The organism is Phenylobacterium sp., from assembly GCF_016124325.1.
In the GTDB taxonomy this organism is placed as follows: Bacteria; Pseudomonadota; Alphaproteobacteria; order Caulobacterales; family Caulobacteraceae; genus Phenylobacterium.
On sequence record NZ_WGNY01000022.1, the window covers coordinates 111,793 to 158,902 of the forward strand.

Annotated in this window: 53 protein-coding genes (1 of these 53 cut by a window edge); 25 read left to right on the forward strand and 28 right to left on the reverse strand. The window is 68.1% G+C overall.

Annotated elements, in window-relative coordinates:
* A protein-coding gene (locus GC203_RS13940; protein ID WP_293455481.1) for a helix-turn-helix transcriptional regulator crosses the window boundary here: on the forward strand, positions 1-74 show its 3' portion. 238 nt of this gene lie to the left of the window's left edge; 74 of the gene's 312 nt are visible here — the last part of the coding sequence; its start codon lies off the left edge, out of view; it ends in the stop codon at positions 72-74.
* 7 nt (positions 75-81) lie between these two features.
* On the opposite strand, the gene GC203_RS13945 is transcribed toward GC203_RS13940, so the two are convergent.
* The 17 genes from GC203_RS13945 to GC203_RS14025 form a co-directional block, all read right to left on the reverse strand.
* The gene (locus GC203_RS13945) at positions 82-765 is read right to left on the reverse strand and encodes an LPD7 domain-containing protein (RefSeq protein ID WP_293455483.1); all 684 of its coding nucleotides are present in this window, start codon (positions 763-765) and stop codon (positions 82-84) included.
* The gene (locus GC203_RS13950) at positions 755-2,659 is read right to left on the reverse strand and encodes a type IV secretory system conjugative DNA transfer family protein (RefSeq protein ID WP_293455485.1); all 1,905 of its coding nucleotides are present in this window, start codon (positions 2,657-2,659) and stop codon (positions 755-757) included. Before GC203_RS13950 ends, GC203_RS13945 begins: the two co-directional genes overlap by 11 nt.
* A complete protein-coding gene (gene virB11, locus GC203_RS13955) occupies positions 2,625-3,626 on the reverse strand; it encodes a P-type DNA transfer ATPase VirB11 (protein ID WP_293455487.1) in 1,002 nt (333 codons plus the stop codon). Before virB11 ends, GC203_RS13950 begins: the two co-directional genes overlap by 35 nt.
* 4 nt (positions 3,627-3,630) lie before the next feature.
* The gene (gene virB10 / locus GC203_RS13960) at positions 3,631-4,698 is read right to left on the reverse strand and encodes a type IV secretion system protein VirB10 (RefSeq protein WP_293455489.1); all 1,068 of its coding nucleotides are present in this window, start codon (positions 4,696-4,698) and stop codon (positions 3,631-3,633) included.
* Entirely contained in the window at positions 4,695-5,561 is an 867-nt protein-coding gene (locus GC203_RS13965) for a TrbG/VirB9 family P-type conjugative transfer protein (protein ID WP_293455491.1), read from the reverse strand. Before GC203_RS13965 ends, virB10 begins: the two co-directional genes overlap by 4 nt.
* Entirely contained in the window at positions 5,558-6,232 is a 675-nt protein-coding gene (locus GC203_RS13970) for a VirB8/TrbF family protein (RefSeq protein ID WP_293455493.1), read from the reverse strand. The genes GC203_RS13965 and GC203_RS13970 overlap by 4 nt, the downstream gene beginning before the upstream one ends.
* On the reverse strand, positions 6,229-6,438 hold the full coding sequence (locus GC203_RS13975) for a hypothetical protein (RefSeq protein WP_293455495.1): 210 nt from the start codon (positions 6,436-6,438) through the stop codon (positions 6,229-6,231). Before GC203_RS13975 ends, GC203_RS13970 begins: the two co-directional genes overlap by 4 nt.
* Entirely contained in the window at positions 6,438-7,367 is a 930-nt protein-coding gene (locus GC203_RS13980; RefSeq protein ID WP_293455497.1) for a type IV secretion system protein, read from the reverse strand. The genes GC203_RS13975 and GC203_RS13980 overlap by 1 nt, the downstream gene beginning before the upstream one ends.
* 10 nt (positions 7,368-7,377) lie before the next feature.
* Entirely contained in the window at positions 7,378-7,602 is a 225-nt protein-coding gene (locus GC203_RS13985) for a hypothetical protein (RefSeq protein WP_293455499.1), read from the reverse strand.
* Positions 7,599-8,306 carry a type IV secretion system protein gene (locus tag GC203_RS13990; RefSeq protein WP_293455501.1) on the reverse strand — a complete coding sequence of 236 codons (708 nt, stop codon included), beginning with the start codon at positions 8,304-8,306 and terminating at the stop codon, positions 7,599-7,601. The genes GC203_RS13985 and GC203_RS13990 overlap by 4 nt, the downstream gene beginning before the upstream one ends.
* Positions 8,303-10,696, reverse strand: coding sequence for a VirB4 family type IV secretion/conjugal transfer ATPase (locus GC203_RS13995; RefSeq protein ID WP_293455503.1), 2,394 nt, complete (start codon positions 10,694-10,696; stop codon positions 8,303-8,305). The genes GC203_RS13990 and GC203_RS13995 overlap by 4 nt, the downstream gene beginning before the upstream one ends.
* Entirely contained in the window at positions 10,689-11,033 is a 345-nt protein-coding gene (locus GC203_RS14000) for a type IV secretion system protein VirB3 (RefSeq protein WP_293455505.1), read from the reverse strand. The genes GC203_RS13995 and GC203_RS14000 overlap by 8 nt, the downstream gene beginning before the upstream one ends.
* A 4-nt stretch (positions 11,034-11,037) precedes the next feature.
* A complete protein-coding gene (locus GC203_RS14005; protein WP_293455507.1) occupies positions 11,038-11,334 on the reverse strand; it encodes a TrbC/VirB2 family protein in 297 nt (98 codons plus the stop codon).
* Positions 11,331-11,933 (reverse strand): lytic transglycosylase domain-containing protein, encoded by a 603-nt coding sequence (locus GC203_RS14010; RefSeq protein ID WP_293455509.1) that lies wholly within the window; start codon positions 11,931-11,933, stop codon positions 11,331-11,333. Before GC203_RS14010 ends, GC203_RS14005 begins: the two co-directional genes overlap by 4 nt.
* A gap of 108 nt (positions 11,934-12,041) precedes the next feature.
* A complete protein-coding gene (locus GC203_RS14015) occupies positions 12,042-12,326 on the reverse strand; it encodes a helix-turn-helix transcriptional regulator (protein WP_293455511.1) in 285 nt (94 codons plus the stop codon).
* 127 nt (positions 12,327-12,453) lie between these two features.
* On the reverse strand, positions 12,454-12,705 hold the full coding sequence (locus tag GC203_RS14020) for a helix-turn-helix transcriptional regulator (RefSeq protein WP_293455513.1): 252 nt from the start codon (positions 12,703-12,705) through the stop codon (positions 12,454-12,456).
* A 114-nt stretch (positions 12,706-12,819) separates the two neighbouring features.
* The gene (locus GC203_RS14025) at positions 12,820-13,320 is read right to left on the reverse strand and encodes a helix-turn-helix transcriptional regulator (RefSeq protein ID WP_293455514.1); all 501 of its coding nucleotides are present in this window, start codon (positions 13,318-13,320) and stop codon (positions 12,820-12,822) included.
* A gap of 279 nt (positions 13,321-13,599) precedes the next feature.
* On the opposite strand from GC203_RS14025, the gene GC203_RS14030 reads away from it, so the two are divergent.
* The 4 genes from GC203_RS14030 to GC203_RS14045 all read left to right on the forward strand — a co-directional run bounded on the left by GC203_RS14030 (position 13,600) and on the right by GC203_RS14045 (position 16,996).
* Positions 13,600-14,301 (forward strand): winged helix-turn-helix domain-containing protein, encoded by a 702-nt coding sequence (locus tag GC203_RS14030; RefSeq protein ID WP_293455516.1) that lies wholly within the window; start codon positions 13,600-13,602, stop codon positions 14,299-14,301.
* 85 nt (positions 14,302-14,386) lie between these two features.
* The gene (locus GC203_RS14035; RefSeq protein WP_293455518.1) at positions 14,387-14,512 is read left to right on the forward strand and encodes a hypothetical protein; all 126 of its coding nucleotides are present in this window, start codon (positions 14,387-14,389) and stop codon (positions 14,510-14,512) included.
* A gap of 106 nt (positions 14,513-14,618) precedes the next feature.
* The gene (locus GC203_RS14040; RefSeq protein ID WP_293455520.1) at positions 14,619-15,263 is read left to right on the forward strand and encodes a lasso peptide biosynthesis B2 protein; all 645 of its coding nucleotides are present in this window, start codon (positions 14,619-14,621) and stop codon (positions 15,261-15,263) included.
* Positions 15,260-16,996, forward strand: coding sequence for an asparagine synthase-related protein (locus tag GC203_RS14045; protein ID WP_293455522.1), 1,737 nt, complete (start codon positions 15,260-15,262; stop codon positions 16,994-16,996). Before GC203_RS14040 ends, GC203_RS14045 begins: the two co-directional genes overlap by 4 nt.
* Here GC203_RS14045 and GC203_RS14050 read toward each other — a convergent pair.
* From GC203_RS14050 to GC203_RS14065, 4 genes are all read right to left on the reverse strand, one after another.
* Complete coding sequence (locus GC203_RS14050) at positions 16,929-19,463, reverse strand: alpha/beta fold hydrolase (protein ID WP_293455524.1); 2,535 nt, start codon at positions 19,461-19,463, stop codon at positions 16,929-16,931. The two genes, GC203_RS14045 and GC203_RS14050, sit on opposite strands and share 68 nt — an antisense overlap.
* Positions 19,464-19,507: 44 nt before the next feature.
* Entirely contained in the window at positions 19,508-22,579 is a 3,072-nt protein-coding gene (locus GC203_RS14055; protein WP_293455526.1) for a TonB-dependent receptor, read from the reverse strand.
* Between the two features lie 162 nt (positions 22,580-22,741).
* On the reverse strand, positions 22,742-23,725 hold the full coding sequence (locus GC203_RS14060; RefSeq protein WP_293455528.1) for a FecR family protein: 984 nt from the start codon (positions 23,723-23,725) through the stop codon (positions 22,742-22,744).
* Positions 23,726-23,740: 15 nt separating this feature from the next.
* On the reverse strand, positions 23,741-24,322 hold the full coding sequence (locus tag GC203_RS14065; protein WP_293455530.1) for a sigma-70 family RNA polymerase sigma factor: 582 nt from the start codon (positions 24,320-24,322) through the stop codon (positions 23,741-23,743).
* Positions 24,323-24,603: 281 nt separating this feature from the next.
* Here GC203_RS14065 and GC203_RS14070 point away from each other — a divergent pair, with 281 nt between their 5' ends.
* The 3 genes from GC203_RS14070 (at position 24,604) to GC203_RS14080 (ending at position 27,099) form a co-directional block, all read left to right on the forward strand.
* Complete coding sequence (locus GC203_RS14070) at positions 24,604-24,840, forward strand: hypothetical protein (RefSeq protein ID WP_293455532.1); 237 nt, start codon at positions 24,604-24,606, stop codon at positions 24,838-24,840.
* Between the two features lie 580 nt (positions 24,841-25,420).
* On the forward strand, positions 25,421-26,233 hold the full coding sequence (locus GC203_RS14075) for a hypothetical protein (RefSeq protein WP_293455534.1): 813 nt from the start codon (positions 25,421-25,423) through the stop codon (positions 26,231-26,233).
* Between the two features lie 2 nt (positions 26,234-26,235).
* Positions 26,236-27,099: a hypothetical protein gene (locus GC203_RS14080; RefSeq protein ID WP_293455536.1), complete on the forward strand. Its 864-nt coding sequence runs from the start codon at positions 26,236-26,238 to the stop codon at positions 27,097-27,099.
* Positions 27,100-27,165: 66 nt separating this feature from the next.
* Here GC203_RS14080 and GC203_RS14085 read toward each other — a convergent pair whose 3' ends face one another.
* On the reverse strand, positions 27,166-27,483 hold the full coding sequence (locus GC203_RS14085; RefSeq protein WP_293455538.1) for a hypothetical protein: 318 nt from the start codon (positions 27,481-27,483) through the stop codon (positions 27,166-27,168).
* Between the two features lie 67 nt (positions 27,484-27,550).
* Entirely contained in the window at positions 27,551-28,459 is a 909-nt protein-coding gene (locus GC203_RS14090) for a HEPN domain-containing protein (protein WP_293455540.1), read from the reverse strand.
* 404 nt (positions 28,460-28,863) lie between these two features.
* On the opposite strand from GC203_RS14090, the gene GC203_RS14095 reads away from it, so the two are divergent.
* Together GC203_RS14095 and GC203_RS14100 are read left to right on the forward strand one after the other, a co-directional pair.
* Positions 28,864-29,217 carry a DsrE family protein gene (locus GC203_RS14095; RefSeq protein WP_293455542.1) on the forward strand — a complete coding sequence of 118 codons (354 nt, stop codon included), beginning with the start codon at positions 28,864-28,866 and terminating at the stop codon, positions 29,215-29,217.
* A 47-nt stretch (positions 29,218-29,264) separates the two neighbouring features.
* On the forward strand, positions 29,265-29,981 hold the full coding sequence (locus GC203_RS14100; RefSeq protein WP_293455544.1) for a class I SAM-dependent methyltransferase: 717 nt from the start codon (positions 29,265-29,267) through the stop codon (positions 29,979-29,981).
* A 3-nt stretch (positions 29,982-29,984) separates the two neighbouring features.
* Here GC203_RS14100 and GC203_RS14105 read toward each other — a convergent pair whose 3' ends face one another.
* Complete coding sequence (locus tag GC203_RS14105; protein ID WP_293455547.1) at positions 29,985-30,683, reverse strand: metalloregulator ArsR/SmtB family transcription factor; 699 nt, start codon at positions 30,681-30,683, stop codon at positions 29,985-29,987.
* A gap of 97 nt (positions 30,684-30,780) precedes the next feature.
* Here GC203_RS14105 and GC203_RS14110 point away from each other — a divergent pair, with 97 nt between their 5' ends.
* Together GC203_RS14110 and GC203_RS14115 are read left to right on the forward strand one after the other, a co-directional pair.
* A complete protein-coding gene (locus tag GC203_RS14110) occupies positions 30,781-31,416 on the forward strand; it encodes a class I SAM-dependent methyltransferase (protein ID WP_293455550.1) in 636 nt (211 codons plus the stop codon).
* Positions 31,413-32,255 (forward strand): nucleoside phosphorylase, encoded by an 843-nt coding sequence (locus GC203_RS14115; RefSeq protein WP_293455553.1) that lies wholly within the window; start codon positions 31,413-31,415, stop codon positions 32,253-32,255. Before GC203_RS14110 ends, GC203_RS14115 begins: the two co-directional genes overlap by 4 nt.
* A gap of 48 nt (positions 32,256-32,303) precedes the next feature.
* Here GC203_RS14115 and GC203_RS14120 read toward each other — a convergent pair whose 3' ends face one another.
* Complete coding sequence (locus tag GC203_RS14120; protein ID WP_293455556.1) at positions 32,304-32,723, reverse strand: helix-turn-helix domain-containing protein; 420 nt, start codon at positions 32,721-32,723, stop codon at positions 32,304-32,306.
* Between the two features lie 82 nt (positions 32,724-32,805).
* Here GC203_RS14120 and GC203_RS14125 point away from each other — a divergent pair, with 82 nt between their 5' ends.
* The 5 genes from GC203_RS14125 (at position 32,806) to GC203_RS14145 (ending at position 36,994) form a co-directional block, all read left to right on the forward strand.
* Positions 32,806-33,219 (forward strand): MFS transporter permease, encoded by a 414-nt coding sequence (locus GC203_RS14125; protein WP_293455559.1) that lies wholly within the window; start codon positions 32,806-32,808, stop codon positions 33,217-33,219.
* Positions 33,216-33,440 carry a GDCCVxC domain-containing (seleno)protein gene (locus GC203_RS14130; protein ID WP_293455562.1) on the forward strand — a complete coding sequence of 75 codons (225 nt, stop codon included), beginning with the start codon at positions 33,216-33,218 and terminating at the stop codon, positions 33,438-33,440. Before GC203_RS14125 ends, GC203_RS14130 begins: the two co-directional genes overlap by 4 nt.
* 288 nt (positions 33,441-33,728) lie before the next feature.
* A complete protein-coding gene (locus GC203_RS14135) occupies positions 33,729-35,267 on the forward strand; it encodes a ParB/RepB/Spo0J family partition protein (protein ID WP_293455565.1) in 1,539 nt (512 codons plus the stop codon).
* Positions 35,268-35,671: 404 nt separating this feature from the next.
* Positions 35,672-35,998: a DUF736 domain-containing protein gene (locus GC203_RS14140; RefSeq protein ID WP_293455567.1), complete on the forward strand. Its 327-nt coding sequence runs from the start codon at positions 35,672-35,674 to the stop codon at positions 35,996-35,998.
* A 75-nt stretch (positions 35,999-36,073) separates the two neighbouring features.
* Positions 36,074-36,994 (forward strand): zincin-like metallopeptidase domain-containing protein, encoded by a 921-nt coding sequence (locus tag GC203_RS14145; protein ID WP_293455568.1) that lies wholly within the window; start codon positions 36,074-36,076, stop codon positions 36,992-36,994.
* Positions 36,995-37,026: 32 nt separating this feature from the next.
* On the opposite strand, the gene GC203_RS14150 is transcribed toward GC203_RS14145, so the two are convergent.
* Positions 37,027-37,761, reverse strand: a complete 735-nt coding sequence (locus tag GC203_RS14150) for a hypothetical protein (RefSeq protein ID WP_293455570.1) — start codon at positions 37,759-37,761, stop codon at positions 37,027-37,029.
* Between the two features lie 63 nt (positions 37,762-37,824).
* Between GC203_RS14150 and GC203_RS14155 the strand changes: the two genes are divergently transcribed.
* The 7 genes from GC203_RS14155 to GC203_RS14185 all read left to right on the forward strand — a co-directional run bounded on the left by GC203_RS14155 (position 37,825) and on the right by GC203_RS14185 (position 44,943).
* Positions 37,825-39,045, forward strand: a complete 1,221-nt coding sequence (locus GC203_RS14155) for a hypothetical protein (protein WP_293455572.1) — start codon at positions 37,825-37,827, stop codon at positions 39,043-39,045.
* A 67-nt stretch (positions 39,046-39,112) separates the two neighbouring features.
* Positions 39,113-41,047 carry a tetratricopeptide repeat protein gene (locus tag GC203_RS14160; RefSeq protein ID WP_293455574.1) on the forward strand — a complete coding sequence of 645 codons (1,935 nt, stop codon included), beginning with the start codon at positions 39,113-39,115 and terminating at the stop codon, positions 41,045-41,047.
* 177 nt (positions 41,048-41,224) lie between these two features.
* Complete coding sequence (gene mobC, locus GC203_RS14165) at positions 41,225-41,746, forward strand: plasmid mobilization relaxosome protein MobC (protein WP_293455577.1); 522 nt, start codon at positions 41,225-41,227, stop codon at positions 41,744-41,746.
* Complete coding sequence (locus GC203_RS14170) at positions 41,743-42,774, forward strand: relaxase/mobilization nuclease domain-containing protein (protein ID WP_293455579.1); 1,032 nt, start codon at positions 41,743-41,745, stop codon at positions 42,772-42,774. Before mobC ends, GC203_RS14170 begins: the two co-directional genes overlap by 4 nt.
* 56 nt (positions 42,775-42,830) lie before the next feature.
* On the forward strand, positions 42,831-43,172 hold the full coding sequence (locus tag GC203_RS14175) for a type II toxin-antitoxin system RelE/ParE family toxin (protein ID WP_293455582.1): 342 nt from the start codon (positions 42,831-42,833) through the stop codon (positions 43,170-43,172).
* Positions 43,169-43,441 carry an XRE family transcriptional regulator gene (locus GC203_RS14180; protein WP_293455584.1) on the forward strand — a complete coding sequence of 91 codons (273 nt, stop codon included), beginning with the start codon at positions 43,169-43,171 and terminating at the stop codon, positions 43,439-43,441. The genes GC203_RS14175 and GC203_RS14180 overlap by 4 nt, the downstream gene beginning before the upstream one ends.
* Positions 43,442-43,503: 62 nt before the next feature.
* Positions 43,504-44,943: a hypothetical protein gene (locus tag GC203_RS14185; RefSeq protein ID WP_293455585.1), complete on the forward strand. Its 1,440-nt coding sequence runs from the start codon at positions 43,504-43,506 to the stop codon at positions 44,941-44,943.
* A gap of 43 nt (positions 44,944-44,986) precedes the next feature.
* On the opposite strand, the gene GC203_RS14190 is transcribed toward GC203_RS14185, so the two are convergent.
* Both GC203_RS14190 and GC203_RS14195 read right to left on the reverse strand, forming a co-directional pair.
* A complete protein-coding gene (locus GC203_RS14190; protein ID WP_293455587.1) occupies positions 44,987-45,610 on the reverse strand; it encodes a hypothetical protein in 624 nt (207 codons plus the stop codon).
* 13 nt (positions 45,611-45,623) lie between these two features.
* A complete protein-coding gene (locus tag GC203_RS14195) occupies positions 45,624-46,325 on the reverse strand; it encodes a hypothetical protein (RefSeq protein WP_293455589.1) in 702 nt (233 codons plus the stop codon).
* A 236-nt stretch (positions 46,326-46,561) separates the two neighbouring features.
* Between GC203_RS14195 and GC203_RS14200 the strand changes: the two genes are divergently transcribed.
* Positions 46,562-47,005 (forward strand): ATP-binding protein, encoded by a 444-nt coding sequence (locus tag GC203_RS14200; protein ID WP_293455595.1) that lies wholly within the window; start codon positions 46,562-46,564, stop codon positions 47,003-47,005.
* Positions 47,006-47,110 lie beyond the last annotated feature (105 nt).

The window sequence follows — 47,110 nt, forward strand, 5'->3', positions numbered from 1 at the left end:
TCCTCGACCGCCTGGGCCAGGAGGTCGATGTGGCGGTCCAGGTCCATCCCCGCGCGGAGGCCGCCGCGGCCTGATCCTTCGCTACCTGTTCCGCTCGCGGCCGCGAGGCGTCCCAGGCGCGGGCCTCTCCATCCCCAATGGGCGGAACCTCGCGCCTTGCTGCAGGAGGTCGGACACCCGTTCACGGGCCTTGGCGATGATCCGGTCCCGGGCGGCGGCGTCCCTCAATCGGCTGCGGACGACCGTCTCGACAACCCGGAGCTGGTCGCGCGCGCTCTCAGCCGGCCGCTTCGCTTCCCGCACTTCGGGCCCGACCGGTGAGCGGGCCTTGTCGGCGCGATCGATGACAGGTCCGGCGCGCTCGCGCGCCCGGCGTCGATCCAGACGCCGGTCAAGCTCCTGGACGTCGCGCTCGCTCGGCCTGTAGCCTCGCACCTCGATCCCCAGTGTCCTGCCCGCCAGCCAGGCCTCCCGCCGGAAGCCGGGAGACCCGCGCACCGCCACGATCGTCCAGCCGCGGTGCTGGGCGATGGCGGCCATGTCGCGGATCGCATTGGGATCGGTCCTGACGGCGGCGAGCCGCCGCCCTTCGTCACGGAACGCCGGCGCCTTGACGCTGGCGTCCACATAGAAGCCCAGGCCGGCCCCGCCGCGGCCGTCGAGATAGTAGCGGCGGCGCAGCCGCTCAGGCACGTCGCCCTCGGCGGTCGAACGGCCACGGACGCCGGGGCTCAAGGTGTTCGGAACGGAGGGATCATCGGGCATGGTCGATCTCCTGGGCGGCGGGTTTGATGGAGGCGTCGATGAACCGATCGACCCAGGCCTCTACCTGGGCCTCGCTCGCGCCTTGCGGCGGCAGCGGTTCCAGGCCGGCGGCCTCGAGCGCGGGCGCCACCAGATCAAGCGTCAGGTCGTCCATGTCGCCCCTTGCCTTGGTCTGCACGCGCGGCGCCGGCTTTGCGGGTGCTGGAACCCCCAGCGCTTTCGGCTGGGGGGCGCCGACGCCGGGATGGGCGTCCACCGTCGGCGGCGGCCGGACACGACGCGCGAATGCGCGCTCGCGCCAGTAGACCACCTTGCGCCCCCGCGCGGGGGGCATCCCGGCGCGCAAGACCAGAAGCCGGCTCGGCGGCATCTGGATCAGCTCCTGCGGCAACATCAGCGCACGCCGCTGGTCGGACTCGGTGGTGCTGCGATGTCCGGCCGAGAGCAGCGTCGGACGGCTGCGCGAGCGCCCCTGATAGGTCCAGTAGCCGAGGCGTTCGGAGAGGTCCTGGGCCACCTTCAGTTCCTTCGGCGCAAACGCGATCTCCACGCCGCAGTTGGCCATGATCTCTTCGGCAAGGTCCTGCCCGTACTCGGCGCGGAGCTGCGCCGGGCTCTGGAGGACCGGCAGGAGCCGCAGGCCATAGCCCGCCACATAGGAAAAGCTGCGGGCGAGCACGGCGGCGTGACCCAACCTGGCGAACTCGTCCATCAGCATCAGGACCGGGACCGAATGCTTGCCATCGCCCGGAAGCTCGCGGGTGTTGAGGTCCACGAGCTGTTGCAGCAGCAGGCCATACAGAGGCGCGACCCTGGCGAGGTTGTCGGGCGAGACGCATAGATAGAGCGAGATCCGACGCTCCCGAAGGTCGCGCAGGTCGAAGTCGCTGGCCTGCGTCGCTGCGCAGACGCGCGGGTTGAGCCATAGGCCGAGCCGGCTGGTGATGGTCTGCTTCACCCCGGCGAAGGTGTTCTCCGAGGCCGAGCAGAAGTCGGAAAGCGCATTGGCGCAACCCGCCGAGAGCGGCCTTCCCGCATCCGCGCAGGCGGCCATGACCGCCGGCAGGCGGGTCTTGGGATCGCCCTCGGTCAGTTCCGCGTAGATCGCCCCGAAGCTGAACGACAGCTCGGGCGTCTCGGCCACGTAGGCGCCCACGCCGATCAGGCCGGTCCGTGCGGCCTCGGCCCAGAACGGGTCGGCGTTATGTGGCGCCGGAAACAGCATCACCGCGAGCTTCTGCAGTTCGTCCAGCACGGCGATGGGATCGGCCCTGTCGATGTGGCCCAGCGGATTGAACCGCGCGGTGCGGCCGTCCGGGTCCAGGGGATCGAACAGAACCACCTCCTGGCCATGGGTGGCGCGGAAGCCCGCTGTGGCGGTCCAGTTCTCCCGCTTCACGTCCAGGACCACGACAGAGTCCGGCCAGGTCAGCAGGTTCGGGATGACCACGCCCACGCCCTTGCCCGAGCGCGTGGGCGCATGGAGCATCACGTGTTCCGTCCCTCCGAAGGTCAGCAGGCGGCCGCCGCTCCAGCCGAGCACGACGCCCTGGCGGGCGCGCAGACCGCCCTGCGTCAGCTCGGTCTCGCTCGCCCAGCGCGCCGCGCCGTACAGCGGCGGGCGAAGGCTGCGCCCAACGCCAAGAACGATGGACGCCGCCAGGCCGAGCGCCGAGGCCAGGCCGACGCCGGCCCAGCGGCGAACCTCCGGATCACCGCGGAAATACCAGAACCAGCCGGGGATCGCGGCGAGGTCGATGTCGGCGGAGAGCCGTTTCAACCCCACGAGCGCGACGACGATAGACACGGCCAGGACCGCCGCAAGCGCGCCGACGGCGAGTGCGGCCACATAGGCCGCCTTAAGCGGCCAGGGCGCGCTTGAGAACCGGGTCATACCAGACCTCGGAGATCCGGAACCGTCCAGCCTCGCGGCGCATCTGGACCACGACGTCGACCAGAAGCTGGAGGAGCGTGCGGATATCGCCGCGGGCCAGGTCCCGGCCACCCTCGGACTCCTTCACCAGCAGGGTCAGTTGCTCGAACGCCAGCATGGCGCTGTCGGCATGGATGGTGGTGATCGAGCCCGGGTGGCCGGTGTTGACATTGCGCAGGTAGAAGAACGCCGTCCCGTCCCGCAGCTCCTGAAGCAAGATGCGGTCGGGCCGCATCCGCAACGCCGACTCCAGGAGTTGCTTGACGCCGACCCGGGCGAGGCCCTGGCCGTCCTTGGCGTAGAGGAGGTGGACGGCGTTGCGGTGCGGCAGGATCAGCTCGCGGGCGTCTTCGATGGTCAGCAGCCTCTCCTCGGGCGGTATCAGCCGGACCAGGCCCTTGGCGAATGTGGTCTTGCCCGAGCCGGTGGCGCCGGAGATCAGGATGTTGCGGCGCGCCTGGACGGCCAGGCGGAAGAAGGCCGGCCAGTCGCCGGCGTCGCGCAGGGTCGTCAACCGCACCTCGGCCTCGGATAGGTCGCCGCTCGCCACCGCCACGGCGTCGAATAGCCCGGCCTGCGCGAGCGCCTCCAGGTCGAACGTGGCGGCCGAGGGCTTGCGGATGGTGATGGAGATGTGTTCGGCGGCCGGCGGCAGCACGATCTGGCATCGCTCGCCACACGGCAGGACGGTCGAGCAGATCGGCGTCTCCTCGGTCACGTCCTGCGTCGTATAGGCCGCCGCGGCCTTCGCCAGCGTCGCAAGCCAGGCTTCGGTCAGCTCGGGCGCCTCGCGCCAGGTCCAGCCGCCGGGCCGCTCGATGCCGAGCTCGCCGGGCCGGTTGACCACCAGCTCGGTGACGTCGGCCGGCTCCAGGGCATGCTGAAGCGGGGCGAGGTAGTGGTGGAGGACCGTGGCGTCCTGGCCCATGGGCTCACCTCGCCCTCAAGGCGTAGACGCCGGAGAAGTCGAAATCCTGGGCGACGAAGATGGAGACCTCGGACCCTTGCGGCTTGGTCAGGGTCGGCGGGATGTTGATCGAGCCTTGCAGGGCGATCGCCGCCGCGTCGGACGGCAGGCGCGCCGTCCCGGAGGGGGAGTCGTTCCCTGCGACCGCATAGACCCCGTCATCGACGACCGACAGCAACAGGGCGCCGCCGAAGCGGTCCCAGAAATGGGTGTCGATATCGCCGCCGAACCCGGCGCGTCCCAAGGGGTCGGTCGCGGGCGACGCCAGGCTGATCGCCACCCCGGCTGGCGTGACCGCGCGGGTCCAGAGCACGAAGAGCCGCTTCTGGCCCTGGCGCATTCCAGAACGGTACTCGCCCAGCACCCGCGTTCCCTTGTCCATGAGGACCACGGCGCCGTTGTCGGAATAGACGTCCCTCGGAATGAGGCAGCTCACATAGCCCGGCGTGGCGGTGTCCATCGCCGCCTGGAGGATGCAGGGAATTGCGGCCCCGGCGACGATCAGGAAGTTGCGGTCGGGCAGCCGGCTGGCGCGGGCCCGGCCGATGGCGGAGCCGCGCCGGAGCTGGTCGAGCTCGGTCGGCTCACGGGCGTCCGCCTGGCGCATGGACGCCGGCGCGTCGGCGGCCGCTGCGCCGCCGCTGCGGCTGAAAGCCACCAGGGGCGCGGCGCGGATCGCCGCCAGTTCGGCCCGTCGCTGCGCCTCGGGATCGGGGGCGCCCGCGCGCGGCTCAATGGCCGGGACCTCCCGGCCGTCGGCGATGGGCGTGAGGGCGGGGGCCTCGGGTCCCGACGACGCCAGGGTCGGTTCGGCGCGCAGCGGCTCGAACGGCACGACCTGGCGGGCCGGCTGGACCGGCGCGCGCTCGGTCTTCTGCCTGTCATGGCCCCCGGTGGCGGCCACGAACACGCCGCAGCCGGCGACCAGGGCGGCCATGACCACGGCCTTGCCGGCGAAGCCGGCGCCCAGCCGGCCGGCGACCGGCGAGATGGCCCGCTCGGCGGCGGACGGCGTCGGATCGGCGTCGGTCATGGCCTCGATCCTGGCTTGTCAGTGCGCTCGACGTCGTCGGCGGCCGTGCCGGTCCCGGGGCGGGACCCATGGGGATCGAACGCCTCGTTGTAGATGCACAGCACCTCGCGCCCCCGGCGCAGGCGCAGCTCGCGGGCGACCACGTGCACCACCACGAATTCGCCGCGGACGTCGAGCGGGACCAGGCTCTCGGTCCCGGCGGTCGCGACCTCGTAGAGGGCCGGAACGGGCTGATTGCCTGGGAAGCGCATCACCGTGAACCGGCCGTTGTCCGAGATCTCAGACGGCTGCAGGGCCGTCGAGCCCTGAACGGCATAGGCCAGATTGCGCCGGCCCTCGATCACGGCGCGCTCGAGCTTCAGCTCCAGCACCTTGCGCTCGATCGCCGCCTGTTCGGCGGTGAGGGCGGCGACGGCCCTGGCCGCCTCGTCCGCCGGGTAGCGGAACCGCAGGCCGAACACCGTGTCGCTCGTGCCTCGCGCCGACGAGCCCGCCCGCGTCGCCAGCTCGAAGGTGTAGTGGCGCGCCCCGCCCGGCCGGCTGGTGGTGACGAGGAGGTTCGTCGGCGCGCGCGGCGCCTTGGGCTTGACGAACAGGATGTTGCCTTCGGCCGCTACGTCCCAGCCGGTCGCATCGCCCACGGCGACGTGCTGGATCGCCTCGTCGGCGCCGAACAGGACCTGGGTCGCGGTGCGGAAGACACCGGTGATCCTGACCACCGCCCAGGGGTCATAGTCGACCACCTTGATCCGTGGGTCCGACGGGCCGGCCTTGGGGGAGCCCTGCGCCAGGGCGGCCGGAGCCGCTGCGAACATGGCGCCCGTCATGGCCAGGCAGGTCAGGGCTGCGGCCAGAGGTTTCACCGCGCCACCTCCGGATCGGCCCGGTAGCTCGTCACCTGGAACCCCAACGGGTTCTTCAGCCGGTCGCCCTCGGCCATCGGCGCCTTTGTGTAGAGATAGGCGACCGTTGCGATCCAGTCGCTCTCGGCCACCCGTGCGCCCTGGCTCACCGTGCGGTGGAAGCGGACGCTGGCGACGCCGTCGGCGACAAAGCTGATGGCTCGGATGTCCACCTGGGCCTCGCCCGCCGGGCCGAGAGCCACCTGGGGACTTTGCGGGTTGGTCGGGCGGAAGGCGTCGCCCCAGCGTTGCTGCTCTGCCGGGGTGGACATGATCGAGACCTGGCGGAAATTGGCTTCGGCCGCTGGCGCAAGCCAGCCCTCGCGGGCGCGGACGTACTGCGCCACGAAATGCTTGGTGACCGCCTCGTCGTAGGTCAGCGGCGTCTCCGATTTGAGCGCGGTCATCACGTCCACAGCGCCGGTCGCGCGGTCCACCCGCACGACGAACGGCTCGACGGTCTTCAGCGGCGCAAGCGCGGCGACCGCGCCCACGGCCACGACCGCGACCAGGCTGGCGAAGGCTGCGGCGCCCCAGGCGAGCCGGCGCGAGCGTTCGGCGGCGCGGACCAGGTCGGCGTTCCAGCTCCTGGCTTCGTCGAAGTACACCTTGAGATCGCGCGGCTGGGTCATTCGCCACAGCTCCGAGGAGCCGCCGCCAGGGCCGAGAGCCTGTCCGGCTTGGCCGCTGTGGGCGGCGCGGCCGGATCGAGCACCGAGCCATAGGGGTTGGCGGGCCGGCGGTGCTTGCCGTCGCACGCTGGCGCTGTCTCCTTGCCGAGGCCGGCGCAACCGGCGAGCGCCAGGACGACGGCCACGATGGGCAGGGCGGTGCGCATCACCGGGCTCCCGCCGGGCGGATGGTTCCGCCGCCACGCGGCGCGCTGCGGGCGGCCTCCTGCGGACCCTGCGGCGCGCCGGACCGCGGGACGCCGCGCACGCTGGCCGCGTTGGCGAAGTCGGCGAGGCCCGCGCTGGCGCCGCCGGCGATCCCGGCGGCGATGGCCGGGGTCTGGAGGAAGAATATGGCGCCCAGGATGCACAGGGCCACGAACAGCAGGCCCCCGGCCATCGGATCCCCGCCGTCGATCTGGCCCCACTGGTCGCCCACCAGCGAGAGGATGAGCTGAAAGACGACGATGATCAGGGCGAAGAGGACGAGGTAGTTCACCGCCTGGCTGAGCCAGCCGAAGAAGTAGCGTCGGGTCGCCTCGAACAGGGCGCAGGCGATGAAGATCGGGCCGAGCGCCACCAGGAGCGCCAGGGCGACCTTGGCGATCAGCACGACGCCGAACCCCAGGGCCGCCGCCAGGGCGCCGACCAGATAGACCACCGCCGCCAGTATCCAGGGGCCGAAATCGATCGGGGTAGCCCGCTGGGCGATCTTGTCGGCGAGGTAGGCGGCGCGATTGAAGAACTGATCGAAGGCCGCCCCCACGTCGGGCGCGCCGGCTCCGCTCACCGCCTCGGCCAGGGTGTTCGGCAGGACGAAGAACAGCGGATCGGTGACCCAGCTCGAATAGGCCGTGGTCGTCGCCAGCATGTAGATGATCGCCAGCTTGAGACCGCGGATGGCGAAATCCATGATCGGTTCGGAGATCGATCCCCGCAGGATGGCGAACCCATAGAGCAGAACGTAGAGCACGAGCGCCGCGCGCAGCGGCCCGGCGACCACGGCGATCGCCGCCGAGGTCCGCTCCCCCAGAAAGACGCCGAGCCTGTCGTCGACGAAGCCGTAGGCCGGCTGGAATATGCTCAGCGGCTCCACCGGCGCCTCCTCAGAAAACCCTGTGATAGGCGTTCATGCGCGCACTGCGCTGAGCGGCAGCCAAGCCGGCCAGGGCCTCGCCGCACTCCCGGCCGCGATGCGCGCCGGTCTCGCAGTCGGCGGCGACCTGTTCGGCTTGCCTGGGGTGCGCCTCGAAGTAGCTGGCGCTGCGCGGCGCCGGCGTGCAGGCCGCGAGCCCGGCCAGTCCCAGGACGGCGGGGAGGCGGCCGATCACGAGAATCCCCGCTTGTAGGCGGCCATCCGCGCCTCACGCTCGGCCATCATCCGTTCGCGCTCGCGCTGGGCCTGAAGCCTGTCCTCGGCCGCCTGGGCCATGGCCAGGCCCTGGAGCCGCATCTGGTCGTTGGCGACCATCGCCTGTTCGGTGGCCGCGCGGGCCTGAAGGTCGAGCACCGCGCGAGCGCTCGGCGCGCTGTCGATAGCGGCTTGCAGCGCCTTTAGGCCCTCGAGCCGCTCGGCCCCCGCGGTGGCCACCGCCTCGCCGAGCGCCAGGTCCCGCGCCGCCCGGTCGCCGGCCGCTTCGATCTCCGCGCCGATCTGATCCCCGTCAGCCGGCGTGTAGAGGCGTAGGCCCGCACGGATTTCATCGGCGCGCTGGCCGATCTTCCCGAGCGAGGCGAGATCGCCCTTGGCCGCCGCCGCCAACGCATCGATCTGCGGCAGGAACTCGCGCAGCTCCGGAACCCCGAGCTGGCCGGCGATGGTGCTGACGATCGACGCCTCGTTGAGGCTGGTGAACAGCTCCCGACCCTGCTGCACGCGGGCCTTCAGCTCATTGAGCTGATCCAGCGCCGTCTGCGCCTGGGCGATCAGCTTGGCGTAGCTGGTCGGGTCGTGCACGATCATTTGCGCCTGGGCGCTCGACGTCCCCAGGCTGAGGACCAGGGCGGCGGAAGCCGCCACGAGCATCTTCTTCATCGCATGGCCCTCCGGGCTTGGTGGAATGGGTCGAGCCAGACGGCGGGATCGTCGCCATGCTCGGCGCGGATGCTGTCGAGCAGGCCCACGGTCTCGGTGCGGCCCGAAAGCACGGCCAGGTCGTCGTCCAGGCCGTCGAGGCGCAGTTCGGCGACGACCGAGTCGAGGCCTTGCCGGATGAGGAACTGGCGGGACTGCGGGGCCAGCTCCTCGCGCACCAGGGCGAACTCCCGCTGCGTCAGGCCAAAGCCCTCCACATAGTGTCTGGCCTGGGCGTAGGGGTTGGGCAGGTAGATCTTGGTGACGCACTGTTCGAGGATCGTGTGGGCGATCTTAGACTCCATGGCGTCGGCCACCGACTGGGTGCCGAAGACCACGAAGGCGTTCTGCTTGCGAAAGGTCTTCAGCCCGTTTTTCGCCAGGTCCTGGAACGCCTCGTCGTCGAGCACCTTCCAGAACTCGTCGATGTCCAGCACCAGACGCCGGCCGTCCAGCAGGGCGGCCAGCCGGTGCAGCAGGTACATCATGATCGGCGTGCGGATCTCGGCGTGGTCCAGGAAGTGGGTGACGTCGAAGCCGAGGAACCGGGCGTCCAGCGAAAGAGCGTCGGCGTCGTTGTCGAGCACCCATCCGAGCGGGCCGCCCTTGCACCATCGCTCCAGCCGCGCGCCGGCCCCGCCGCCGTCGCGCTGGCCCAGCAGCGCCCTCAGCGCCGACAGCGACCGCTGGGCCGGGGGCAATGGCGCCAGCGACGCGATGGCCTCGTCTATGGCCCGCGCCTCCTGGGCGGTGAGGCTCCGATCGCTCGGCGTGGCGAGCTTGCGCACCAGCCCGGCCAGGAAGAGGCGGTTGGCGGGGGTGAAGTCCAGCGCCTTCAGGGGCGCGAAGCCGGTAGGCTCGCCCATCCTCAGGACGAGGTAGGTCCCACCGCAGGCCCGCACAAAGATCTCCGCGCCGCGGTCCTTGTCCACGAACACCATCTGCGGCCCGAACTTCTCGAGCTGAGCCAGCATGAAGTTCTGGACCACCGTCTTGCCCGAGCCGGTCGGCCCGCAGATGAAGGTGTGTCCGGTGTCGCCGACGTGGAAGCTGAAGTGGAACGGCGAGCCCGCCGAGGTGCGCAGGAGCGCGACCGCCGGCCCCCAGTGGTTCCCCTCGGCCTTGCCCGCGGGATAGGTATGGAAGGGCGCGAGGCCGGCGAAGTTACGCGAGGTGATGGCGGCCGGGCGCACCCGGCGGCTGAAGGCGCCCGGAAACTGCGCCCAGAAGGCCGCCTCCAGGGCCAGGTCCTCGCGCGCCGCCACTAGGCCGGCGTCGGCCAGCATGGCGCGGGCCGCCGAGAGGTTTTCGGCGAGCTGGCGCGGGTCGTCGCCATGGACCAGGACATTGGCCTGGTGATCGCCCATGGCGAAACGGCCGGACATCAGCTCGTCCAGGGCCTCGCTCAACCCCTCGACCTGCGAGGCCGCCCGGTCCCGGGCCGAGAGCATCTGGTTCTGCTTGCGCTCCATCACCGCCCGGGCGGCGGGCTTGGAGAGGAAGGCGAAGGACTGGCTGGCGACGAGCGGGAAGCGCGCCGAGAGCAGGCCGTTCCACAGGCCAGGCCGCGTGGTGGCCGGATATTCCTTGATCCCGAACATGCCCGCGTAGCGGGCCTCGGCGGCGTCTCGAATCTCCAGGGCCTCACGGCCGAAGATCACCCGAGCGGTGTAGATCGCCGATCCCAGGTGGCCGCGGATGAGCGGCACGCGCTCGCGCCGGCCGGTCAGCACCAGGCGCAGCACTTCCATGGGTTCGGAGAACCACAGCCCATTGTGCTGATAGAGCCCCAGCCGGCGGACGCCGTAGCGACCAAGGACCTGCGCCAGGTCGCGGCCAGCGTCTTCCAGGCGACGGACCGCGTCGCTCTCCTCGGCGACCGGGCGGCGGGGCCTGCCCAGCCATGCGCCGATCCGCTCGGGGCCATCGCGGCCCGGATGCAGGACCAGGGTGACGTAGAGCTCGTTGACGAACATCTGGCTCGCCCCCAGCCGGGCGCGGTAGCGGACGTCGAGGTCGGCGGCGAAGGCTGAGCGGAAGCGTCCCTCGGGATAGCCCCCGCCATCGCTCAGGACGTGCTCGCGACGGACGAGATGATGCCACACCGCCAGCCGGTCGTCGGCGAGGTTGCGCCAGGCGCCGTTGAGCTTGCTGTGCAGGTCGTTGATGTCACGGACGTCGGCGGTCTCGAAGCTCGCCCCGTCGAGCTGGAACGAAAGCATGAGCGCCTGGGTGTCCAGGGCGACGACATGGTCGGTGACGTGACGGGCGTAGGGCAACGATGCGCGCGGGTCGAGGTCGCGGGCGAGCGCCGAGGCCGCTGGCCGGGGCTGGAGAGCGAGCCTAGCCACGCATCGCCTCCTGCAGGCTGTAGCGCCGCTTCAGCGGCAGCGGCGTCGCCGAGCTCCCGCCCCAGGTCGCACCGTTGCGCGACCGGCCCTTGGTGTCCACGAACATCCACAAGACCCGGAAGGCGTTGTGGTCGTGCTTGCAGACCGCCTTGAAGACCACGTGCAGCACGGGCGCGATCAGCAACCAGGCGGGCGAATGCGCGGCCAGGAACACCGTGGCCGAAGCGATCAGGTTGAGGCCGACGGCTTCCATCGGCACGCCCCCGACCATCGCCGGCCGGGTGCAGGCCAGGAACAGTACGTCTTCCGCCAGGCGCTCCTCGGTGTCAGACGACATCGCCCTAACCCCCGCTCCCGCCCGTGATCAGATCGACGATCGCCGCGGCCGAGAAGATGACGATGATGCCGATGATCACCGTTCCGGCCCGGCGCATGTCCAGATGGCCGAACATCCAGGCGATGCCGGTGACGATGATGGCGATGATCGCCAATCCCCGTATGACGTTGCTGTTGAGCAGGTCGATGATGTTCTGGATGAAGCCGCCGATATCGCCGCCGACGCTCTGCGCATGGGCGGGGCCGGCGGCGACCGCGATCAGCCCGGCCAGGGCCAGCAATACAAGTGGACGGCGGCTCATGGCGCCTCTCCCGGCGCCGAGACCCGCATGACGAAGCCGGCAGGTCCAGTCTGGCCGAAGACGTCCCAGGACGCGGGCTGTGGATCGGCCGGCGGTGGCGCCGGCGACGTCGGCCAGGGCGGCAGGGCCTGGATCGCCGGCACGACCTCGACTGCGGCCCGCTCGACCTTGGCGACGTAGCCGTTGATCAATCCGCGGCGCGGGTCGCCGGTGTTGTAGCGGGAGAGCGCCCGGCGCAAGGCCGGTTGCGCATCGTCCTCGGCCTCGTACCCCGCCTGGAGCAATCGCGCTGCTGCGGCAAGGTTGCGACACGGATCAAAGGCCGTCTCCACCGTAAGGCCAAGCCGATCGAGATTCCGACTGTTGATCTGGGCCAGGCCGAGGTCGACGCTGCGCCCCTGCGCGATCAGGGCCGAGGCCTTGACGGCGGCATCCTTCGGCGTCGCGGCCCGCACGGCGATCCGAGGTCTGCCGTTCACGCCGATGGCCAGCGGATCGAAGCGGCTCTCGACCTGCACGACCGAAAGCAGGGTTTCGGCCGCCACGGCGGGTGCGCACTGCTGTGACAGCGCGAGGGTGTCGGCGAGGCTGAGCTCCATGTCAGTTGCGCTCCATGAGCCACATCATGCGGGGGTTTGGTTCGGCCATGAGGTTCACCTCCGGCCCGAAGCTTGACGGTGATGGGGCTCGTCGCGCGAGACGTAAGCCTACCTGGGGAGGCCGGGTAAGCTTACGGTGCCGTCGGCGCTGAGAAGGCCCAGATCACGGGCCTTCAGGACCGCTTGGATCCGTGTCTTGACGCCCAGGTGGCCGCAAAGCTTGAGGAGATGGCCTTCCACGGTCCGGTCGGAGAGGCCCAGTATGCCGGCGATGTCGCTGGCGCTCTTGCCCTCCTGCACCCAGGCGAGGCATTCGAGCTGGCGTTCGGTGACGAGCCACATGCGCGGGGCGTCAAGCCTTGGCGTCGGGGCGAGGTCGCGATCCACGGACATGAAGCGCTCCCACACGAGCCAACCATCTCGGGATACAGGCTCTCACGCCGATCCGGCGATGCGCAATTCCGCACAATTCCGGTCCGTAGAAGGCCCGATCCGTAGAACGACGGTATGACCAGACCGATCAGCGAACGCCGCGAGACGGTCTCGAGGCGGTTGCGGTGGTCTGGCTGATCAGCCCAAGCCGCAGGGATTCGGCGACGGCGTGCGTCCGATTGCGGGCCTGCAGGCGTGCGCACGCCTCTGCGACATACTGATCGACTGTCCGGGCGGAGAGCCCCAGGACCTGCGCGATCTGCGGCGAGGTTCGGCCCAGGCGCACCAGGTCGAGGCACTGGATCTGGCGCGGGCTCAGTTTGACAGCAATCCTTCTCATCGTAGCTCCGAGGATGCCGCGGTCGCGGGTCGGCCGCGTGGTTCGTATGCCGCCGGGCCGCGCGCGGGCCGCTGGGGCAGGCCGCGCGACCGCGATCTGTCCATGCCTTCGCGCTCAGTCCGGTTCATCGTCTTCGGGATCCTGGCTGGGTGACGCCGCATCCGGCGGCGCCTCAGAGAGCCAGTTGGCCGCCCAGGCGCGTCGTTGCTCGAGGAGCTGCGCCAGGCCCTCATAGGTGCGCGAATAGGCGGTGATCAGCGTCATGGCGTCCAATTGCTCGATGGCGTCGCCCACCTCGGCGTTGAACCGTTTCAGCGCCATTGCGTGGATCAGCATCAGCTTGTTGTCGCTGCAGTCCGCGGCGAGCCTGGGGCTCGCCAGGTAGAGGCCTGCGATCAGCGCCAGGGGATCGCTGTTCATGACCCGCGCGAAGAGGAAGAGACGATCAAGACGGATCTCGCTCTCGGCGGCTTCGAAGCGCTCGTAGGAGCGCAGCGACATCCCCATCGCCCGCGCCGCCGCCTTCACCGTCAGCCCCCGGCGATGTCGGATGGTGCGCAGGGTGGTGGCCAGAAGCTTGGTGAGCGTCGCCCGGTCAGGAGATGAGGGGAACATTCAGCGGCCGCCCTGAATCGATCATGTCTTGGTGCAATAAACCCATGCGGGAATCGGCCAACTTCAACTCGTCATGCGAGGGTATGATGCCGCGTCAGGTCTACAATGATCAATCGCTAAGTCGAGCTGTGTGTTCGAGCTATTGAGATACAAGTCCGCCACATTCTGGCGGTCTCCCCGCCATATATTGAATTAATGAGCGGCAGGTATCGCCCAATACGGAAAAACACTGTTCGGAATTGGCTCTCGACACCATTTGCGCGGTGACATCATCCTGATGTGGTCGATAAGCTGATCACTGACGGCTTCAATTATTCGATAGGTGCGTCCTTGGCGCGCAGTCGCGATCCATTCGGCACGGCCTTGGCGACGCTGCGAGGGCGCCTGCGAGACGGGGTCTATCCGCCAGGCGAGCCGCTGACCATCGCCGAGCTCGCGACGGAGCTTAGGTTCAGCACGACGCCGATTCGCGAAGCCCTGGCCTGGCTCGCCGGCGAGGGGCTGATCGACGATCGCCGGGGCAAGGGCTATTGCTGCTGGCGGATCGAGGTCGGCGACCTCATCGCCCTCTACAACCTCCATGAACTCTATGTCGACGCGGCCCTGCGGAAGGCCGAAGTTTCCCGAGGTTCCGCCTCGCCGACCCGGGCGCCCGGCGAAACCTCGCCCAATGCTACGATCGACCCTTCTCCCGCAATCAACCTGATCCGGACCACGGCCTCGGTCTTCGAGGATCTGGTCGCCGCGTCCGGCGACAGGCTGCTCGTGAGCGCGCACGCCTCGCTTTCAATTCGCCTGGGCAATGTCCGGCGGGCCGAGTTCAGCGTCTTCACTGACGGCGTGGACGAACTCCTGGGCCTGAGCCGAGCCGGGGAGCTCGCAACATCTGAACTGATCGCCGCCTATCATGAGCGGCGGCGCGAAAACGCGCTGGCGATCCAGCACGTGCTGTCCGATCAAAGAATATATTCTTATGTATAGAGAATATATGTTGAATATATACTACACTTATTCTCCTCCTATTCGACCACGTTTCTGTGGTGGTTCTGTCGAAAAGGAGATTCCAATGTCGAGGATCCGCATGCTGAGCCGGATCGGTCTGATCTGCTTCGGGGGCGCCAAGCGGCTGACCAAGGGTCAGCCCGAGGGTGAGCGCATCGAACCCCTGGGCGACTTCTACGACGTCGGCTGACCGCTCCGGGCCTGGCGTCGGCTCGGTCCGACGCCAGGCCCATCCCAACCATCCAGATTGAGCGGAGCCCTGGCGCATGGCCTGGAGGCTTTCCCCGAACTGCCACGTGGCGAAGGTCGGCGCAGATCTCGTCCTGCTCGACGCGAGCCGCGGCGAATACATGTGCGTTCCGCAGGGCGCCTCGACCTTGAGCCTGGATCCGGACAGCGACGCCATCGCTGCACCGGACGCCGAGGCGGGGCGCAAGCTGCAACAGGCGGGCTTCGCGATCTGGACCGCCGACCATGCCGGGGCGCCGAGGCGGCCGCCGCCGGCACTGCCGACCCGGGACCTGCCCGAGCGGTCGGATGTCGCCACAACGCTTCAGGACCTTCGCGATGTCGCATGGGCCTACGGCGCGATGACCTGGTGCTACCGGGGACGATCGTTCGGAGCGATCGTCGCTCAGGCGCAACGACTGGCCGATGCGCGGGGGCGCCATGACCTCAATATGATCGACATCGACCGGGACGTGAAAGTCTTTCGTCGGTGGCTGCCCTGGGCGCCGTTCCAGGGCGAGTGCCTCGTCCGCTCCTTCATGCTGCTGCTGTTCCTTCACCGCCGAGGCCGGGGCGCGGCCTGGGTGTTCGGCGTTCGAACCTGGCCGTTCTCCGCCCACTGCTGGCTGCAGGTAGACGACACCGTACTGGACGACCACAGCGGCCATCTGGCCGGCTACATGCCGATCATGGCGATCACGCCACGATCGTGACGCAGTATGTCGCCCTCTCCTGGGCCGAGGACGCCTCGCCGCCTCCGCAGGCGATCGGCTGGCTCAGGCGCACGCTGGCCGAGGAACCCGGCTGGCGCATCGTGCTGGACGAACCCACCCTGCTGGTCGCCGTGTCGGCGCGCCATCCGCTGGCCGTTCGCCACCTGAAGCCGTCCGGGGTCATCATCGGCGACCTGTTCGCTCGGAACGGCGGGGATGCCGGGAGTTGGGCGGAGGACGCCGGCCTTCGTGGAGGTGGCCACGACGCCGTCTGTCGGACCCTCGCCGACCGCTATTGGGGACGGTACGTGGCGATCCAGCGCGGCGGCCCCGCAACCTCGATCTTCCGCGATCCCATGGGCGCCCTGGAGTGCGTGACCTGGCGGGCTTCCGGCGTCGAGGTCGTCGCCTCGACGCTCCCGGGATGGCTCACGGCCGGCCTGCCGCCGCGCCTCGCCCTAAACTGGAGCGTGGTCGCCTCGCACCTGGCGCATCCGACCAATGTCTCCGGCCCGCTGGCGCTGGACGGCGTCCATGCGGTGACGCCCGGCGTCATGCGCACGAGCCGCGAGGAGGGCGCCGCCGAGGTGACCGTCTGGAGCCCGGCCGGCATCGTCAGGACCCGCGAACCGGACCTGGAGCCCGGCCGGCTGGTGGAGGTGCTCGACACCTGCGTGAGGGCCCTCGTGCGCGATCGCACCGTCCTGGCCGAGGTCTCCGGAGGCCTCGACTCCGCCATCGTCGCCACGGCCCTGGCGCGCGCGCCGGATGTGCGGGTCGCCCAGTGGCTGAACTATCATCTGGGCGACGCCGAGGGCGACGAGCGCCCGTTCGCCAGGGCGGTGGCCCGGAGGGCCGGCGTGACCCTGACCGAAGCGGTCAAGCCTGGATTCGCCATCGACGATCGCGCGCTTTCCGAAGTGGCCCATGGGCCTCGCCCCGCCGTCTGGGCGACGGACGGCGCCTATGACCGCGATGTCGCCCGCCGGTGCGTCGATGTCGGCGCCGAGGCGCTCCTGACCGGAAAGGGCGGCGATACGGTCTTCTTCCAGATGGCGACGGCCCTGGTCGCCGCCGACCACCTGCGCGCGCGGGGCGTCCCGGGGTTGTTCGACCCCGTCATCCCTGACGTCGCGCGCTGGACGAGGCGATCGGTCTGGGCGGTCCTTCGCGCCAGCCTCCTCGCGTCGGCGCCGTTTGCGGGTGCGAGCCGCGGGACGGCGGCGACCGCGCGGCATCCCTGGCTACGCGACATCGCCGATCTGCCGCCCGGCAAGCGCCTGCACATCCGCAGCCTGGCGAGCTGCCTGACCTTCAGCGGCGACTGCCGCCGCGCACAGGCGGCCCATCTCATCCACCCCATCCTCGCCCAGCCCGTCGTCGAGCACTGCCTGGCGCTCTCGACGGTCGTGTTGACGCAAGGCCGGCGCGACCGGGCCTTTGCACGGCGGGCCTTCGCCGATCGCCTGCCGCCGGAGGTGTCCAGCCGCTGGGGCAAGGGCGATGCGACAGCCTTCTTCGGTCGGGCTCTCGCCGAGCACCGTGACTTCCTGCGCGCCCATCTGCTCGACGGCCGTCTGGTGGCCGCCGGGCTGCTCAATCGCCGGCGTCTCGAGCAGGCCCTGCAGGAGGACAGCCTGATCTGGCGCGGCGGCTTCGGCTCGATCATTCACGCCGTTGCGGTGGAGAGCTGGGTGCGGGCCTGGGAGCGGCGGCTCTGGCGGCTTGGCTAGGCTCCGGCGGGCCAATCTCGGGCGCGTCGAGCGGTGTTGGCCGCCTGGGGGCCATCGTCACATCGAGCCAGCCCAGGACCCGTTCATAGAGGTCGCGGACGTTGCCCGGACTCGCGACGACGTGGCCCTCGCCCCAGAAGGTGACCAGAGCGGCGTCCTTCCCCTGCCGATAGAGGGCGGTGAACATCGCCTGGGCCTGGGCCAGCGGCACCGCATCCTGATCTCCATGGATCAGCAGCACCGGCGAGGTGATGCGGTCGGCCGCCAGCGCCGGGCTGTTGCGGTGGTAGCGGTCTGCATCGATCCACGGCGGGCCGCCCATTCGCGCCTGCCCCCCTTCAACCCAGCCCGCGCCCCAGTTGATCGATGATCCGACCTCGGCGTTGACCGCATGGTCCGGCGTCACGCTGCCCCAGTAGGCGACCAGGTCGGAGATGCCGGCCGAGGCGATGATCGACCGGAAGCGCGAGGTCTGGGTCGCCACGGCGAGCGCGGCATAGCCGCCATAGCTGTGGCCCCAGACCGCCACTCGGTCCGGATCGGCGTAGCCCTGAGCGACGACCGCATCGACTGCGTCGAGAACCTGGTCCGCGAGACCGGCCATCGGCTCGCCAGATGCCGCGCGCGGCAGGCTGGGGACCAGCACCGCATAGCCGTGGGCCGCGAGGACCTGGGGATTGGTGTAGAAGGTCGAGGCGCCGGCGGCGTACTTCGCCGGGGGGCTCGGATAGGTCGCCCCCGGATAGGGCACGACCACGAGCGGCGCGGGCCGGCCCGGCCGCCAGTCGGCCGGAAGATAGAGCCAGTGGGTTACGAGCCGCCCGTCCGGCGAACGGCCTGGGACCGCGCAGACCTGGGCGAAGTCGACATCGCCATAGGCCTGGTTCAGCGACAGAACCGGGCGGTCGGTCCGGCCAGCGGCCCGCACCATCAGGGTCGAGCCGCCATGGTCGTCCGATGTGGCCGTCACCAGATCACGTGGGCCGAGCGCGACGACCCTGGCCCTTGGCGCGTCGATCGGCAGGAAGACCTGCTTGTCCGCGCTGATCCGCCATAGGCCTTCGCGGTCGCCAAGCCGCCCGGTCGCCGCGAACCAGGCCCGCCGCGGAGCGCTGTTGGCCGTGAAGCGGACGCCGACGTCGAGTTGAGACGGTTCGACCGCCGACAGGTTTTCCGTCCGTCCGAGCTCAGCCGCGCGGCCTGTCCGATCGACCCGCCAGGCGCGCCCGCCGGCGATGAACATCAGTGCGGACCCGTCGATCGCGGCGGGGACGGCCGGGGGCGGCGGCGCATGCGCCGTGAGGTTGACCGGGCCGGACGGCGATACCCTGAACCAGTCGGACCGATCCCCCTGAGCTGTGGATCGCGCATAGACGATCGGATCATCGCCCAGCCAGTCGGCGTGGACCACGCCAATGCCGTCCTGGCCGGAGGTGATGGTCGGGACGGCGTCGCCGGTGTTCACGGTGGCCGCCGTCGCGGCGGCCGCGTCGATTCGCACCAGTCGGCCCTGCGCCCAATCCTCGTCCGGACGGCGGCGGGCGAAGATCAGCAGCTCTTCCGCCTTCGGAGACCACGCCAGGAGGTGCGTGAGCACGTCGCAGTCGGCGCAGGGGCTCGTGGCGCGGCCTGTGTCGAGATCGACGATCACCACGTTGCGGCGGCGAAGCGCCGAGCCGACCCGCAGCGTCGCGATGGCCGCCGGCTGGAGGTCGTGGAGTTCGGTCGCCAGGGCGACGTGGCGGCCGCTGGACGAGAGCTCCAGGTCGAAGAAGCCGCCCGAGGCCAGGAGCCGCGCCGAACCGCTGGGCGCGTCGATCCGCATCAGGCGGTTCGCCGGCGCCTGCGGACGCAGGCCCAGGAAGCGACCGCTGCCGATGGTGGTCACCGACGCGGTCGCGCCATTCGCGGTCAGGGCCCAGCGACCCGGCAATTGCTCCATCGCCTTCCAGCCCGCTCGCATATGCAGCGGCAGGTCGCCCGGCGGCCGAGCGATCAACAGCAACTCCGTCTCCGAGCGCCATTGGGCCACCCGTCCGAAGACCGCCAGCTCCGGCGTCAGGCCGAGCCAGCGCACCTCGCCGCTTTGGATCTCGACGATCCCGGCCTCCCATCGGCGGTGTCCGAAGCGGTAGACCAGCATGCGGCCGCCCTTGGGCGAGACCGGCCCGGCGACATAGCCGTAGCCTAGCTCCTGGGGCATCAGCGGTCGTGCGGGTCCGGCGCGCGCGAGGTCCACCAGATGGAGGCGGCTGACCCCGTAGCGACTGTAGTAGCCGGCTTCGAAGCGCGGCGCGTCGGCGTAGGGCCCCCGCCGCTCGACGACCAGCCAGCGGCCGGAGGGGTCGACGGCGATCTGGCCCCACTGCTCGAAGCTGAGCAGATCGTCCACCGTCATCGGACGCGCCGTGGCCGCCGAGGCGATGAATAGCAGGCACAGAACCGCGAGGCGCGGGAGCATGCGCATGGGAGCCTCGGCGTTGATGGGGACGGTCGGGCGGCGAGCGCCGGCTACCAGGCCTTGGTCAGCTGGATGGACGCGAACCGGCCCATCGGGCTGGCGTTGGCGGCGTCGAAGCCGACGCCCTGAGGGGAGTCATAGAACGGCGGATCCCGGTCGAAGAGGTTCAGCACGCTCACGACCACGGTGACGTCGTGCAGCGGATTCGCGTGCGACGCGGCAGCCGGACGCCAGCGGCCCTGGAGGTCGAAGGTCGTCCATGAAGAAATCGACTCGCCGTCGCCATAGCTGTCCACATGATTGGCGCTGACCGTCGCCGACCAGGGACCGCGGCTCCAGTCGAAGCTCGCGCGAGCCCGCCAGTCCACCGGCTCGCCCGGCGTGTCGAGCAGGCTGACCGCCGGCGTGTTCGGCGTCAGCTGCTGATCGTAGCGCGCCAGATAGGTCGCGCTGAGTGAGGCTTCGAACCGGTCCGGGCCCCGGTCGAAGCCGTAGGTCGCCGCCAGGTCGATCCCCTCGACGCGGGTCGAGGCCGTGTTCACATAGCGCGCATCGACGACGGCGCCGTAGGCGTCGGCGGGAAACAGCCCCGGAAACGCGAAGGTCGGATCGGTGATCAGCCCGTTGATGGTCGCCAGGTCCGCGGGCTTGCTCGGGTCGAGGAAGGTGACGAACGGCGAGAACGCCGGGTCGCTGAGGGCGGTCGAGATGTGGTCCAGCGCCGGCCGGGCGATCCGGTTACGGAACCGGGTGTCGAACCAGGTGGCGCTGAGGCGCAGCCCCGGCAGAGTTTCCGGCGCAAAGTCGACGCCGGCCGACCAGGAGGTCGCGGTCTCCGGCTTGAGGTCCTGGTTTCCGCCGTAGCGGATCACTGACAGGAGCTTGGAGGGTCCCTTCTGCAGCAGGCTGGCGCCGAGATCGTTGGCCTCGAACACTTCCGAGAGCGTCGGCGCCCGGAAGCTCGTGCCGTAGCTGACTCTGACCGTGAGGTCGGACCGCGGCTTCCAGATCACGCCGAGCTTGGGGTCGGCGGTCGTGCCGACATCGTCATAGCGTTCCACGCGGCCGGCGACGGAGAGGTCGAGAGCCGCTATGCCGGGCAAGGCGTTGTCGGGCCCCACGATCGGGGCTCGCAGCTCGACGAACGCCGAGGACACGGCGCGGTCATAGCCCGGCTTGCGGGTGGCGCTGGGCGCGACCGTCGAGGTGAACACCAGGTTCTTCTGATCGAAGGTCTCGGTGCGCCTCTGGACGCCGAGCGCGAGCTTCACCCGCCCGCCCGGCGCCGAGAACAGGGTCCCGTCCGCCTGAACCGAGAGGGTGTCGACCTCATTGCGGCTCACCTGCCGTGAAAAGCCCGAGCCGATGAAACTCAGCACCGCTGCGCTGTTGGCCTTTCCGGCGCCGTAGGGATTGAAGTAGCCGTCCCGGACCGCCGAATAGGACGTCGCGGGATCGTCGGCGATGTTCCCCAGCGCCTCGCTCAGGAAGCGGGTGTTGACGACGTTGGTGTATTTGCGAGCGCCGACCTCCTGGGCGAAAGCGCCATAGGCTTCGGCGCGCCAGTCGCCCCACAGGTCGACCTTGAGGCCCGCCGACAGCCCGAGGCTCTCCGCATAGCCGCCGCTTATCGAGGCGCCGAGGTCGTTGGCGAACGAATAGCCGATCTGCTGGGTGGTCAACCCGGGCAGGGGGACGTAGTTCGGGTTGGCCGGCCGCATCGAAATCAGCGCGGTCGACGGCGCGCTCAGGAACGTGAAGCGCCGCCGGGTGTAGCGGCCGTCCAGATCGACCGTGACCCGCGCACTGAGGCTCTGATCGAAGTGCCCATAGACGCTGTCGCGCCGATCGTCGGGAAGCAGGTCCGTGCCCGCACGCTGGTTCTGCAGGTTGATCTCGCCGGCGACGAAGTCGCCGGTGCCGGTCGCCGCGCCCGTCGGACCCGCCCGAATGGCGTAGATCGGCACATAGGTCGAGGTGGCCGAGTCGAGCCGCAGCACATTGCCGGGCGAACTGTAGATCGCCCGGTGATCCGTCCCGCCGAACGCACGCAGGTCAGTCGAGGCGGCATAGTCCCGGTCCGCGCCCAGGAGGTCGGCGCGATGATAGTATTCGTAGGCGAGAAGGGCGCGACCGCCTTGCCATGTCTTGCCGAGCGCCTGCGCGAACTGGGTCTCCTCGGCCGCGCCGCCGGACCCGACACCGTAGCGCGCGCGGGTCTCCGCGCCGTCGAGGCTCTTCCTGAGATGAATGTTCACCACGCCGCCCACGGCGTCGGAGCCGTAGAGCGCCGAGGCGCCGTCGAGCAGCACATCGACGCGCTCCACCGCGACGGCGGGAACCGCCGACACGTCGGCGAAGTCGCCCTTCGAGCCGGTGCCGGCCATGCGTCGGCCGTCGACCAGAACCAAGGTGGCGTCGCTGCCCAGGCCCCTGAGATTGACGCCCGAGGCGGCGAAGGTGTTGGTCCCCAGCGGATCGGCGCCGGCGAGCAGGCTCGTCGGGGTTCCGACGCCGCCGAAGTTCTGCGGCAGGCTGGCGAGGGCTTCGCCGATCGTCGCATAACCCCGTTTGGTCAAAGCCTCGCCGTCCAGGGTGACGACTTCCGAGGGACCGCTTCCGACTCCGCGCAGGTGAGTTCCGGTGACTACCACCTCGGCGATCATCGTGGGCGGCGCGGCGGGCGCAGTCTCCATGGCCCGATCGGAAGACGGGGCCCCATCGGGCGCCTCCAAGACCGATTGGGCGGCAGCCCGGATCACCCCATCCGCCGCGGGGCCGGACATGCCGGTCGGTCCCGTCGCGGGCCTGGCGCGCAGGATGATCGAGCCATCGACGGTGCGCCCCGCGACCAGGCCGCTTCCGGACAGCAGCCGCTCGAGCGCTTCATCCGCCGTGAAGCGACCCTTCAGGGCCGGCGCCTGCCGGCCGGCGACGAGGGCGGCCGAATAGAGCAACTGCCGATGGCTCTGCGCCGAATAGGCGACCAGCGCCGCCTCGAGCGTGCCCGACCGGATATCGAACGCGATGGCGGTCTCCGCCGCGATGACGAAGGCCGGCGTCGACGCCATCGCCGACGCCAGCCCCAGGGCCGAAGCCCCCTGCAACACGACCTGTCTCACTCGACTTCCACGCATGCCTATCCCCTCCTGGCGACGCGCATCGCGCCATCTAGGCGGCGGTCGGCCTTGCGCCGTGCGATGCGAATTGGGGGATAGACACCTGAGCCCCCGGCAAACCCTGACGGAGGGCAAAAAATAATCTCGGCGACGACCCGAAGGGCGTCACCGGTTCGGAGGACGCAGCAGGATGTCGCCGTCTGGTTGCTGGTGCGCTTCGAGCCCGTAGAGGTCCGAAACTGCGGCGGCCAGTGCGTCGGTTTCCCCGGCGTTGAACACGCCGTTGACCGGGGTCGCGGCGAGCTTGGCGTCGGCGTCGAGAATGATCTTGCGCCGGCTGTAGCGATTGGCTTCGTCGATCGCATCGGCGAGCGGCAGGCGACGGAAGATCAGCCGGCCTGTCGTCCAGCTGGAGACCGCGTTCGCATCGACGGCGACCGGAACTGCGGCCTTGGCGCCGGTGGTGATCTGCTGGCCGGGCGCGAGCGTCCATTCGCCTCGGCTGAGCGGACTGGCGTCCCGGACGGCGACCTTGCCGCGGATCAGCGTCACGCGGACATCCCCCGCGTCGCGCCGCACGTCGAACCGCGTACCCAGCGCCTCGATCCGCGTCTGTCCCGCCGCGACGACGAAGGGGCGGGACGGATCGTGGGTCACGTCGAACAGGGCCTGGCCCCGTTCCAGGGTGATCGAGCGCTTCGAGGCGTCGAGCCGCACCCGAACCTTGCTGTCGGTGTCGAGGTCGATGCTGGAGCCGTCGGCAAGCTCCACATGGCGACGCTCGCCGACACCGGTTCCGTAGGTCGAGCCGGCGAACCGCGAGCTGGCGACTACGGCGCCGATCACGATGACCGCGAGGATCGCGGCGACCGCCGCCATCCGCCTGGGCGTGGCCGCGCCGGCGCCCCGCCGCATCGCGCCGCGCTCAAGGGCCTGCGCTGTCGCGCGGGCGATGTCGGGGTCGTTCTCGAGGCCGTCGCCCTTGCGCCACATCGCCTCGACGCGGGCGAACGCTTCTTCGTTCCCGGGCGCCGCGCGCCAGGCGAAGAAGTCCTCCAGGGTCTCGGCCTTGATCGAGCGGGTCTTCAGCCGCGCGAACCATGTCGCGGCCTCCTCCCGGGCCCGGTCGTCCTTGCTGTTCGTCGTCATCGAACGTCCCGCCGCCTATTCGCTGGTTCTCTTGGCGCAGAGCGCGACAGCCCGGGAAATCCGCCACTCCACGGTCTTGATCGAAAGGCCCAGGGACCGCGCGATCTCGTCGTTCGTCAGTCCGCTGAAGCGGCTCAGGATCATGACGTCCCTGTAGATCATCGGAAGTTCGAGCACGATCTGCTTGAACAGAAGGGCTTCGAACTGGTCAGGCGCGACGGCATGCCCGACATGGATCCGTTCCTCCACAAGCAAAGCGTTCAGGCGCCGGCCGTTCGACTCTCGCCGCAACTGGTTGCGCGCCAGGTTGCTCGCGATGCGCATCAGTAGTGCTTGAGGATGACGTATTTCCTGGGTCGCGTGATAGGGGGCGATGCGAATATATGTTTCCTGGACGAGGTCGTCGGCGTCCGCGCCATATCGTCGCCGCAGCAACGCCCTCAGCCAGCCGGCATAGCGCCGATAGAGCTCGCCGAGCGCCTCTGCCGCCGCAGCGTCGGCTCGGCGCTCGTCCTCCGCCACGGCGAGGGCGTTCACGATGTCCGACTGCTGCGTCATGGCCTCGCCTCGCTGTTCCGAGGCCAGACCCGGCGACATCCGGGTGTTGAGAACATGCTTGAGGCATGCGCCGACGCCTTTAGCCTTGCGGCCTGGACATACGCATCGGCCACGCCGGACACGAGGGTGCGCGGAGCGGTCGTCTCAAGCGAGGTTCTCACGCCTCGGCGCCGCGGTGTCCGCGACGCGATGCAAGCCTAGGGTGAACGGGGCGCCGAACGCAAGTCGCACGCCGGTTCAGCGGAGGACCGGGTCCAAGGTCGCCCATTTGACGACTCCGCTCGGCCATTCCATGCAGGCGAGGTCCTCGGGGATTCGGAATGTCCGCCAGCCGCAATGAAGCCTTGTCCGCCGCCAGGAAACTTCTCAGAACCTTCGGCAGCGCGCCCGAGCCGAGGCGGCAGGCCCGGGCCATCTACGCCGAGCTCACGCACGCTGCCGGCTGGACGGAAGGCGAGCGACGCGCGATCGACGCGTTCGGGGCGTGGCTGCTCGCCCAGCCATCCACATTGGAGCTGAAGCCACGTTGCGCCGACCTGCTGGCGACGCTCAGGTGATGATCAGGCCTCCGCCCGGGAGTAGCGTCGCAGTTTGAGGGTCGGCGAAAAAGGCGCCTGGCGAAGCCGTCGCTTCCTCACAGTCAACCACCGGCAACCGGGCGAATTGGATCTGACGCTCGTCGCCTAGCCAAGACCGACCTCACCGCTCGGGGCGGAGCGACGCGGCTCTGCTCATAAGCGATCGCTGCGGAGGACTGCGCGGGGTGGAAAGCGGTCACGCTGCAGGGCCGAGTAGTCTAATTTCTTCGTGGAGCGGCGGAGATCACCTCTGCGCCGGCGCGCAGGCGACCCTAGATCCCGTCGGCGGCGGACGAGAGGAGTGACCATGGAATGTTTCCGGATCGACGAAAGCGGCTACACCGGGTTCGACCTGCTCAACCCCCAGTAACGTCTGCAGGGCGCCGCGGCAATCGCGATCAGCGACGACGACGCTGCTCGGCTGATCAAAGAACACTTCCCGCGTCTCCAGGCCCCGGAGCTGAAGTACCGCGCTCTGTCACGGCGGCCTGGCAGCCGGCCGCATCTTCTGGCGCTGCTGCGCGACCTGCTGCAGGGCTACAAATGCGTCACCCACGTTTTGGACAAGCGCTACATGTTGGTCCTGATGTTCTGTGACTACGCCGTGGAGCCCTGGTACTATAAGCGCGGAGCCGAATTCTATGCCGATGGGCAGAACTATGCGATGGGATCGCTGCTGAGCGTCGTCGGACCGACGATGCTGGGGGCTGAGCCATTCGAGGCCATGCTGGCGGCCTTCCAGCTGGCGATGAAAGAGAAGACCCCCGAGAGTCTGAACGCCCTGGTGGCCGCGGCGCGGCGTACTAACTGGCAAGCGTTTCCCGAGGCGATTGGGCCCCTGGCTAGGGACGCGTGCCCGGACTGCCTGAGAGCGATCGCCACACCAGGTATCTCGACCGACCTCGCCATGGTGGTCATGCAGGCGTTGATCAGCCGGATGGAGATCATGTCGGACGGCCCCTATCGGGTGGAGCACGACGAGTCGAAGAACTTGGCCACGTACCATGAATTGCTACAGGCCTTCATCGACCACACCGATGAGGTCGAACTGCGGCAGACGGCGATCGCCAGCTTCAAGTTCCCCCTGAAGCTGACCGAGGTGGCCCAGGTCGACTCCAAGACCTGCCCGGCCATCCAGTTAGCGGACGTAATGATCGGCGCGGCGCTTGAGGCGGGCAATATCATGACCGGCCAGCGTACGGACGGGCTTGATCCAGACGCCCTCCTGCCTCTCTTCAAGGATGATCAATTGATCCACATGCTCCCGGACCTCGATTTTGAGGCGCAGAAGGAATTCCGCAGAGGCACCCAGGCGTCAGAGGTGATCGACTACTTCGCCGCGAATTTCGCCTCCAAGGGCCGGGTGTCCTGATCGTGGCGGCGACCTGGGAGGTGGCCAAGGCCCGTAACCCAGCCGAGGTCTACAATGAGAAGCGGCGGATCATCTTCGCCCAGATGCAGAAGGACTCGGCCGTCGCCAAGACCTGGCTCGACGGCTACCGCAAGACGCTCGGCCCCACGGGTTATACGGGGCTGAAGGCGGAGGTCGCCTTCTTCGAACAGTACCGGAAGGACCTCAACCTAGTTGTCGCGGCTGACATCGGCGACGCGACCGACTTCGTCGGCGTCGTGGACGGCGCTATGCACCGGATCGACGTGACGACCAATATCGCCTTCAAGCGACTGGCTTCCTACGAGCCGCTGCAGCTGGAAGGCGCTCTCTATAAGGTCGCCGTGTTCGATCAGGGCAGCTTCGACCTTGTCGACATTAACTTCCCATTTTGTGGCCAGTGCCAGAGCGGCCGTATCCTGCCGACGGCTGTGCTGCTCGAGGAGAACCACAACCGGCACGGCGACAGCCAATGGTCGAACGACCAGCTGCTGGTGAACATCTGCAGCGCCTGCGGCGAAGTCGAAGTCGCCGATCGCATCACCACCCCATTCCTCTACGATTTCGGATCGCTCTACCGCGACCTCAACGAGGCGAAGTACGAGGCTGACGTGCTCGATGGGGCGCCGATCGATGTGCGCGCAGAGGCCGCCGCGTATGCGCGCCGCGCTAGCCGCTACTTGTCGGACGTCTTCGGAACTCGCCTGGTCGCGGTCGGCGGCAAGGACTACGAGATCACAAGTCCACGCGACGGCGATGGCTACTGGACGGTGAAGTTCGAGGACCAGCTTCCGCTTGTGCAGGAGCACCTGCAGGACAAGTACCCGTGGGATCTCTCGAACGGCTGATGTCGGCCTGAAGTTCGACGGACGCTCGTGCCCGCGACGTGGGCAGGCGATCACGAGGGGCTGCGGTCAGTCCGCCTCGGTGACGATCATGGTCGGCGCATGGCGCTCGGCGATGTCCTGGTGTTCGTACAGGCGAACGTCGCGGGCGATGTTCAGCCGCACGTAGATGGCGTTGGCCTGATGCCGGTCGATGGCGAGTTTCCACGCGTTGGCGGCGTCGCTGAGGCTGAGCGCCGTGCCGATACAGACCAGCGCCCCTTGGCCCGGGCCTGCGCGCAGGAAGGCGAAGTTACCGGCGCTCGCTGCAAGCTGAGCTGGGGCTGGCACGAGGCGGAAGCGATAGGTCGCGCCCGAGGCGCCTACGAGGTCGATGAAGGTTTTCACGGCGCTTCGATAGCCGGTTCGCCGTCTTCGAACCACAGGCGGCGCGCATGTTCTTCGATCCGGCCGCCTAAGGCGCCGACGCCTCCCGCCGAAGCGTTTCCAATCGTTCGAGGCAGACGCTCTGGACGACATCGCGTAGGCGCACGGCGGACTCGGCCAGGGCGTCGAGGTCCTCGGCGCTGATCTTGTAGCTCGGCGAGTAGCGCGCCTCGACATAGGCGCGCTTCAGGAGTTCGAAACGGCGACGGTCGGTCTTGTTGTCGCGAGGCCAGGCCCCGATGAGCCGGGCGTCGGCCTGCTCGGCCAGAGAGCGCAGGAACTTGATGTTGTGCGAACGCGGAAAATAGAGCGTTCGGACCAGGAGGAAGCAGGCGTAGCAACGCTCGACGGCTTGATGCAGGAGGAAGGCGCCGTCGTTGAGCTCACTTTGCTCGATGGCGAAGCGCGCGATCTTGAGCGCGCTTTCGATCTTCTTGGACCAATCCTCAAAATACCCCTTCGCGACCTCATAGGCGTCCTTGGCCGTGGGCGGCATGGGTGTCGCCAAAGCGTGGCCGGGCAGCTCGTAGAGGACGATGCCGTCGCGGGCGATGTCGGTGAAGAAGTACTGGCCCTTGCCCAGGGCGGCGTTCACCTCCTGCAGGGTGTGGACGATGATGTTGACCGTGCGGCCGATCTTGGGGTCGCGCAGGATCTTGTCTTCGGCGACGTACCAGTAGTCGGCGATGTCGGTCAGCTTCTCGTGGCTGACGACGATCAGCAGGTCGAAGTCCGACTGGTAGCCGTTGTGCGGCTCGTCCACCCAATCGCCCCGCGCATAGCTGCCGAACAGGATGATCTTGAGGATCTTCCCGTTCTTGCGGAACGGTTGGGTGCCGCCGGCGATCGCCTGCTCGAACTCGCCCATCAACAGGCCGATCACCCGTTCGAGTTCGCGCTGCTTGGCCGGGGGAAGGTGATCGATCTCGGTTCTCATTCCGTTCGAGTCTCGACAAGCGGCGCCGCGAAGGCAAGACCCGTTATGCGTGAAATGGCGAAGCCGGGCGTTGAGAACATGCTTGAGACATGCGCCGGCGCCTTTGGCCTTGCGGCTTGGACATGCGCGCCGGCCACCCGGCCGGCCGCGACCTTCGCCTGCGATGATGGCCGGCGACAAGGGGCGGCGCCACACACGCCCTGTCGCACCCGAGGGCGTCGTCTCCGGAGGTCACGGGTTCGGCGCCAGCGCCGCGCTGCTTGATGCAGGTCAAGGCGAACTCGAGCGTGGCGGGAACACCATCTGGACCTGGCCTGGAAGACGGCCATGGAATGCGGTCCTGATTGCAGCCGCCCGCTCAGCAGACAGGATGGCGTAAGGTCCGTGGCCAAGTGGAGCGCGAGATGAGAACTCTGTTCATCCTCAACGATCCGCCCTACGGCACGGAACGCACCTACAACGGGCTGAGGCTGGCTTCGGCGCTCCTGAAGGCCGATCCCGAGCATGAAGTCACCGTCTTCCTGATGGCCGACGCCGTCGCATCCGCGCGCAAGGGCCAGAAGACGCCTGAAGGGTTCTACAATATCGAGCGCATGCTGCGTCGCGTGAGGGCCGGCAAGGGCAAGGTCCTGCTCTGCGGCACGTGCATGGACGCGCGCGGGCTGGCTGATGAGGACCTGATGGAACATGCGGAGCGGAGTACCATGGACGCCCTGGCCGCGGCGGTGAGCGCGGCAGATAAGGTGCTGGTGTTCTGAGCCCTCGCCGCAACAGGAGTCCCAAGGATCCTGAGCCGGCCGCGGCATTGTCGGACCTGCCGCAGTCGTATCGCCATTGGCATGCAAGCCGTCTTGGTCGCGTCACCGAGCGCCTGGAGCAGGCGCTGGTCGTCGAGCTGTGCGGGTCCCTCCCGGGCCGCCGAGTCCTGGATGCCGGTTGCGGAGACGGCATGCTCACATTGAAGCTCGCGCGCAGCGGCGCGCGGGTGACCGGGCTGGACACCGATCCTCGCATGCTCGCCGCCGCCCGTGACCGGCTCGGCGCCGCGAATGCGGAGGCCCAGCTTCTCCGCGGCGACGTGCAAGCCCTGCCGTTCGAGGCGGACACCTTCGATCTGGTGGTCGCGATCACAGTGCTCTGCCTGGTTCCCGACCCTAGCTTGGCCGTCCACGAGATGGTCCGGGTGCTGAAACCGGGCGGCCGGCTCGTCATTGGGGAGCTTGGGCGGCACAGCCTGTGGGCGGCGATGCGCAGGGTTCGCGGCTGGTTGGGGTCCGCGACGTGGAGCGCGGCCCACTTTTGGAGCCGGGCTGAACTCCGCCGTCTCGTCGAGGCTTCAGGGTTGAAGGTCGGCGCTATGCGAGGCGCGATCTTCTATCCGCCGGTCGGCTGGTTCGCATCGCTCGCCGCCAGCGTCGATCCATGGCTTGGACGGCGCGCCACATTTGGCGCCGCCTTCATCGCCCTGGCCGCGGTCCGCCCGCCGCTCGGCGATGAGACGCCCGGATTGTGCAAGAGCTGACCGTCAGCGCGGCGAGCCGGCCTCGACGGGCAGGCCCGCGCGCCGCCATTCCGGAAGCCCGCCATCGAGCCGCCGGGCTTCGCGGCCTTGTTCGCGGAGGAACGCGACCGCCTCGAAGGCCAGGACACACCAGGGGCCGCGGCAGTAGGCGACCACTTGGACATCGGGGGAGATCTGATCCAGGCGCGATCCGAGTTCGGCCAGAGGGATGTTCACGGCGCCGGCGACATGGCCGTCCGCAAACTCATCTGACGGCCGCACATCAAGCAGCGTCACGAGCCCGTCCGCCATCATCTGTTCGAGCGCCGCGAATTCCACGGCGTCGAGGCTGTCTCGCGATTGGAAGTAGTCCTCGATCACGGTCCTGACGGCATCGGTATGGCGCTCGCCCACGATTCTGAGGGCCGCCGTCAGGTCGAGAACGTCGCTGCCGGCGAGGCGATAGACGATCTGTTTGCCGCGACGCTCACCAATGACCAGGCCGGCGCGACGCAAGGCCTGCAGGTGCTGCGAGGCGTTGGCGACGGTCAGGCCCCCCTTGGTTGCGAGCGCCTCGACGCTCCTCTCACCCTGCGCAAGGTGCTCCAACAGGTCCAGCCGATGCGGGTTGCCTAGCGCCCGGCCGATCTCGGCGAACGCGGCGAAGAGGTCGAGCTTGGCGGACAGGCGAAGACTCCCGATGGCGGCTTGACGATCATTCAAGAGAGTTCTTGAATGTTAGCGTGCAGGCGCAAGCCGTCAAGAATCCCGATCGTCGGCCCAGGCGTATGCCTGGGCTAGCGTCGCTAGGAGCCTCAATTTGAGCACGACGCAAGAGCATTGGGAGCAGGTGTACGGCTCCAAGGCGGCGGAAACCGTGAGCTGGTTCCAAGCCGAGCCGTCGCCGTCCCTGGCTATAATCGCGGCAGCTGGGGCGAATCCTGAAGGCGCGATCATCGACGTCGGCGCCGGCGCCTCGGCCCTCGTCGACCACCTGCTGGATCGCGGCTTTCGCCACGTCAGCGTCCTGGACGTCTCAAGCCAGGCCCTGGCGGAGGTGAAGGCGCGGCTCGGCGAGCGGGCGGCGCTGGTGAACTGGCTGGTCGAGGACATCACGACCTGGCGTCCGCCCGCCGCCGCCTTCGACCTCTGGCATGACCGCGCCGTCTTCCACTTCCTCATCGATGCGGCGGATCGCCAAGCCTACCTTCGGACGCTCGAGCGGGCGCTGCGTCCTGGGGGCCATGTGATCCTGGCGACCTTCGCCTTGGACGGGCCCGAGCGCTGCAGCGGCTTGCCGGTTCAGCGATACTCGCCGCAGATGCTCGCAGCGATCCTGGGCCCCCGTTTCGCATTGATCGACGCTCGCCCGGAAACCCACCTGACTCCGGGCGGCGCCTCGCAGAGCTTCGTCTGGTGCCTCTTCCGCAAGACAGCCGACGGGAAGGCGTCATGATCGGCGATCCGCTCAATGCGCCGATCCTGGCCGGCAAGCGCCATGCGGAGGCCTCGGCCTTCCGTCCTGAGAATCTGTTGCGCGAGGCGCGACGACAAAAGGGACTGCCCGATCTGCAGACCACTCGGGTCTGCATTCTCGACCCGGACGGGGACCTCGTCCGCGCGCTCAAGGCGAGCGGTCGGGCGCGGCGGGATCCTGCCTGGGCCTGCTATCACACGGAGCTCTATCGGTTCGAGGAGGGCGGCTGCGAGTACGGCGTCATCGGTTGCGCCGTCGGCGCGGCCTTCGCGGTCCTCGTCGCTGAGCAGCTCTTCGCCAGCGGCTGCGAGCTTCTCCTCAGCATGACGTCGGCCGGGCGGCTGGCGCCTGTCGGTGTCGCGCCCCCATATTTCGTGCTTATCGACCGGGCGCTGCGGGACGAGGGCGTCAGCTACCACTACCTGGCGCCCGGTGAGTTCAGCGCCGCGGCGGGTGATCTGCTCGAAGCCGTCGACGGGGCCTTCGTAAATCTTCGCACGCCGGTGATCCGCGGGGGGACCTGGACGACGGACGCACCGTTTCGGGAGACCGAGACCGAGATCGCCGCCATGCGCGAACGCGGGCTGCTCGCCGTGGAGATGGAAGCGGCCGGGCTCTACGCCTTTGCGGCGGCTCGAAGCCGGCAGGTGCTCTGCTTCGCCCACGTCACCAACCAGATGGGCCAGGCCGGCGACTTCGAGAAGGGCGAAGCCGACGGGGCGGTGGACGCGCTGGCGGTGCTCACGACGGCGGCGCGGGCGCTTCTCGTAGAGGACGCGCCACTCGTCGGCCCAGGGCGTGTGCTGCCGCAGGCATAGCACTGCTCCCGACGATGGCTTGTGCAACGCCACTTCCGCAATTTCGTGTCAACACCCCTTGGTCGGACGGTCCGCGTCGAGGGCCTCGATAAGCGGGCAACCGGGATCTTGCCCGCTGTCGCAAGCTCGAACCGAGTCTGCCAGGACCCGCTCCATGCGCCGGAGGTCGGCGATTCGCGCCCGCACGTCCTTCAGGTGCGATGCGGCGAGGGACCGCACCTCGGCGCAGGGATCTTGCCCGCCGGCCGCGAGGCCCAGCAGGGCGCGCACTTCTTCCAGCGTGAAGCCGAGGGCACGTGCGCGACGCACGAATCCGAGGCGGCCCACATCGTCCGCCCGATAGCTGCGGTAGCGCCCGCGCCGTTGGGGGGCAGGAATGAGGCCGATCCGCTCATAGTAGCGGATCGTTTCGATGTTGCAGCCCGTGCGGCGCGAGAGTTCGCCGATGGGCATCGCCTTTTCAGCCATGGAAGTCGCCTGTCGATCGGGGCTTGAGTCTGTAGTCGCTACAGATGGCATGCTGGTCCGGATCGCACCAGGAGATGAGGGCATGACGACGAGCAGCGGGTTTGGATCTCGCAGGCAGGGGGCCGACCGCGAGGCGGCTGAAGCCACCCTGAGCTGGGCGGCAGTCGCGGCCGCGGGGGGTGCGGTCTTCGCCTGGGCCGCCTGCTGCGTCCTGCCGATGTCGCTGGCCCTTGCCGGGCTGGGCCTGGGCGGCCTTAGCTGGTTCGCAGGTCAGCGCACCTGGATCACGCTCGCGGCGCTCGCCATGATCGGCGTGGGCTGGCTCATGACCTGGCGACGAGCACGGATGTGTCGGGCCGGCCGCGCCTGCGCTGCGCCATCGCGGCTTGCGACCGGGCTGCTCGGGGCGGCCACGGTTCTCGTTCTCCTCGCCCTGGCGTGGCGGCCGATCGTCGAGCCATGGGCCCTGGCGCTCATCCGGGGCGCCCGAGGATGAGCGACGTTCAGATCCAGGCTCGCTCCACGCTGACCTGTCCGCACTGCGGCCACCAGGCGACCGAGACCATGCCGGCGGACGCCTGCCAGTACTTCTACGACTGCCTGGGCTGCGGCGCCGTACTCAAGCCCAAGCCGGGCGACTGCTGCGTCTATTGCTCCTATGGCGATTTTCCCTGTCCGCCGATCCAGGAGGCTGGCGGCCAAGCCTGCTGCGCCTGAGGGTGCGGCAAAGCCTTTGCTATGGTCGCGCCGCTCCCGCGGCGCGCGGCCCTAAGGGCTCCGCCCTCGCGCAGGACAGGGTGCGCGGCTTCGCCGCCGCTTCGGCCGGTTTCCCCGACCTTCCGCGCCAGATCACAGGTGGATGGCAGGCACAAGCACGAGCGGCTTGTGCAGGCCGGGAGACACCCCTCCGGCCGGCTCGCCCTGGCCCTTGCTACCCCGGTCTCGCCGACGGGCAGGGCAGCAGGCGCGCCTTGCGCCTGCCAGCCATGCCCCAAGGAGGCAGACATGACCCAACAGACCGAACTCAATCATCAGGACGGCGACGTCATCGACGTGCCGCTCAACAAGCTGAAGAAGTCGCCGCGCAATGCGCGGCGGACCCCGCATGCGCAGGCCGACATCGAGGCCCTGGCCGCCAGCATCGCGGTGAAGGGCGTCCTCCAGGCCCCCGTCGTGGAGCCCGAGGCGGACGGGGAGGGGACGCCGACCGGCTTCTACCTCGTCACCATCGGCGAGGGGCGTCGCCTCGCGCTCTGCGTGCTCGCCAAGCGTAAGCAGATCAAGAAGGCTGAGCCCGTGCGCTGCGTCGTGGACCTCGCCAACGATCCGCATGAGATCAGCCTGGACGAGAACGTCACTCGCACCGGCATGCATCCGGCCGACCAGTTCGAAGCCTTCCGACGGCTCGCCGATGAGCGGGGGCTGTCGGCCGAGGAGATCGCGGCCCGGTTCGGCGTGTCGGCCCAGGTGGTGCGCCAGCGGCTTCGCCTCGGCGCCGTCAGCGCGGCCCTGATGGACCTCTACCGGGCGGGAGACCTGAACCTCGACCAGATGATGGCGTTCGCGGTCAGCGAGGACCATGCCCGACAGGCTCAGGTCCTGGAGCAGCTGGGCGGTCACCGTCCGCCCTATCTGATCCGTCGCGCCATGACCGAGGCCAAGGTGTCGGCCGCCGACCGGCGGGCGCTGTTCATCGGGACCGAACCCTACCTCGAGGCGGGTGGGACCATCCTGCGCGACCTCTTTACCGAAGATGGCGGCGGCTGGTTCGAGGACCCGGCCCTGCTGGACCGGCTGGTGGCCGAGAAGCTGGCCGGGATCGCGGAGAACGTGCGGGAGGCGGAGGGCTGGAAGTGGTCCGAACCCCACATCGACTTCCCGCGCGCGCTCGGCCTCGCCCGTGTCTACCCTCGTCCGGTGGAGCGCTCGCAGGACGAGACGGCGAAGATCGACGCTCTCTCCGAAGAGTACGACACCCTGGTCAGCGAGTGGGACGCCGTCGAGGATCTCCCGCCCGATATCGAGGCCCGCTTCAAGGAGATCGACGCCGCCCTCGACGTCTTCGGCGACGGCACGGCCTACCACCCCGAAGAGATTGCGCGCGGCGGTGTCTTCGTGATCCTCGGCCAGGACGGCGTGGCCCGCGTCGAGCGGGGACTAGTCCGGCCCGAGGACATGCCGGCGCCCGAGCCTGAGCCGAACGTCGAGTCCGGCGGCGGTGGGGTCCGGCCGGAAGGCGACGCGGATGACGCCAGCCCGGAAGCCGAGGAGCCGGAGGACCTCGACATGAGCGGCTACTGGACGCCGACCGTGGCGAGCTATCTGGGCCGCGTCACCAAGGCCGGGATCGGCGAGGCGGTTCGGGAGGCCGTGTCGGCGGAGGCGGCCGAGCGGATCGGCGGCCTGAAGAAGCCCGATATGGCGTCGGAGGCCGAGGCGTTGCTGGCCGGGAAGGGCTGGCTGCCGAGCCTGCTTCGAGCGCCGGTCCCGGCGGCGTCCGAGGTTCAGTCCGAGGCGCCGGGCCTGACCGAAGAAGCCGCCTAGCGGCGAGGCCGCAGGTCGCGGCCCTTCTCTCCCGACTCTGGGGGCCGTGCGCCGACGAGGTGGGCGGCCCTTCTTTCTGCGTGCAGGGCGCACGGCGTCGCCGGTGGTGTGGTCCCGGTCGCCGGCCCGATCTCCGCACCTTCGCGACCGACCCATGTCGCCTCTCTCTGGCCTGATTGGGCCGAGGGGTGCGGGCCGTTCCGGCCCCGCTGATCGCCCCAACGCCGGCTCCCGACTTCTTTCCCCTTCGGCTGCGCCGAATTCCTCGCGCGTCAAACAAGTCGTCGCCGGCGTCCTCCGCTGCGCTGCGGGCCTGCAGCTGCGGCGCCCAGCGCCCCTCGTCCTGGAAATCGCCATCGAGGCCGCGATGGGCGCGGTCCGAGGAAGACTTAGGAGAATATAGAATGGCGACCATCGGCACCTTCACCAAGGACGACGCCGGCAACTACAACGGCGCGATCAAGACCCTGACCCTCAACGTCAAATCCGCCGTCCTGCGCAAGGTCGAGAAGGACAACGACAAGGCCCCCGACTTCCGCATCTTCTCCGGCCAGACCGAATTCGGCGCCGCCTGGATGAAGACCTCCCGCGAGGACCGGGCCTACCTCTCGGTCAAGCTGGACGACCCGAGCTTCCCGGCTCCGATCTACGCCAGCCTGGTCGACGCCCCCGAAGGTGAACGGGGCTCGGGCTACAGCCTGATCTGGTCGCGCAGCCGCCAGGCCGACTGACCCCCCCCCGCAGAGCGCCCCGCCGCTGTCGGCGGGGCGCCGCGTCCCCAAAACCTGAACCCACAGGAGGCCGCCATGACGCGCGCATCTGAGACCTCACGCCCCAAATCCAGACAAGACCTCTATAGCCGGGTCACCAACGCCATCGTCGCCGACCTTGAGACCGGCGTCCGCCCCTGGACCAAGCCCTGGTCCGCCGAGCATCTGGCCGGACGGATCAGCCGCCCGCTGCGGTCCATCGGCGAGCCTTACAACGGCATCAACGTCATCCTGCTCTGGGCCGAAGCCGTCGCCCGCGGCTACACCGCGCCGATCTGGATCACCTTCCGCCAGGCCCTGGCGCTCGGGGGCCATGTCCGCAAGGGCGAGCACGGCGCCACGGTGGTCTACGCCAACCGGATCAAGCGCACCGAGACCGGCGATGACGGCCAGGACGTCGAGCGTCAGATCCCATTCCTGAAGGCCTACACTGTCTTCAACGTCGAACAGGTCGAGGGTCTGCCGCCGCACTTCCACACGGTCGCCGAACCCAGGTTCGACGCCGCCCAGCGGATCGATCAGGCCGAGGCCTTCTTCAGGGCCACGCGCGCCGACATCCGGCATGGCGGCGACCAGGCCTACTACGCCATTCATCCCGACTACGTGCAGATGCCGCCGTTCGAGTGCTTCCAGGACCCGGAGGCCTACTACGCAACCCTGGCTCACGAATGCACCCACTGGACCCGGCACCCGACCCGACTAGATCGCGACTTCGGCCGCAAGCGGTGGGGCGACGACGGCTATGCTCGTGAAGAGCTGGTCGCCGAACTTGGCGCGGCGTTCCTCTGCGCCGACCTGGGATTGGCGCTAGATCCCCGAGCGGATCACGCCAGCTACATCGCCAGCTGGCTGGAGGTGCTCAAGGGCGATCAGCGGTTCATCTTCACCGCCGCTGCCCACGCTCAGCGAGCGGCGGACTTCCTCCACCAGCGTCAATCGACGGCTGCCGCCGCCTAACGGCATTTGAGGCGGGCGCTTCGGCGTTCGCCTCAGTTTCCTTCGGAAGCTGTCTCGCTGCGGACTTCCGGGACGCACCGAGACATGAGGTCCTTCGCGACGATTCCGATCTCGTTGATCGAGGTCTCGCCAGCAACCACGATCCGGTCCAGTAGTGCTTCGGCTTGAAGCGCAAAGGTCGGGTTGGTCCAATTGTCGTGGTCAGGGCCAGCGAAGAGCAGCCAGCTTTGCAGCATGTAACTTGGGTGCGCGCTGTCGCAGAGGAACTTGTAGTCCTCTAGAAGTCCCGGTGTGGCGGCCTCGGCAGCCCGAATGAAATCCATGACGTTGACAAGCGGGTGAGGCCCGACCCCGCCGCGTACATGCGGGATGGCCGTGTTCGATCCGAAGATGACCTTGACGGCGCGGTTGTGGGCGACGCCGAGGTCTCCGGCCTCTATGGGCCGCAAGACCTTTTGCTCCAGCCAGCATAGCTGCCCGTATAGCACCTGAACCGTCCGAAAGCCGGTTGCCGCGAGGAGGAAGTGGCCTTGAAGCCAGAGCTTCGAGGTCGAAAACGCTACCTCGCGCGCCGAGCGAAGGCTGCCAAGGGTCACAAGGCAGACCTGAAACTTAAGCGCAGCCCGGTCGCTCAGCTCCGTCGAGATCGGCCAGGCTGGAAGGTCGTCCAGGAACGGGTGCAGAAAGTCAAGGGTCGTCGCCCCAAGCCCCAGGACGCGGTCCTGAAAGCGGGCCGTGTGCCGGCGCCAAGGCGGAAGGTCCGACATGTGCGCCCTTCTCCTCAGGTCGCCCCAGCTTGACCATTGCCGCGAGCCTCCTACACCGGAGGGATGCAGCTCATGGTCTTCTATTCCTGGCAGAGCGATCATCCACCCAAACTTGGGAAGGAGTTCATTCGCGTCGCGCTGGAGGCGGCGGCGGCCCGGATCAAGGCGGCTCGCGGAATCGAGGTGATCATCGACTCCGACACGCAAGGCATTCCGGGGACCCCTCCGGTGAATGCCACCATCCTAAGAAAAATCGAAGCCTGCGATGTCTTCGTCGGCGATATCTCGATCGTGGCGCAAACGGCCGAGGGAAAACTGGTCCCGAACCCCAATGTCATGGCCGAATACGGCTATGCGCTGATGGCCAAGGGTTGGGAGCGGATTCTCTTGGCCATGAACACAGCCTTCGGGCCGCCAAAGGACCTGCCGTTCGACCTAAACCATCACCGGTTTCCTGCCGACTATGAGCTGGCGAGCGAGAAGCCTGACAAGGCTCGCCGGGACGCCCGCGACAAGCTGTCGGCGCGTCTGGAGCTGGGCCTGAACGTCATCGCCGATGACATAATCGCCACGCGGCCGCCGCCCCCCGACCTGTTGCCGCCGCTCCACGCCCTTGCCATCCAAACGCTAAATTCCCGGTTCGCCAATAATCCGCCGGCCATCGTTTCCGAGCCCGCGGCATGGCTCTGCATCGCTCCGGCCGCGGCGCTCGGCGCGACAAACCTAGATCTCAAGGCAGTGCAGGCTGCGCGCCATCTGCTGTTTCCTACGGACGAGGTCACGACGCTTACCGGTCAGGATCACACCCAGTGGTGGGCGAAGGCCCCGGCGCGCGCCATTCCCGACAAACCCAATCCCGAGTTGGACTGGTTCGCCCGGCTATTGCGGCCCGGTGTCGTCGAGCAGGTGTTCACCCTCGGCCACCGCATCGACGATGATCCCACAATCGTCGTGAATGGCTTCCACATCGAAAAGCGTTTGGTGACTCTTGCCGACCGCAGCATCGCGTTATTGACCGCCCTGGGTCTGGCTGGACCCTTCGCCGTGGTGGCCCACCTCTACGGACTTGAGGAGGTCGAGCTCTGCGGAGCGCCAGGCAGCGGGCGCTTCCGGGTTCAAAGCCTGGCGCTGACCGCTGCGCTGGTCCCTGAAGGAGGCCGCGCGGGCGCCTTTCTGCGCCCCGCGTTCGACCAGCTTTGGCTGGCCAGCGGTGTCGCGCAGGGGTCACTTTCCTACGACGGTTCCGAGGATTGGAAGGGCTATGCCCCCGACAACGCCTACTGAACGAGATCGAAATGGCGCTGGGGCAAGTCAAGCGAATCGAGGATATCCCCTTTCTGGCTGAGGGCCGATGACCCACTTCGATGACTTGCCCATTCGCGCCGCGACGCACGCGCTCGAAGACCGAGCGGTCGCCGCCTTTCACGCGCGCCTCAACGAGAGCGGCGCATTCATTCTTCAAGCTACAGATCGCCGGGACTATGGGGTCGATTGCCAGATCGAAGTGCAAGACGGCGGCCACGCCACAAATGTGCGGATCCACGTCCAGCTGAAGGGGACGGAGCGGTCGCTGAACGCCGACGGCTCCATCAGCGTCGAGGTCAGCCGCGCCAATCTCAACTATCTCTTGATGCAACCGTACAGCCTCTACGTCTGCTTCCACGCCCCCACGGGCAATCTGTTGGTCCGAACGGTCGAGAGCGTCCTCACCCAATACGAGCATGAGGGCAGGGCGTGGACAGAGCAGCAGACGTTGACCATCGGCTTCAACGAGCCGCTGTCGGTTGAGCGTCTGGTCCGGCTGGCCCGTCTGGCCCGAAGCGACGCGCGCACTTCGCGCGACCGCCGGATCGGACAGGCGGGGGAGCCCGCGACGGTCCTGCACGTCCCTGCCGCCGTCCACGTTCCGGAGGACCCCGCGCTCGCCGCGCAAGCGCTGGCGATGCTCTATGAGCGCGGGTGCGACGTGATGATCAGCGCGAGCTTCGAGACCTTCGCTGCGGTCCTCGGCCCGCAAAGCGACGCCTTCGGGCCGAGCTACATGGCGGAGATCAACCTCGGCATGGATCGCACGAGCCGGTTTCCCGAGCGCATTCGAGACGCGATCGGCTATTTCGAGGCAAAGCTCGCGGGCGGCCTCTATCAGCCGTCGAGCCTGCATTACACGATCGGCAACGCCCACTCGGCCCTGGGTGACGAGGGCGCGGCGAAGGAAGCCTATCTGCGGGCCCTCAGCGATCCGGCTTTGCCGCGCATGCCAAACCTCGCCGCGCAAATCCTCAAGAATCTTGGCACGAGCTTCGAACGGCTAGGAGATGAAGCTTCCGCGGTTGAGCACTATCGCGAGGCGCTGCGGCTGATGCCGGACCTGCCTGAGGCCCATGCAGCCATGGGCCACCATCACCTTCGCGCCGAGCGGTACGCCGAGGCCGTGGCCCATTTCGACCGGGTGATTTTCGTGGAGCGCCGGCACGGTCACGCTTCGGGCGTGGCGGGCTGGCGGGCCAACGCGCTGTTCAATCTCGATGACGGTCGGGCCGCCTTCCGGGAGATCAACCAGCTGCTGGCTCAGGCCGAAGCCGAGCCTTGGATATGGCCTTGGTGCGCCCGGCTCGTCGCCGTCTTCGGACGGGCGACTCCGGAGAACGCCGTGCAGGCGGCCGACTTTTGGCCGCGCTACATTCGCGAGTTTCCAGACCACTCCGCCGGTTATCGCGAGCTGCTTCTGTCGCGCCTCTACCTTCGCAGCCAGGGCCGCGATATCGGCGCGACCTACGCGACGTTTTGCGAAGAGTTCGACCGGCACATTGCTCATGTCCAAGGTGAGGCGGCGGCGCTCCTCTGGGACCGGCTGGGCCATTGGGCGCAGGACGACGGGAACTGGGCCGAGGCCGAGCGCTGCTTCCGAAAGGCCTATGATCTGGATGGCGGTCACTATGGCTACTGCCTAGGGACAGCGCTGGTGTTCCAAGGCCGGTTCGCGGAAAGTTTGCCGCTGCTCATCGAGCAGGCCGAGACCTTTCAGCCGGACGCGCCAAGCTGGTTCCAGCTTGGTGTGACGTATGCCGGTCTGGAGCGTCCGGACGATGCGATCGCCGCCTATAGCAAGGCGCTCGACCTCGACCCCGACTACGACCTTTCGATGTTCAATCTCGGCGGGACGCACTGGAACGCGGGCAACCAAGCTGAGGCTTTGCGCATCTGGAACGCCGCAATCGTGCGCTTCCCGGATCATCACCTAGCGGCGAAGCTCAAGGCGGATATGCCGGAGTTCTTCGGGGACTGACGCCGGCTTCAATCGCGTGCTTCTGGCCCGGCTGGGGCGGCCCAAAGGGCCGGCGGGCGAGCGCGTGCGGGGCGTAGGCTTACGCATCGCGCGCGCCGAGGGGAGGGGCCAGTCTGTGGCGGTCGTTGTCTATGGCAGGATAGCCTTGCCGGCAGCATTGTAGACGGAGCCCTGTCCGTGTCGGTGCTCAGCGTGCGTGTACCCGATGATCTGGCCGCCCGTTTCGACGTGGCCGCCGAGTCCGTGGGCGGGCGCTCCGCGCTGCTGTTCCGCCTGGTCGATGGCGCCGCCGTCGCGGCTTCCGCGGCGCCGCCAACCGCCCGGCTGGTGCGCAATGCGCGCCGCCTGATGGTGCGCCTCGCGGTGCCCGAGGCGGCGCATGTCACTCGCGAGTCGGCGGCCTTCGGCATGCCGCCGGCGACCTGGGTCGCCGCGCTGGTGCGCCGTCACGCCACCGGCAAGCCCCGCTTCGCCAGGCCCGACGAGCTGGCCTTGATCGCCATTCAAGTCGAGCTGCGGCGCATCGGCGTGAACGTCAATCAGATCGCCCGAGCGCTGAATACGGCCGTGATGGAAGGGCGCGTGCTCGACCTGGAGCTGGCCTATCTCGACGACCTGCGGGCCGAGATGCGCGGCCATATGGAGGGGCTGCGCGAAGCCTTCGCGGGCAACCTGACCTATTGGGAGGACGCGCCGTGAGCGACTTCCAGACGGTCCACGGCTTCGAGGATGTCTGGCGCCCGCCGGTGCGGCCGAGGGCCATAAGAACGGCGACGGCGCTCAGGCCGGGCGCCATGGGCGCCGGCCAATCGGCAAGGGCCCGGCTGACGCGGATCGCCAGCCGGGCGCCCGAGGTGATGGTCAAGGTGACCGGCCGTACACGCGATGGCGCGCATCTCCGCGCCCACCTCGACTACATCTCGCGAAACGGCCAACTGGACCTTGAGGGGCCGGATGGTGCCCTCGTCGTCGGCAAGCGTGAAGTGGCCGAACTGGCCCGTGACTGGGCGACGGCGGCGGAGGCCGACAACCACCGGCGCGCCAACTCACCGGTCAGCCTGTCGGTGATCCTGTCGATGCCGGCGGGCACGAACGAGATCGCGCTGCGGGATGCGGCGCGGGCCTTCGCCATCGAGATATTCGCCGACCAACACGACTACGTCTTCACCGTGCATACCGACACCCCGCGTCCGCACGCCCACCTATCCGTCTGCGCCCACGGTCGTACCGGCGAGCGGCTAAACCCGAAGAAGGCTGACTTGGAGACCTGGCGGCAGACCTTCGCCCAGGCCCTGCGGGATCGAGGGGTGGAGGCCGAGGCGACGCCGCGCCGGGCGCGTGGTGTCACCCTCAAGGCCGAGTGGGCACCGCTGCGGAAGATCCGCGAGCGGCACGAAGCCGGCCTCGGCGAGCCGGCGCAGGTTCGCCGATCCGCCTACCGTGAGGCGGCTAAGGCGGCGTTCAGAGGCGGGACGGCGCGGCCGGTTTGGGAGGACCGCACGGTGGCCCGGCAAGCGAAGGTGCGCGGCCTCTACCTCGCCCAGGCCAAGGTGCTCGGCCGGTCCGCTAACCCGGCCGACCAGGCGCTGGGCGCCAAGGTCGAGGCGTTCGTCCGGTCGATGCCGCAGCCCGACAGCCAGCGCCTGGCGCTGGCCCGCGAGCTGCGCGCCGCCAACGCGGCCCTAGATCGGAACCGGCCCGACGACGGCCGGGAACGTGGGCGATGAGGCGACCGCTGTGTGATTGCGGCGATATACAAAATCTTGTATAGACGAGGCCTGCGATGACTGAAGCCCTCAAGCCGGTGGTGTTTCGGGGAAGCGCTCTGGACGACCTTCGGGCTTTTCCAGACGCAGCCCGGCGGCAGGCGGGTTTTCAGCTCGATCTGGTGCAGAACGGACGCGAGCCCGACGACTGGAAGCCGATGGCCACAATTGGCGCCGGAGTCCGGGAAATCCGGGTCCGCGATGCGGCTGGCGCATTCCGGGTCATCTATGTGGCCAAGTTCGCCGAGGCCGTCTTCGTCCTGCATTGCTTCGAGAAGAAGTCGCAGCGGACGAGCCGGCCCGACATCGAGTTGGCGACCCGGCGGTATCGGGACCTGGTCAAGGAGTTGAAGGCATGAGCGACGAGCGCCACGCGAGCGTCTGGGACGCCATCGAGAGTGATCCTGGCCAGGCCGAGAATATGAAGTTGCGCTCGCGTCTGATGATGACGCTGCGGTACCACATCGCCCAGGAGGGTCTGAGCCAGGCTGCCGCAGCCAAACTGTTCGGCGTGACCCAGCCGCGCATCTCCGATCTTGTGCGCGGGAAGATCGACCTGTTCAGCCTCGATACCCTCGTCAACATGCTGGCGGCGGCCGGCCTGCACATCGAGTTGCAGGTGGCGTGACGGAAATAGCCCAGGAGCCTGAGCTGAGCCTGCCAGACCTTGCCCTAGTAGATGACGAGGGCTTGGAGGCGTTGTTCCCTTCCGTCGACGGTCGCTGGAGCGCGCAGACTCGGGAGATCCTGGCGGCGTTCGGCGTCGAGAAACTGGACCTGAACGCCAACTGGGCCTCGGCGCCACGAGATTGGTCCTGTCCGGTCTGTCAGCGTTACAAACCTCAGATCGCGCGCCTGTCGCCCGCTGGCGTTTTGATCTGCCATCTGGAGCGTCACCACGACCATCTTGGCGACGAGGGCATGCGCCGGCTCTGGAAGGGCCTGCCGGTCCAGCCCGATGCGGCGTCGGCTCGCGCCCAGTCCAGCGCGGCCGCGGCCTGCCAGGGTTTGACCGAACGCTTCTTCACGACCCTAGTCTGCAAGGATTGCAACGCCGCTGAGGGAAAGGCCAAGGCCGCGCTCCGGGGCGTCATCCATCCGGAGTTCAGCTTCTCGCCCTCCGAAATCCGCCGCTTCATCGTCGTGACGGCGAACCGGCCGCACGAGATCGTCGAGGCCGTCGCCCGCACGATTTGGACCGAGGTCGCCGAAGATGTGGCCGATCGGCTCGCTTTTGTATCAGTGTTGGCCAAACGTATTGCCGAGGGGCGTCATCGCCGAGAAGGGTCGCCCTATGAGCGCCCTCTGACCTTGGCCGTACTGTCCGATGTGCTGCTGGGCCAAAGATCGGCTTACAGCCCAGAAGGGCTTCTGGCCGAGTTGGCCGCTCGGTCGATCCAGTCGGACGGGTTCGGGACCTCCCTGAATGCTCGACCGCGAGCACGTGTCGCCTATCCGGCCCAGGCCGATTTACACGCCGTCGTTGCGACCAAGAAGGCGCATGATCTGTGGCATGCGCCGCCTGAGGACTGGCGCTGTGACGTCTGTGACCGCAACCGCTTCGAAATTTTACGTCAGTCCTCCAAGAGTGGGCTTTGGACCGCCAACATCCACCGACGGCGGATATTCACGGCGGAGACGCGCCCTGAAGCTCTCCAGTGGCGTTACGGCTGGTATGGGGGTGGGCTGAGCTTTGGGAGCCATTGGTTCGTCCATGTATGCCAGGACTGCCGCTTGGCCTTGACCGACATTCGGCGCTCCGGTCAGGACCTGATCGACGACTGTCTGAGTCCCTCAGCGCTGAAGGGTCTTCTAACCGAGGTCCAACCCCACATGCGGCCCGGATACGACCGCGACGCCGCCGCCCGCCTCGCGGCCGACAACATCGAGTATGCCGCTGCGGTCACTGACTACGACACCCACCGACAGCGCTGCCTTAATCTGTTTTTCAATCGTAGGGCCTGGCTTCGCGTGACAACAGCCGCCGAAGTGCGGGACCGGCAATTGGGCGAGATCTGGGACGAACATCTGACGGAGCAAGAGCGCCCGCACATGCTCGATTGGCTCCTCGCCGAAGGTGAAGTCTACGCCGCGGCGAATCTCCGGGATCGCTGGCCGCCGGAGGGATAGGGATCTCGCGGAACGCCCAGCTTCTTGCGCTGTGCGACCGGGTTCATCGAAAGCGCTTAAAGGCCCATAGGTGGACATGAAGGTCCGCAAGGCGCTCAGCCGTCTGGGGGGAAAAGCCATAGCGGGCCAGCATCGCGCGCAGATGCGGCTCGGGGATTTCCTGCCGGCTTTCACGGACCAGTTGATAAAAGCGTTCCCAATCACGCGGGTGGAGAGAGGCGGTGTTGGCGAGAACCGCGAACCGGTCCAAGAGCGCGACCGTCCGCGCGGACGGCTTGAAGCTTTTGGACGCCTTCTCGATCCTCAGGCGGTATCGCGTGGAGTGGGCGCGATTGTACGCCATCAGTATGGGGGCGACGACCGATCGCGCCGCGTTCTCGTAGACGGCCGTCGTCGGCCGGTCAGGCGTCCAGCGGAAGGCCCTGAGTTCCACCTTCACCCGGCGCAAATCGGGAGCTTCTGAAATGAGCTGGAAGCCGAGTTCCTGATGATCGCGGTCTTCCCGAAGGCGGAAATTGACCACGTCGAATCCCGCGGCGCCCAAAGCGTCCCAATGAAGCTCGACGTCGAAACGACCGGACGCCCGGCCGACCTCCGCCATCTGTTCTAGGAAGCTCCTTGCGACCAAGGTGATCGCGATGTCGATGCCGGGCAGCCAATGGGACATTCGGATGATCGGCTCAGAGAGATTGACGTCCGGTCTTTCGCGCCAGCGTCTCTCGCAATTGTTGAGCGGTATTGTCGGCAGCGGACTCCTCCAACGCCTGAGCGAGGTCGTAGAAGGTCGTTGATGTCACTCGCGCTGTGAACTCAAGATCGCCGCGACCCGCTAAGAGGGAGCGTGCAACATCATTCATCTTGTCCTTTGGCACGCCATCAAACGCCGGATGATTGCGGTGATAGCGGAGCGTCCAATTCTCACTGCCATTGTCGAGCCAGAGCTCTGCGCGGTAGCAGACCAGATGCGGGAAGGTGACGGTTAAGCTGATATTCGTGATGGGCAGCTGGTATTCATCATCGATGAGCCCTCCATCGGCTGCATAGGACACTAGTATCGCGTCGAGGGCTGCGCCCAAGCTGTGCGGCTGCATGAACAGCGGTAGATTCTCGATCGGGCGAGGCGGGTCATCGTATTGATTGGCCCCGGGTGTGACAGATGCTTCGCGGAGTCTGGCCACTATTTCATGAGCGTCCTTGGCATGACCGCCCGCCATGGCGGCTAGAAGCAAGTTGGTCACATCGGGCGGTCGCATCTCGGCGCCCCCGCGACCCCGCCCACCGCTGCTGATTAGCCCATTCTTGCGAAGGGTCATGGCCAGCACATTCATGGAGGGCTGGGGAAGGCCGAGGGTTTCGGCGACAATGGGCACAAGACTGCTCAACTTCATTCTATAATGAAATCAGATTCTATTATGTCACGCAAGCGAAAACGGAATCGGATTTCATTTCGAGGGCGACAGCTCCATCGGATCGCATCGGCCAACAAAGCGCCGTGCGTTGCCGGGGCCTCTTGCCTAACTTTTGCGGCGCCTGGCTGCAGGTTCCTATGACGCTGTCCCATAGGCGATGGCTGGCTGGAATCGCGGTAATGTCTTGGTCTCCCTCCTGAGTGAACTCGATGTTGCCCATCCCGACGCCTGACTTGATCGAGTCGAAGCAGATCACAGAAGGCGCCACATGCGAGTTCAAGGTTCAAATCGACCTCGACGACGCCCGACAGAAATCCAATTTGGTCGATGACGTTGTGGCCTTCCTGAATTCGGGTCCGGGACACATTGTCGTCGGCGTGCAGGAGCGAGCCGGGGCCTTCGAACGCTATCGTCCCCTTACTGGAAACCCGGAGCTTGTAACGCGCCGGCTACTGTCGATCCTGCAAGACAATATCGAACCACGCCCGTTGCGCGTCGATGTTCGCGCCATGCCGGTTGAGGGTGGCTTCCTCCTCGACATCGATGTCGCTGAGCACTTGCTGCGCCCACATCAAAATCGGCTCAACGGCGCCTTCTATCTACGGACCGGGGCCAAAATGACCTGCCCCCCGCCGCTCCCTCGATCATTGTGAGAGCCCTGGGGGTTGATAGTTGATCTTCAGCGCCGGCGGTAGCGGCCGGCCGGTGGAGCTGATCAAGTTGCGCAGCCGGCCGGCCGCGGGGTTCAGCCGCACCGC

What these genes read in the sequence shown, in the direction of transcription:
- GC203_RS14150 (WP_293455570.1), bottom strand. Translation starts at nt 37,761, where the DNA reads ATGTCGGACCTTCCGCCTTGGCGCCGGCACACGGCCCGCTTTCAGGAC.
- GC203_RS14130 (WP_293455562.1), top strand. Translation starts at nt 33,216, where the DNA reads ATGAGCGACGTTCAGATCCAGGCTCGCTCCACGCTGACCTGTCCGCAC.
- GC203_RS14010 (WP_293455509.1), bottom strand. Translation starts at nt 11,933, where the DNA reads ATGGAGCTCAGCCTCGCCGACACCCTCGCGCTGTCACAGCAGTGCGCA.
- GC203_RS14050 (WP_293455524.1), bottom strand. Translation starts at nt 19,463, where the DNA reads ATGCGCATGCTCCCGCGCCTCGCGGTTCTGTGCCTGCTATTCATCGCC.
- GC203_RS14025 (WP_293455514.1), bottom strand. Translation starts at nt 13,320, where the DNA reads ATGTTCCCCTCATCTCCTGACCGGGCGACGCTCACCAAGCTTCTGGCC.
- GC203_RS14090 (WP_293455540.1), bottom strand. Translation starts at nt 28,459, where the DNA reads ATGAGAACCGAGATCGATCACCTTCCCCCGGCCAAGCAGCGCGAACTC.
- GC203_RS14060 (WP_293455528.1), bottom strand. Translation starts at nt 23,725, where the DNA reads ATGACGACGAACAGCAAGGACGACCGGGCCCGGGAGGAGGCCGCGACA.
- GC203_RS14160 (WP_293455574.1), top strand. Translation starts at nt 39,113, where the DNA reads ATGACCCACTTCGATGACTTGCCCATTCGCGCCGCGACGCACGCGCTC.
- GC203_RS13945 (WP_293455483.1), bottom strand. Translation starts at nt 765, where the DNA reads ATGCCCGATGATCCCTCCGTTCCGAACACCTTGAGCCCCGGCGTCCGT.
- GC203_RS14120 (WP_293455556.1), bottom strand. Translation starts at nt 32,723, where the DNA reads ATGGCTGAAAAGGCGATGCCCATCGGCGAACTCTCGCGCCGCACGGGC.
- GC203_RS14000 (WP_293455505.1), bottom strand. Translation starts at nt 11,033, where the DNA reads ATGTCGTCTGACACCGAGGAGCGCCTGGCGGAAGACGTACTGTTCCTG.
- GC203_RS13990 (WP_293455501.1), bottom strand. Translation starts at nt 8,306, where the DNA reads ATGAAGAAGATGCTCGTGGCGGCTTCCGCCGCCCTGGTCCTCAGCCTG.
- GC203_RS14190 (WP_293455587.1), bottom strand. Translation starts at nt 45,610, where the DNA reads ATGTCCCATTGGCTGCCCGGCATCGACATCGCGATCACCTTGGTCGCA.
- GC203_RS14115 (WP_293455553.1), top strand. Translation starts at nt 31,413, where the DNA reads ATGATCGGCGATCCGCTCAATGCGCCGATCCTGGCCGGCAAGCGCCAT.
- GC203_RS13970 (WP_293455493.1), bottom strand. Translation starts at nt 6,232, where the DNA reads ATGACCCAGCCGCGCGATCTCAAGGTGTACTTCGACGAAGCCAGGAGC.
- GC203_RS14180 (WP_293455584.1), top strand. Translation starts at nt 43,169, where the DNA reads ATGAGCGACGAGCGCCACGCGAGCGTCTGGGACGCCATCGAGAGTGAT.
- GC203_RS14200 (WP_293455595.1), top strand. Translation starts at nt 46,562, where the DNA reads ATGTTGCCCATCCCGACGCCTGACTTGATCGAGTCGAAGCAGATCACA.
- GC203_RS14035 (WP_293455518.1), top strand. Translation starts at nt 14,387, where the DNA reads ATGTCGAGGATCCGCATGCTGAGCCGGATCGGTCTGATCTGCTTCGGG.
- virB11 (WP_293455487.1), bottom strand. Translation starts at nt 3,626, where the DNA reads ATGGGCCAGGACGCCACGGTCCTCCACCACTACCTCGCCCCGCTTCAG.
- GC203_RS14095 (WP_293455542.1), top strand. Translation starts at nt 28,864, where the DNA reads ATGAGAACTCTGTTCATCCTCAACGATCCGCCCTACGGCACGGAACGC.
- GC203_RS14005 (WP_293455507.1), bottom strand. Translation starts at nt 11,334, where the DNA reads ATGAGCCGCCGTCCACTTGTATTGCTGGCCCTGGCCGGGCTGATCGCG.
- GC203_RS14135 (WP_293455565.1), top strand. Translation starts at nt 33,729, where the DNA reads ATGACCCAACAGACCGAACTCAATCATCAGGACGGCGACGTCATCGAC.
- GC203_RS14065 (WP_293455530.1), bottom strand. Translation starts at nt 24,322, where the DNA reads ATGTCGCCGGGTCTGGCCTCGGAACAGCGAGGCGAGGCCATGACGCAG.
- GC203_RS14020 (WP_293455513.1), bottom strand. Translation starts at nt 12,705, where the DNA reads ATGAGAAGGATTGCTGTCAAACTGAGCCCGCGCCAGATCCAGTGCCTC.
- GC203_RS13975 (WP_293455495.1), bottom strand. Translation starts at nt 6,438, where the DNA reads ATGCGCACCGCCCTGCCCATCGTGGCCGTCGTCCTGGCGCTCGCCGGT.
- GC203_RS14125 (WP_293455559.1), top strand. Translation starts at nt 32,806, where the DNA reads ATGACGACGAGCAGCGGGTTTGGATCTCGCAGGCAGGGGGCCGACCGC.
- GC203_RS14140 (WP_293455567.1), top strand. Translation starts at nt 35,672, where the DNA reads ATGGCGACCATCGGCACCTTCACCAAGGACGACGCCGGCAACTACAAC.
- virB10 (WP_293455489.1), bottom strand. Translation starts at nt 4,698, where the DNA reads ATGACCGACGCCGATCCGACGCCGTCCGCCGCCGAGCGGGCCATCTCG.
- GC203_RS14155 (WP_293455572.1), top strand. Translation starts at nt 37,825, where the DNA reads ATGCAGCTCATGGTCTTCTATTCCTGGCAGAGCGATCATCCACCCAAA.
- GC203_RS14070 (WP_293455532.1), top strand. Translation starts at nt 24,604, where the DNA reads ATGTCCGCCAGCCGCAATGAAGCCTTGTCCGCCGCCAGGAAACTTCTC.
- GC203_RS14015 (WP_293455511.1), bottom strand. Translation starts at nt 12,326, where the DNA reads ATGTCCGTGGATCGCGACCTCGCCCCGACGCCAAGGCTTGACGCCCCG.
- GC203_RS14175 (WP_293455582.1), top strand. Translation starts at nt 42,831, where the DNA reads ATGACTGAAGCCCTCAAGCCGGTGGTGTTTCGGGGAAGCGCTCTGGAC.
- GC203_RS14145 (WP_293455568.1), top strand. Translation starts at nt 36,074, where the DNA reads ATGACGCGCGCATCTGAGACCTCACGCCCCAAATCCAGACAAGACCTC.
- GC203_RS13950 (WP_293455485.1), bottom strand. Translation starts at nt 2,659, where the DNA reads ATGACCCGGTTCTCAAGCGCGCCCTGGCCGCTTAAGGCGGCCTATGTG.